Source organism: Bacteroides muris (ex Fokt et al. 2023) (assembly GCF_024704895.1).
Lineage (GTDB): Bacteria > Bacteroidota > Bacteroidia > Bacteroidales > Bacteroidaceae > Bacteroides > Bacteroides muris.
Genome location: NZ_JAMZEE010000017.1, coordinates 1 through 57,671 on the forward strand (window position 1 = coordinate 1; position 57,671 = coordinate 57,671).

Genomic DNA, 57,671 nt, shown 5'->3' on the forward strand with positions numbered 1-57,671 from the left:
CAGGGACTTTTGCAGATTTAATCACTTGAAAATTAAATGTTTAACAGCATATATTTAATTTTTGTCATCTACTAAAGTCATTATTAGAAAAAGACGGTAATGAAGGAACTGATAGATAAATATAGAGACAACACATTGACGGCCGAGGAACTGCTTCGGCTGAGACAGCAAGTGAACAGCGCCACAGACAACGAACTGGAGCAGCAACTGCTGGATGATTGGAACCGCAAGGATATGAACGGCATAGCTGTGGATGACGAGTGCGTCGACCGGATGAAGCGGCAGATAGATCGACGGATAGGCCGTGGTCCGAAAACTTCCGAACGATGGCGCTTCACCGGATATACCTATATGCGTGTGGCCGTAGGCCTCCTGTTGCCCTTGCTGATGGCATACACCTTCTACCTGCGGCATGATAACAAACAGCTGAAAGCGAGTGAGGTGGTAGTGTCCGCCCATGCAGGAGAGCGTGCCAGCGTACTGTTGCCCGACGGAAGTCGGGTGACGCTTAACTCCATGTCGGCTTTATCCTACAGTCTTGGTACCTATAATCAAAAAGCACGGCACATTTATTTCAGTGGCGAAGGATACTTTGAGGTACGCCGTGATCCTCAATCACCGTTTATCATAGGTAGTTCCCATCTGCGGGTCGAAGTACTGGGTACTACTTTCAACCTTGCTGTTCGCTCCACCAGCAAGACAGCCGAATTGGCATTGGAAGAAGGCCGCGTGTTGCTTATCTCCACGCAAAAGAATGACAGCGTCTTTCTGAATCCTTCCGAGAAAGCCATTGTGGATCAACAAACGGGGAGCATTACCGTGGTGAAACCGTGTGACATCACCACGGCATCAGCCTGGATGCGTGGTGAACTGATATTCCGTAACTCGCCGCTGGCCGATATTCTGCACGCACTGGGCGAGACTTACCACCTGCGTTTCAAGGTAGAATGTCCGGAGTACGTGCATAATACTTTCACCGGTACTCTGCCCACCAAGGATTTGAACGAGGCACTGGAAATCATTGAGCTTTCCTACAACCTGAAAGCAAGCATCCGGAACAAAGAAGTGATTTTGGAGAAGAAATAGATATTTATATGTTGTACAACATATAAACGGATCGGTACTTTTTTTGTGTTTTCTTGTCTTTAGTTATGAAATCGGCCGATTTCATTTTTAAACTTAATCTGAAAAAAGTATTATGAACCAACATGCAAAGAAAAGATTCGTAGCATTCGTCTCATTCTGCCTGTTCTGCCTTGCCGGTCTTCCGCTGATGGCACAAGAGAACACAATAACAATTGATGTACGTAACGCTTCCCTGCGGCAAGTGTTTGATGTAATTGAAAAGCAAACCACTTATCGCTTTGCCTATCAGGACGTAGTGATAGATAACCGGAAAGATATCTCCCTTAGCAAGAAAGATGCTTCTGTGCCTGCTGTGCTCGACATCGCACTGAAGGGACGGGATATGACCTATACTATCGTTTCATCCAAGTCCATTGTAATCACTCCCAAACAAGTTGCTTCCGCACAGGCAAGCGTCCAACGCCAAGTGACCGGAACAGTGACCGATGCCAACGGCGAACCAATCATAGGCGCCAATGTCCTGGTAAAGGGCGAAAGCGGAAAGGGAGTCATCACCGACTATGATGGCAACTTTGCCATCACCGTTTCTTCTGACGCTGTGCTGGAGTTCAGCTATATAGGATATTCTACTATCGCTTTGCCCGTGAATGGCAAGTCTGCATTGACGGTAAAACTGAAAGAAGACCAACAGTTGTTGGATGAAGTGGTGGTAGTGGGTTACGGCTCGCAAGCAAAGGTCAATCTTACCGGAGCAGTGGCTTCCGTTTCGAACAAGGAGCTGACTGCACGTCCCATCACTTCCGTTAAAGCGGGCATACAGGGATTGGTTCCGGGACTCACCATTACCAACAGCCAGGGACGGCCGGGCGAAGACTCGAGCACCATGCGTATCCGAGGTACTGGAACGCTGAACAATGCTTCGCCCTACATCCTGATTGACGGTGTGGAAGGCGGATCCATGAATCAGCTGGACCCCAACGACATTGAGTCCATATCCGTGCTGAAAGACGCTGCCTCTGCTGCCATCTACGGTTCGAAGGCTGCCAATGGTGTTATCCTTATTACCACCAAGCGAGGTAAGACAGGACGTCCCGTGCTGTCCTACAACGGTTCGGTGGGATGGCAGCGTGCTACGGGGCATGTGGAACGCATGAACGCCGCTGACGCCGCCTCGTATTACAACCGTGCCCTCGAAGCCAGTGGCAAGAGCCCACGCTTTACGGACGAGGATATTGCACTCTTCCGCAATGGAAGTGACCCTTACGGGCATCCTGACACCGACTGGAACGAACTCGGGTATCAGGGAAGCGGATTCATGCACCAGCATAATGTGAACATCTCGGGGGGTAACGAAAGCGCGCAATACATGGCCTCGGTCGGATATCTGGGACAGGAGGGAATCATGCAACACAGCAACCGCCGACAGTTCAATCTGCGCACCAATCTCGACCTGAAACTGTCGGACAAGTTTACTGTACGCACCAATTTGGCCTACATCAACAACCGATATGACGACCCCACAAACTCCTATGTGGGCGGTGGTTCCGACCAAATCATACGCCAACTGAACCTCATTGCTCCTTGGATTCCCTATAAGAATGAAGATGGTTCTTACGGCACCATAGGTGATGGAAACCCTGTGGCATGGCTCGATCTGGACCAGGTGCTGACGCGCAAGACACAAAATTTTTCGGGCATCCTCTCGCTGGATTACCAGATATTGAAGGAACTGAAATTTACGGCTACGGGTGCATTTGTGTCGAATGTGCAGGTGACCAACGACTTTGTGAAAGATATACAGTACAATGAAAGCAAGTATCACGGACCCAATTCGCTTAAAGTGCGTCATTACCTGTGGAACCGTCCTTCGCTGGATCTTCTGTTGAATTACGCCAAGAACTTCGGCAAGCACAACCTCAAGGCGCTGGCAGGCTACAAGATTGAAAAGTACAATTATGATGAACTGAAAGCCGGGCGTCGGGATTTTCCGAATAATGACTTGACCGACATCAATGCCGGAACCTCGTCTACACAGACTAACGAAGGATTTACACGTGAACTGGCCATGATGTCCTACTTCGGGCGTATCAACTACGACTATGCCGGCAAGTACCTGTTCGAGGCCAATTTCCGTGCCGATGCCTCTTCACGCTTCAGCCCCGATAACCGCTGGGGATATTATCCCTCGCTCTCAGCCGGATGGCGCATTTCTGAAGAAAATTTCATGGAAGGCACACGCAACTGGCTGCAATCGCTCAAAATACGCGGTTCATGGGGACAATTAGGAAACCAGGACGCACTTGACGATTATTATCCATGGCTGGTGACCTACTCGTTGGGCAAAAATTATCCTTTCGGTGGCTCGCTGGAGTCGGGCATTGCACAGACAAATCAAAAACTGGAAACCATCTCGTGGGAGAAATCGACTACCTGGGGTATAGGTTTCGACTTGAGCCTGCTGGGTTGCATCGATTTGAACTTCGACTATTATGACCGTAAGACTACGGGTATCATCATGGACGTGCCGGTACCGGGTAGCTTCGGCCTCAGTGCCTACAAGGACAACGTGGGTGCTATGCGCAACCGGGGCGTAGAAATGACCTTGGGTTATCACAAAGAGTGGAACGACTGGACTTTCCGTGCCAATGGTAACATCGCTGTCAACCACAATGAGGTATTGAATCTGGGTGGGGTCAACGAGCAGATAGAATCAGACGGCTATCACATCAACCGGGTGGGCATGCCTTATCATGCTTTCTATGGCTATGTGGCCGACGGCCTGTTTAAGAGCCAGGAGGAAGCCGATGCCTATACCGAAAAATATGGCAACCCGTTCGGCTCGTCGAAAAAGTTCAAGGCAGGCGATGTGCGTTATCGTGATGTCGACGGTGACGGACGCCTTACCTCCAAGGATCGCGATGTCATCAGCTCCGAGCAGCCTAAGTTTACATTTGGCCTCAACCTGAGCGCTTCATGGAAAAGCCTTGATACTTCTGTCTTGCTGCAAGGTGCCTGTGGTGTGTCGCGCTATTTCAATGAAGAGGTGTTCGGAGCCTTCAGAGGCGATACCAGTCATCCGGCCACGGCTTGGTTCAATGCTTGGTCGCCCGAAACTCCGAACGGCACATTCCCCCGTATCGTAGAACCTGACTATACAGCCAGCTACCCCAATACTGTATCCTCGTTCTGGATATTCAAGACTAACTACCTGCGTTTCAAAAATATCCAGTTGGGCTACACCCTGCCTTCGCAATCTTTGGGGCGTTTCGGCATTTCGCGTGCACGTATCTACTATTCGGCCGAGAACCTGTTCAAAATAGATAATCTGCCGGTCAATATCGACCCGGAATCGCCCTCAGGCCGCGGTTCACACTATCCGCAAGTGGCCACTCATTCATTCGGTATCAATTTAACCTTTTAACAACAGACGCTTATGAAACCAAATAACTTTCTCCTGCCCATTCTGCTGGCAGGTGTTCTGATGACCTCGTGTGACGATTTCTTTGACACTGCTCCCAAAGATGCCTTGTCGCCGGCCACATTCTGGAAAACTGAAAGCGACGCTCAAAAGGCTGCGGTGGCTTGCTATGAAGATTGGGTCAGCCCGGCTACCGGCTCCTCGGAGGTGTTCTTTGCCGATTGCATGTCCGACATTTGCTACAGCTTCACAGGTTCGAGCAGTTACAAGTATGTGGGTAACGGTTCGGCTACACGTTCTAGCACAGTGAAATATTATGACTACTCCATTATACGACGTTGCAACACGTTCATGGCCAATATTGATAAGGTGCCTTTTACTGATTCCAAGGCGAAGGACAACTTGGTGGGGCAAGTGCGTACTATCCGTGCTTGGCGCTATTTTCAGATGAATTTCTGGTACGGAGGCGTTCCCTTGATTACGGGATTGCCCCAGCTGGCTGATGAAGCCAAACTGCCGCGCGATTCGGAAGAAACCGTCAAGAAGTTTGTTTATGACGAACTAGACCAAGCCATCCGTGAACTTGACGAGCGGCCTGCAGCCCGCGGACGCATTGCCCGCGGAACGGCTCTTGCCATCAAGATGCGTTCGGCACTTTACTGGGGCGATCTGGATCGCGCGCTCTCGGCTGCACGTGACATCCAAGGCTTGCATCTTTATGAAATTGAAAAGACCCTCAGCTACCAAGAATTGTTCAGCCTTCGCGGAAGAGATTCGAAAGAGATTATCTGTTCCATGCAGCACATCCCTACTACCGAACCTTTCGGTAATACCATCCGCCTCTTCAGCAACCAGGATGGCGGCTGGGCCTCCATGGTGCCTACGCAGAATCTGGTAGACATGTTCGAAATGGACAACGGTCTGATGCCCGGTGAACCGGGTTCGGGTTACGATCCCATACACCCCTTTGCGCACCGCGACCCGCGTCTGGCACAAATTATCATCTATCCCGGACGTGACTGGCTGGGAGCCAACGGACAGATGCGCGTGTACAATACATTGGATAAGACCATTGACGGAAAAGCAAACTCCGATTATATGGATGCAGGCAACAACGCCACACACACAGGCATGATTTGGGCCAAATATACCGTGCCCATCTCGCAATACTCTGCTTCGCTTTCCGATGACGAACTTTGTCCCATCCTCTTTCGTTATGCCGAAGTACTGCTTACCATTGCCGAAATCAATGTAGAGAAAGGTGAGAACACCGATGAAGTATTTGCTATCATTGACGAACTGCGTACGCGTGGTGGACACATTGCTGTAGACCGGAGCCGCTACGCCACCCAGGCCAAACTGCGTGAACTCGTGCGTCGCGAGCGCTGCATAGAGTTGGCAGGCGAGGGTCTGCGACGTGCCGACTTGGTGAGATGGAAAGATGAAAACGGCAAGATGTTGGCCGAAACACTGCTCAACAGTCCGCTCTACCGTATGGTAGGCACCGTAGATGCTTCCCATCCCGATCCGGCAATGCGTGCAGTCATCGAGTTGCCCACCGAGGAAAACCAGCGGTTACGCAAACTGGAAGACCGTTCTTTCTATCCTTATCAGCGCTATTTGCCCATCCATCAGGAACAATTGAACACCAATCCTAACTTGACACAAACCGAAGGCTATGATTGATAACGACATGAAACGATTCTTCTCTGACCTTACAAAGACTGTTTTCAGTCTCGTCTGCTTTGTCTGCCTGACGATGGCCGGACATGCGGCCGACCGCATCCGCATTCATCACGGACCTTATTTGCAGAATGTGAAAGAAACCGAAGCTACCTTTGTGTGGATGGCTAGCAAGCCCTCTGTAGGATGGGTGGAATTGGCCCCCGACGACGGCAGCAATTATTACAATAAAGAACGCCGCAAGTATTTTGATACGACCAACGGTGTGAAGAACACCTCGTTGCTTCATGTGGTAAAGGTGACCGGGCTTGAGCCCGGCACCGCCTACCGCTATCGTGTCTATGCCACCGAAGTGCTGGAACACAAGGGAGTGGAGGTGATATACGGTAAGACTGCCGCCCTTGATGTATATACCGCAAGGCCGCCCGTCTTCCGCACCCATGATGCCACGAAGCCCGAAACCTCTTTCGCCATCATCAACGACATTCATGGACGCACGGCTGATATTCCGGCTTTGCTGAATGCCGTCCACTGCCAGCAGAAAGACATGGTAATATTCAACGGTGATATGCTTACTCAATTGCGAAGTGAGGAAGAACTCTTCTCTGGGTTTATGGATGTTTCCATCGACCTGTTTGCAAAGCAGGTGCCCATGTATTATGCACGTGGCAATCACGAGACAAGGGGTCTGTTTGCCACCTCCTTTCAGCACTACTTCTCGCCCAAGGAGTCTCATTTGTATTACATGTTCCGCCAGGGTCCCGTATGCTTCCTCGTGCTTGATACCGGTGAGGATAAGCCTGACACGGATATCGAGTACAGCGGTATTACTGACTATGACAACTACCGTAACGAACAGGCCGAATGGCTGAAAGAAGCCGTACGCGCTCCCGAATTTCGCGATGCCAAGTTCCGGATTGTCATTGCACACATGCCCCCGCAACCTGTCAAGGGTCTGTGGCACGGGCCGCAAGAAGTACTTGATAAATTCGTGCCCATCCTCAACGAAGCGGGCATTGATGCCATGCTTTGCGGTCACCTGCACCGCTACCTGCACTGCAACCCCGACTCACAGGTGCGTTTCCCGGTGGTGGTCAATGCACACAATACGGTGATAGACGGGCAGACGAGCGGCGACCGGTTGCAGCTTGAAATACGCGACACTCAAGGAACTTTGGTTGACAGAATCCTGCTGGAACGGCACTAGGAAGAGTCGTTTCGGCACCCGAGCGGATGCCGGATATCGCAAGTGAATCTTGTTCGTTTCTTTCAGCTATAAACAGAGTCTTGGCATTCGTTTGCCGGGATTCTGTTCATGTAGCCGGGATTCATCTGCAATCTGAAAAATCGGTATCCCCAAAAACGAATGCCCCAATGAGCGAAACCGACCAGCAACATCTCCTATATACCTCTTTAAAATCTACTTTTTAGCTCCTTTATGTGTAATATAATCGTTTGTATATCAATATGATTATTTTTTTTGAATCTACTTTTACCTACTTATGACGTTTACTCTCTCTGTTTTTTCTTATTATAATAACATAATTTTGCCCAAGCAACACAAAAATAAGATATGGGCTGCGGCCGTTCAATCGGCACAGGCTTTTTAAAGAATGATTATGTTTTAAGAGGAAAATTAGATTTAGAAAAGTTTTTCAAACAGGTGTTGAAGAAGTTTTCCAGACAGGTAAAAAGAAAATAGGGATGATACGGAACCGGGTACGCTTGGTTCCTTTTCTTGCAGACTTCTTATAAAAATGAGACAATATCATGTATATGGATGGAATGAAATACATACAGCCGGAAAACCCTCGGAAAGGGGGGGGCTTCTTGCTGCTTCGCCGCTTCGTGCAGAGGAGAAAGGACGAGATGTTTTGCACTTTTTTAACAAACAAATTCGTCTTTTCTATAAAGAATTGTCTTACTTTTGCAAAAACACAATCATCAGGCACGAGATAAATCTTATTATAAAAATATCATAATCCATGAAAATAAAAGTTGGTTTGATAGGGTTCGGCAGAATGGGGCAGATGTATTGGGAAGAGATGCAGAAGAGCGGTCGGTGGGACATAGCTTACATCTGCGATACCGACCCTGCCTCTCGGGAACTGGCCGGAAACCTTTCTCCGTCATCCAGAATCATATCCGATGAACAAGAAATCTTTGACGATCAGAGTGTAGAAGCTGTTGGTCTTTTTGCATTGGCAAATTCCAGGAAAGAACAAATAGAGAAAGCCGTTCATAGTAGCAAACACATTCTTACGGAAAAACCCATTGCCGATACCATCGACAAAGAGTGGGAAATTGTGGACCTGATTGAGAAGTATGACAAAATTGCCGCTGTCAACCTCTACCTGCGCAATTCCTGGTATCACCAAGCTATGAAGCAATTCATTGCCGAAGGCGAGATTGGTGAACTGGCTATTCTGCGTATCTGCCATATGACTCCAGGATTAGCACCGGGTGAAGGACACGAGTACGAAGGCCCGGCTTATCACGATTGCGGCATGCATTACATAGATATTGCCCGTTGGTATGCCGGCAGTGAATATAAAAGTTGGCACGCACAAGGCATGCGCATGTGGGATTACAAAGACCCTTGGTGGGTGCAGTGCCACGGCACATTCGAGAACGGTATTGTGTTCGATGTCACACAGGGATTTGTCTATGGACAACTGTCTCAGAATCAGACACACAATGCCTATACGGATATAATCGGTACCAAAGGCATCGTGCGCATGACACACGACTTCCGTACTGCTATCGTAGAACTTCATGGCGTCAGTCGTACTCTTCGTCTGGAAAAACCCTTCGGTGGAAAGAATCTGGATAAACTGTGCAACCTCATGGCCGACTCCATCGAGAGCGGCAAGCGTGATCCCGGGTTGCCTCTGATGCGCGATTCGGCAGTAGCCTCTCAGTACGGATGGACATTTTTGGACGATGCTCGCTGCCATGACCTGCCCGGTATAGGCAATTTGCAGACACTGGAAGAAATCAGAGAGCGTCGCCGTCACATGAAGGATGGTTACGGGTTGCTTCGTCCGAAGAAGACCATTGTGTGAATCCGAAGTAAAAAATGTTTTTCAAAACACATAATATTAACCGATTTTAAAATCTAAAGAACCATGTCGAAATTTACAAGAAGAGAATTTCTTAAGACCGGAGGTTTAGCTTTGGCGGGACTTACCATTGCTCCGAGCAGCATTTTGGGTAAGAGCCACGGACACGTACCTCCCAGTGACCGTTTGAACATTGCTGCCGTAGGTATCGGTGGTATGGGACATACCAATATCAACCATGTGAAAGCTACGGAAAACATCGTGGCACTTTGTGACGTAGACTGGCGCTATGCGAAAGGTGTGTTCGATGAGCTTCCTAATGCGAAAAAGTATTGGGACTATCGTAAGATGTACGATGAAATGGGCAAGGATATCGATGCCGTTATCATCGCTACTGCCGACCATACACATGCCATCATCACAGCTGATGCCATGACGATGGGCAAACATGTATATTGCCAGAAACCGTTGACGCATTCCGTATATGAGTCCCGTCTGCTTACCCGATTGGCCGCTTCTACGGGGGTAGTTACCCAGATGGGTAACCAAGGTTCTTCGGACGAAGGCACCGACTTGGTATGCGAGTGGATATGGAACGGTGAAATCGGTGACGTGACGAAAGTGGAATGTGCTACTGACCGTCCCATCTGGCCGCAAGGATTGAATGTTCCTGAAAAGGAAGATCGCATTCCCAAAACCCTGAACTGGGATTTATTTACCGGTCCGGCCAAGATGAATCCATATAACGAGATTTATCATCCTTGGAACTGGCGCGGATGGTGGGATTATGGTACGGGTGCTTTGGGTGATATGGCTTGCCACATCCTGCACCAGCCGTTCAGAGCTTTGAAGTTGCTGTATCCTACTAAAGTGGAAGGTTCGTCTACATTATTGCTCAATGCCTGCGCTCCGCAAGCACAGCACGTGAAGCTGACTTTCCCTGCTCGTGAGAATATGCCGAAGGTAGCTATGCCTGAGGTGGAAGTACACTGGTACGACGGTGGCATGATGCCCGAACGTCCGAAAGGCTTCCCCGAAGGAAAGCAGCTGATGCAGAGCGGTGGCGGTCTGACCATTTTCCACGGAACGAAGGACACGCTGATTTGCGGTTGCTACGGACAGAACCCGTGGCTGCTCTCCGGCCGTGTGCCCAATGCACCGAAGGTTTGCCGCCGTGTGCCGAAGGCTATGAGTGGCGGTCATGAGATGGACTGGGTACGTGCTTGCAAGGAAAGTCCTTCCAGCCGCGTAATGCCTAAGTCAGACTTCTCTGAAGCAGGACCGATGAACGAAATGGTGGCAATGGGTGTATTGGCTGTTCGTCTGCAAGGTTTGAACAAGACATTGGAATGGGACGGTGCCAATATGCGCTTCACTAATATCGGTGATGATGAAACACTTCGTACGGTCATCAAGGACGGCTTTAAGATACACAACGGCCATCCGAGCTTCGACAAGACTTGGACAGATCCGGTAAATGCCAAAGCTTTTGCAGAAGAGCTCATCAAGCACAACTACCGCGAAGGCTGGAAGTTGCCCGATATGCCCAGATAAACATTAAAAAGAGCATCGGAACTAGGTTTCTGATGCTCATAAACGAATACTAATCATTTAATTTTTCAGATTATGAGGAAAATATATTATCCTTTGGCTTGTTGCCTTATTGGAGGCATGCTTGCCTCTTGCGGTGGCAGTGCAAAGAAATCGAACGCTACGGAAGAAGTCGTAGCTACTACTACTACAGTGTCCTACTCCAAGTCTCTGAAAGCCGACGAAACCGAAACCCTGGATTTGCCGGTAGACGCAGATGGTTACATCACTATCTTTGACGGAACAAGCTTCAACGGATGGCGCGGTTACGGTAAGGATAAGGTGCCTTCCCGTTGGATTATTGAGGACGGCTGCATCAAGTTCTGCGGAAGTGGTACAGGTGAAGGCCAGACAGGTGAGGGGGGCGACTTGATTTTTGCTCACAAGTTCAAAAATTTTGAGTTGGAACTGGAATGGAAGGTTTCCAAAGGTGGTAACTCCGGTATCTTCTATTTGGCTCAGGAGATTACTTCCAAGGATAATGACGGCAACGAAGTATTGGAACCCATCTATATCTCTGCTCCCGAATATCAGGTACTGGACAATGCCAACCATCCTGATGCCAAATTGGGCAAGGACAACAACCGCCAATCGGCTTCTCTTTATGATATGATTCCTGCTGTTCCGCAGAATGCAAATCCTTTCGGTGAATGGAACAAAGCCAAAATCATGGTATATAAAGGCACTGTGGTTCATGGTCAGAACGATGAGAATGTAGTGGAATATCACTTGTGGACCAAACAATGGACTGATATGTTGCAGGCTAGCAAATTCAGCGAAAAGAAGTGGCCCTTGGCCTTCGAATTGCTGAACAATTGCGGTGGTGAGAATCACGAAGGTTTCATCGGATTGCAAGATCATGGTGATGACGTATGGTTCCGCAACATCCGTGTAAAGGTTCTCGACTAATCCTTTTTTAAAGATAGTATTATGAGAATCAAACAGATGATGATTTTGCCAGCACTGTGCTTGTCCATGATGACTACAAGCTGTAGCACCCACAGCACGGAAACAATGCCGGAAACGACGAAAAAGGAAGTAGCCATACAGCTCTACTCTGTAAGAGACTTGGTGAAGGACGGTAGTAACCTCGACCGGATTCTGAAGGACCTGGCTGATATGGGCTATACCAGTGTGGAGGCCGCCAACTACAATGACGGTAAGTTCTACGGCAAGACTCCCCAAGAGTTCAAGCAGATGGTGGAAAAGAGCGGTATGACCGTGCTTTCTTCACACACTACCCGCGGGTTGTCGGACGAGGAACTGGCTTCGGGCAACTTTACGGAAGCCTTGAAATGGTGGGACCAGTGCATTACTGCCCATAAGGAGGCCGGTATGGAGTATATCGTAACTCCGTGGATGAACGTTCCCAAGACATTGAAAGACTTGCAGACCTACTGCGACTATTACAATGAAGTGGGCAAGCGCTGCCTGGCTGCCGGTCTGAAATATGGCTATCACAATCATGCCCATGAATTCCAGAAAGTGGAGGACAAGGAACTGATGCTGGACTACATGCTGCAACACACCAACCCCGAATATGTATTCTTCCAGATGGACGTTTACTGGGTAGTGCGCGGCCAGAACAGCCCGGTGGATTACTTCAACAAGTATCCCGGACGTTTCACCATGCTCCATATCAAGGATCACCGCGAGATAGGACAGAGTGGTATGGTAGGTTATGATGCTATCTTCAAGAATACGGATACTGCCGGTGTGCGCCACATCGTAGCTGAGATAGAGAAATACAGTTGCTCCGTAGAAGAGAGTGTGAAGCAGAGTCTTGACTACTTACTTGAGGCTCCTTTCGTGAAGGCATCGTATAGTAAATAAGACGCTATGGCTGAGGCTTGTTGATAAGCTGAAAGCCGATAGCTGTCTAGCAGGAGGGTGTGTCAAAACCCTCCTTTTAACAAAATCACCCTTGCTACAGATATCTGTGACAGGGGTGATTTTCATATTTTTGGTGTTTTGACACATCTCCTTTTTGTGGAGAGGTTTACTCTACATCACACCCGATTTTAGGGTGCAGGATGTTTCATTGCCTACCTCGTTTCTACTTGCTACAATAAAGTGGTGATATTGTGCATAAAGTGATGATTTTTATATCAGAAGATATATAGAGAGTGCATTCGGAGATGCGAAAAAGAATCGATGATATTTTAGACTCATTTATAGTAAAATGAACCTTAGTGGATAAATTATTTCCGTCCGAAGTCAGCGGGTATCTCCCCCCATTGATTCGTCTCCCATTTCAGGATGCGGGTGGTATAGGTATTTTCGCGCAACCACTTCTCCGCACGTTCTATCAGGCGGAAGAGCTCTTCGGTCTTGGCGTCGCGTGGCAGTTTGGTCTTGCATTTTTTCTGTTTTATCCAGTTGATGGCGTTCACGCTGTCACTGTAGATGGGCATGTCGAAGCCTTTTTGCTTCAGCAAGGCCAATCCGTGAACAATGGCCAGAAATTCTCCGATATTATTGGTACCGTACATCGGCCCGAAGTGAAAGATTTCCTGACGGCTGGCGACGTGTACTCCCCGGTACTCCATGGCACCGGGATTTCCGCTGCAGGCAGCATCTACAGCAAGGCTGTTTTCTGCGACGGCGGCGGGAAGGGGAGCGTCGGCGCCGGGAGTAGTCTTGGCAGGAGAGGGAGCCGACCGCTTGATGTACGCGTACGGCGAAGAGGCAAAGGCTTTTTCTGCTTCTTCACGTGTTTCGAACGATTTGTATTTCGCTCCTTGGTAGCCTTTGGTCTGCAGTTGGCAGTCCGTCCAAGAGGTGTAGATGCCCGGGCTGACTCCCGCCCATACGACGTAGTATTTTCTTTTCTTCATAACTGCGGACAAAGGTAAAAAAGAAAATCCGAACCACTTCCCTCTTTCATTTGTTTCTTTGTATGGCGGATAGAAAATGAATAAATGAAAATTTAAAAGAAAGTACAAAAATGAAGAGAACATTTGCAGAAGCTATGGCGCATCGCCGTAGTTATTACTCTATCGGCAGTGATTCGCCGGTGCTGGATGAAGAAGTAGTACACGTTATTCGTGAAGCCGTAAAGAATGTGCCTTCAGCTTTCAATTCACAGTCTACGAGAATTGTATTGCTGCTGGGCGACGAACATAAGAAATTGTGGAGCATCGTGAAGGAAACCTTGAAAGCGCGTATCTCCGCCGAGGCCTTTGCCAAGACGGAAGTTAAGATTGATGGCTGTTTTGCCGGCGGACACGGTACTGTCCTCTACTTTGAGGATACTTCTGTCGTCAAGAAGTTGCAGGAAGCGTTTCCTTCCTATAAAGATAATTTCCCTACTTGGTCACAGCATACCTCAGCCATGCATCAGTTTGCCATCTGGACTATGCTGGAAGACATGGGGTTGGGGGCCTCCCTGCAACACTACAATCCTTTGATTGACGACGAGGTACGCCGCATCTGGAACCTGCCCGGCGACTGGATGCTGATTGCACAGATGCCCTTCGGCACACCTACCGGTGAACCGGAAGAAAAGGAATTCGAAGATTTAAGCAATCGTATCAAAATTTTCCTCTGATACAGAGGCGTTTTCAGCTTGGAATTGCTACCTTTGCGGGAAACCTGTAATTCGTAGCGGATATGATACGTATTTTCTTGACTGGCTATATGGGAGCTGGTAAAACTACTTTAGGAAAGGCTTTTGCCTGCGAAATAAGTGTGCCGTTCATCGACTTGGACTGGTACATCGAAGAACGTTTTCACAAATCAATCCGTGAATTGTTCACCGAGCGGGGAGAAGCTTCTTTTCGTGAATTGGAGCGAAACATGCTGCATGAGGTAGGGGAATTTGAGGATGTCGTGGTCTCTACTGGCGGTGGTACTCCTTGCTTTTTTGACAATATGGAGTACATGAACGGTTGCGGACAGACTGTGTTCCTGGATGTGCATCCCGATATTCTATTCCGCCGGCTTCGGGTGGCGAAGCTGCAACGCCCCATCCTGCAAGGCAAGACGGACGAGGATTTGCGCACCTTTATTGTGGAGGCGTTGGATAAGCGTGCGCCTTTCTACTCGCAGGCCCGTTATCGCTTTGATGCCGGTTATCTGGAGAGCCGCGGCCAGATTGACGAATCTGTGCAACGGTTACGCCAACTTTTAGGACTTTAATTCCTTGTAAATGTGTATTCTTCGGCCCGAAGAGCTGGATATATTAGATTTATGTGTATTTTTGTCTCCCCCTTTATAAGACACACTATTGTGGGAAAATAGTAAATTGTAAATAGTCTAATAGTAAATGTACTGATGAGAAAATGGCGTATTGAAGATTCAGAAGAGCTGTACAACGTAACTGGTTGGGGCACTTCGTACTTTGGTATCAATGACAGAGGTCATGTTGTGGTGACACCGCGTAAGGATGGAGTTGCCGTCGATTTAAAAGAGTTGGTGGACGAGTTGCAGTTGCGTGATGTGGCGGCTCCGGTCTTGGTGCGTTTTCCCGATATTCTGGATAACCGCATCGAGAAGGTATCCTGCTGCTTCAGGCAGGCGGCTGACGAGTACGGATATAAAGGAGAGAACTTTATCATCTACCCCATTAAAGTGAATCAGATGCGTCCCGTGGTGGAAGAGATGATTAACCATGGGAAGAAGTTCAATCTGGGTCTGGAAGCGGGTTCAAAACCGGAGTTGCATGCTGTGATAGGGGTCAATACAGACCCGGGTTCCCTCGTGGTTTGTAACGGATATAAGGACGAGAGCTTCATTGAACTGGCACTGTTGGCACAGAAAATGGGCAAACGTATCTTTCTTGTCGTAGAGAAACTTAATGAGCTGAATCTTATTGCCAAGATGGCGAAGCAATTGAAGGTGAGACCCAATATAGGTATTCGCATTAAATTGGCTTCCAGCGGAAGTGGCAAATGGGAAGAAAGCGGAGGAGATGCCAGCAAGTTCGGACTGACATCCAGTGAACTGCTCGAAGCGCTGGACTTCTTGGAGAAGAAAGATATGAAGGACTGTCTGAAGCTGATACATTTCCATATCGGCAGTCAGATAACCAAGATACGTCGTATCAAGAATGCTTTGCGTGAAGCTTCGCAGTTCTTTGTGCAACTGAACAAGATGGGCTTCAACATTGAATTCGTGGATACCGGTGGTGGCATGGGGGTTGATTATGACGGTACACGTTCTTCAAGCAGCGAAAGCTCCGTTAACTATTCTATTCAGGAATATGTCAACGATGTGGTGTCGACCTTCGTCGACGCTGCCGACAAACACGGTTTTCCTCATCCCAATATCATTACTGAGACGGGACGTAGCTTGACTGCCCATCACTCTGTGCTTATCTTTGAAGTGCTGGAAACGGCTTCCCTGCCCGAAATGGACGACGATTGGGAACCGGGAGAGGATGCTCACGAACTGGTGAAGGAACTGTATGATATATGGGACAACTTGAGCCAGCGCAGCATGCTGGAACCTTGGCACGATGCGCAGCAGATACGCGAAGAGGCACTCGACCTTTTCAGCCATGGTATCGTCGACTTGAATACGCGTGCACAGATAGAGAAACTCTATTGGAGTATCTGCCGCGAAATCAACTCCATTGCCAGCGGCATGAAGCACTGCCCCGAGGAATTCCGCAAGTTGAGCAAGCTACTTGCCGACAAGTATTTCTGTAATTTTTCATTGTTCCAGTCGTTGCCCGACTCCTGGGCCATCGATCAGATGTTCCCCATCATGCCCATACAACGGCTGGACGAAAGACCCGACCGCGAGGCTACCTTGCAGGACATGACTTGCGACTCGGACGGTAAGATTGCCAATTTTGTCAGTTCGCGTGCCGATACGACCACCTTACCATTGCATTCGTTGCGTGACAAGGAGCACTACTATCTGGCGGTTTTCCTGGTAGGGGCTTATCAGGAGATTTTGGGAGATATGCACAATCTATTCGGTGATACGAATGCCGTACACGTGTCCGTCAATTCCAAAGGCTATACCATCGATCAGCTGATTGACGGCGAGACGGTGGCCGAGGTGCTGGACTACGTGCAATATAATCCTAAAAAACTGGTGCGTACGCTGGAAACATGGGTGACGCAATCCGTCAAGGAAGGGCGCATCTCTGTGGAAGAAGGAAAGGAATTTTTGTCTAATTACCGTTCCGGACTGTACGGATATACTTATTTGGAATAAAATGGAGAAACTGACTGTAATCAAAGTGGGTGGCAAAATTGTAGAAGAGGAAACCACCCTCTATAAGTTGTTGGATGACTTTGCAGCCATTGAGGGCTACAAGGTGCTGGTACACGGAGGCGGACGCTCGGCTACGAAGATTGCCGCCCGACTGGGCATTGAAAGCAAAATGATAAATGGCCGCCGCATCACTGATGCCGAAACGCTGAAAGTGGTGACAATGGTGTATGGCGGATTGGTGAATAAGAATATCGTTGCCGGTCTGCAGGCGCGCGGTGTCAATGCACTGGGTCTGACGGGGGCTGATATGGATGTGATTCGTTCCGTAAAACGTCCCGTAAAGGAGGTGGATTATGGGTTTGTAGGCGATGTGAGGCAGGTGAATGCCGCTTTCCTGGCAGACCTCATTCATAAAGGTGTGGTTCCCGTAATGGCTCCGTTGACGCACGATGGAGAGGGGCACATGCTGAATACGAATGCCGACACCATTGCCGGAGAGACTGCCAAGGCTTTGGCGGGCTTGTTCGACGTTACTTTGGTATTTTGTTTTGAGAAGAAGGGGGTACTGCGTGACGAGAACGACGATGATAGCGTGATTTCACAGATAACGCCGGAGGAATTCAAGCAATATGTGGCGGATGGGGTGATTCAAGGTGGTATGATTCCGAAATTGGAGAACTCTTTCGAGGCATTGAATGCCGGTGTGGCTGAAGTCGTAATCACTTTGGCATCAGCCATCAACGGGAATAGTGGAACCCGTATCCGAAAATAATTTAAAAAAAGTGGCAGTAGGCTGTAACTTTCTGAATACTTAACCGTCAATTTCTTAGAGATGCAAGAACTCAGCTTTCGCAATGACATTCTTCCGCTGAAGGACAAGCTCTTTCGGTTAGCCTTGAGAATTACGTTCGATAGGGCAGAGGCGGAGGACGTTGTGCAGGAAACGCTGATAAGAGCCTGGAACAAGCGTGACGAGTGGTCGCAGTTCGGTTCTATCGAAGCCTATTGCTTGACAGTGGCAAGAAATCTGGCGATAGACCGTAGCGAGCGAAAAGACTCCCGTACCTTGGAGTTGACACCCGAAATGGAGCAGGCTTCCGATGCATCGAGTCCTTACGAAAAGCTGGTGAACAAGGAACGGATGACGCTGATACATCGGCTGATGAACAAACTTCCTGAAAAACAGCGGCTGATTATGCAGCTTAGGGATATTGAAGGTAAGAGCTATAAAGAAATTGCAGCGGTTCTGAGCTTGACCGAGGAGCAGGTAAAAGTGAACCTCTTCAGGGCGCGGCAAAAAGTGAAACAAACGTTTATTGATATAGAAGGTTATGGACTCTAAATATATAGAACAACTCTTGGAGCGCTATTGGCAGTGCGAAACTTCTTTGGAAGATGAGATTGAATTGCGTGCTTTCTTTAACGGAAACGATGTTCCCGGGCACTTGCTTCGCTACAAGGACTTGTTCGTATATCAGCAACTGCAGCAGGAAGTGCATCTGGGTGAGGATTTTGATGCCCGGATGCTTGCCGAAGTGGAAGTTCCGGTGGTCAAGGCAAAGCGCCTGACATTGACCGCACGTTTCATGCCGCTGTTCAAAGCCGCCGCAGTAGTGGCAGTGGTCCTTTCGATGGGGAATGTGATGCAACATTCATTTTTCTCGGATGTGAAGGAAGTAGCCGCAGCCGATACTATCGGTAAACAGATTTCCGCACCGTCGGTAGCTCTCTCGGGAGATGTGTCCGTGTCTCATGAGAAGCAAGTGATGGACAGCTTGCATCGGGTGGAAGAGGAACAGGAAATCGAGGAATAGATATTTTCATTTGCTTTTAAAATAACATTTTCATTTGCTTTAAACATAATAGTTAGTGTACTTTATTAAAACAACTTGAGGCTGTGAAGTTTCAATTCTCTCAAAATCTTATAAAAACTAACTAAGATAGAAGGGACGCCGCGTGATGCAGCGTCCCTTTATTGTTTTTATATGTTCGATGTGGTTGAAGGTTGGGTGGAAGGACGTCTTGCTCCAATAAAAGAACGAAGGACTTCCTCGCAAGAGTCCTTCGTCATCTTTGTAGGTAATTATTTGAGAGAGAATTTAGTTTAGGCTTACAATCATTCTATATTTTCCAATGTTAGAGCTTATACAGTCCTTTTCTCGGATAGTCCAGTTCCGGATTACCTTTATAACCTACACTGCCGCTTCCGCTGGTACGCACTTTTAGGAAATCTGTGGCATGGCATTTGATGTCGCCTGAACCGGCAACACTGGCAGATGCTTTCTTGGCAACGAAATCAGAAGCAAACAAATCACCCGAACCTGCCACACTGTATTCTGCTTCTTGGGTGCTACCGCTTAGGATAGCGGTACCCGAACCTGCAATAGATGCTTTGGTGGAGTGGGCCGTTACGTTGTTCAACTTCATGTCACCGGAGCCTGCAACGGATACTTGGAGGTCATTGCAAGTGATATTGCTGCTGTTGATGTCTCCCGAGCCTGCGATGGAAATACTGAGGTCTGTACAAGAGATATTGTTTCCGCTGATGTCTCCCGAACCTGCCACGGAGATTTTAAGGTCGTCCGTTTTTAGCCCGTTTTTCAATTCCACGTCTCCTGAACCTGCCACGGCAATACCGTTCAGCTTTTCTGCGGAGACACGGACTTTCAGTTTGTCGTATGATACGTTGACATTCTTTTTGAAGCCGACGTAGAGGGTATTGTCCTTGACACGGATATCCAGCAAATCTACAATGTTGTCCGAGGTGTATACTTCCACTGTCGGTTTTCCGGACTTTTGCGTGTAGGTCACGTCGGGACTGCCGGCTACACTCAGTTTGGTGAAGTTGTCCACTTTTATGTCTTTGGTTACATAATTCTTGCTTGCCTTGACCGTTTTGCTGCCGAAGCTTCCGGAACGGTATGTGTGTTGTTGTGAACAAGCGGTTGTACAGAATGCCAATAAGGCGATTGCGATAAATGTTGTTAGAGTTTTCATATTCTTTTTTGCGATTCAATATTTATTAGTTAGACGTGAACTGCCTTGAAAAAGTTGCATGTAGAAATGCTTTTTTTTAAAGGACGTTCGGTCGTTATACTTTAATCAATCATTGTGCCATAAATTTAAATCTTTGATAACTAAAGAATAACTGTTTCTGCACAGTGTTCATTATCGGACATCCCGTCCGCTTTTGTCAAGTGTTTGCTTGCTTTTTCGGACGATTCTTTGTTCATTTGCAAAGTCTCTTCCCAGTTCCCCTCTATGGGAGAGGCTTTGATTTATGACAGTAAACCGTATTATAGAAGATAAAGAGCTTGGGTCTTTGTTTGTCAGGGTCAATGTCCGGGCACGGCGTCTCACTTTCCGTACAAAGGAGGACGGAATTTACGTGACTGTGCCTCCTCGGACTTCTCTTGCTGAAATAGAGAGTGCCATAGAGAAGCTTCGTCCGCGTCTGAAGGATGCCAGACAGAAGCTGGTCAGAAAGCTGATTGATTTGGATTACCGCATTGATACGGAGTTTTTTAAACTGACGTTGGTCAGCGGACAACGGGAACGGTTTCTGTCCCGTTCGGAATTGGGAGAAATGCAGATAATCTGTCCTCCTGATGCCGATTTCTCGGATGAGAATCTGCAGGCTTGGCTGCACAAGGTAATTGAAGAGGCTCTGCGCCGGAATGCAAAGATTATCCTTCCTCCCCGTCTGTATATGCTCTCCATGCAGCACAATCTGCCTTATAAAAGTGTGAAAATCAATTCCAGTAGCGGGCGTTGGGGAAGCTGTTCGGCACAAGGTAATATCAATCTTTCCTATTATCTGGTGCTTCTTCCCAAGCATCTTATAGACTACGTGCTACTGCACGAGCTGGCACATACCCGCGAGATGAATCATGGGGAGCGCTTCTGGGATTTGCTCGACCGGATGACCGGTGGAAAGGCACAAGCATTGAGAGCGGAGCTTCGGAAATATCAAACGAAAATAAATGGTTAGAGATTGATATGAGTGTATTACGGTAAGTAGTTCCTGCTTTACAGACAGTTGCATTGCAAAACTACTGCATGCCCTTTGCAGTGCAACTGTGCTTTGCTGTAGCACTGCAAAAGTTGTATAGTGCCTTTGCGGTGACTGTTGGTAAGTCGGAAAACTGCTTGTGGACTCCGAAGTATGAGAGCCGAATGCCTTACAGCTTTTTATCCCTAATTTTTTGCCAGCTGCTTCACCTCTTCCCCTTCCTTCTCGAACCGGTATTCTCCTCCTTTTTCGCTAAGCTCAAACAGGGAAAGCTTTTCGGTTGCATTGTTCACAATCATCAGTGCACTTTGTTCGGCAAAGCGTTTCACTTCGAGGATGAAAGGTTCTTCTGCCATGGTGCGGTTCACCAGCAGGCTGTCGTTAATGAATATGGAGATGGAGTCTCCGGCAAAGCCTTTCGTCAGTGTGATAGTGTATGTTTCGATGAAGTTGCGGTGGTCCGACTTCTGTTGCTGTAGCCTCATGCTCATATAGACAAAGATGACGACTACGAAAATTACTGCAAAGGCAAGGATGCCGTTTCCTACCATAAACTGTTTGTTGGTGTTAAGATGATGTGCCATATACGGTTGGTTTTAAGAGACACTGCAAATGTAATGAATAAAATTGAACCGGAGGATAAACATTTGAACAAATAGGAAAGAATGCTTTGAGGGCAATTCGCTAATATTGCGGTCGTAAAACAAATTGTTAAAGATACTATGAAACTGAATTTCATTTTTGGGCTCTTGTTTTCTGTAGTTGCATTGCAGATGAAAGGGGCTGGTGGAACCCCTGAAGGGCTTCCTCCGTTTGTTCGTTTTCCTGGGTTGGAGCAGGAAGTTTACATTACGCGTGATACATGCAAGAGTGTGGAGGGACGTTTCCCCGGCTTTTCCCCTTTTTTCGTGATTTATCCGGACAAGCCGTGCGATGCTTCCGAAGCGGCGGCATTGACGGACGAATTGGGCATTGCGTTCTATGCGCACACCTACTCGGGGACGGTTTGTGTGGTGAATCCCTTGGGAAAGGAGTATGATGCGGTGAAGGATTTGGAAGCTTATAAGAATTTCCTGAACAAGATGCGTGTTTTTACTAATCTGAAGATAATCGGTGTAGGTAAGGGAGCGACGTTTGTCAATAAGGCTATTGCCGCACATGCAGGTGCTGTTGCCGGTATCGTATCGCTGAATGGCCGACCGGCCAAGACGGTTGAGGGTGCCGCCCCCGTTCCTGCTTTTATTGCCGGAACACACAGTCGGCAGGTAGCGGCTACCTATATCTTGCAGAATCAGGCGGAACTGGTGCGGAAAGAAAACGGGTTGGCTTGTTATGTCAACCGGAAGGAGCCGTTACAGCAGGTTGTGGTAAGTGCAAACAAGTACATTTCCTTGAAAGAGGCTTTTGCAGAAGCCTGGAAGACATTGCTTTGCAAGAACTACCGTTTTAACAATTACGAACATACCTGGTACACGGGAGCTCAATTCGACCAATATGGTACGTATGAGCTGGAGCCGTATATCATGCCCGAAGATTGGGGAATCATTCGTCGTGTGATGAAGAAAGACCTTATCGGGACGGGCGATTTCCTATGGTATGAATTCCACCCGGAGGCTACCTTGAAGGCGGAAAAGGCTTCTGTGCCGTTGTTGCTTTTGCTGCATGGCAACAACAATGATCCGCGTACGCAGGCTGAGACATCCGGCTTCATTGAGCTGGCGGCCGAGGAGAACTTCATTGTTGCCGAACTGGAGTGGCAGGGCAACGGCTATGCTCCTATGGGGCTGGATGGCATCGAGCAGGTGGTGTATCATCTGTTGAAGACCTATCCGCAAATAGACCCTTCGCGGGTATATGCCGAAGGGCTTTCGGCAGGAGCCGCCACGGCTACGGGGCTCGGTATACGCAAGTCGCACGTGTTTGCCGCTGTGGGCGCCCAGTCGGCAGGGCTGACTCCAGACAGGTATATGTTCGGCTACAATGGTGAAGCGTTGATGAACGAGGCGATGCAGAAACGGGGCAGTGTGGAGACCGCTTATTTCTCTGTGACGGGTACGGACGACGAAGTTGTACCTTTTGTAAGCGAGAACAATTGGCGCACCAATGCCTTCTTCTGTGCCTGGACTGCCTATCAGACCATGAACGGCATGGAGGTGAGTAGCCGGCCTGACTTTTCGAAAGATGCCACCTTCGGCATGGCACTGAAGGACAGGGAAGTGATTTCCACCAACAAGCGCGTCACGATGGAAGCGGGAGTGCTTTACAAGGGAGACATTCCGCTGATTAAAGTCGTGGCTGTGAATGACTACGGTCATTGGAACTTCAAGCCTGATGCACGGTTGATGTGGGATTTCATGAAACAATTCTCCCGCGACCCGCGGACGAAGAAACTGGTTTATAACAAGCGATAATCGGCAACTTTTATCGGAAGTAATCTCTATGCAGGCCACGGCTCTTTCTTTTAAGGGAATTAGAGGGAGCCGTGGGTGCTGATAAGGGATGTACAAGGTTTATTGATACTCACTCGGATTTATGCCGAATTGCTTTTTAAAGCAGGTAGAGAAGTGGGGAAGGGTATTGAAGCCGGTCATGTCCGCTATTTCGGAAATGGTATAGGTTCCTTCCTTGATTAGTTCGGCTGCGCGGTTCAGTTTATAAGTTCTGAAGAAAACGCTTGGATTCTTGCCGGTTAACCCTTTCACCTTGTAGTAAAACTTGGTACGGGAAATTTTGAGTAATTCGGCCATCCGCGTGATGTCCAGTTCCGGATTATCCAGTTCATTTTCCATTAGTTTATACAGTTCTTGCATGAAGGCTTCGTCTTTTGGGGCAAGGGCAAGTTCCTTCATCCGGCTTGTCCGGGTATTGTTCATCAGGAAACTGCGTATTTTATCACGGTTCGTCAATAGTGATTCAATCAGGGCCAGTAAGTAAGCCGGTTCAAAAGGTTTGGGCACGTATGCGTCAGCTCCGGTATGCAATCCTTCTATCTGGTTTTCCACGGTGGATTTGGCAGTTACTAGAATGACGGGTATGTGACAGAATTGCAGGTTTGCTTTGATTTCTTTGCAAAGCTGGTAACCGTCTTTGTCCGGCATCAGTACATCGCTCAGTATCAAATCCGGAGCTTCGTCTACAATGGTCTGGAAGATGTTGGTGGAATTGAGCCGGCTGATGATGTGATAATGCGGGGTCAGCAGAATCTGCAGATAGTGCATGATGGCCGGGTCATCGTCTACTATGAGTATTGTTTTCGGACTTGTTTTACCTTCACGGGCAGCATCCGGTTCTATTTTCGCAGGTTCTATGGAAGTATTGTTCAGGAGTGTTTTTTTGCCATAGAACCGTTCCTCTTTTGTGTACGAGAAATCGTCTGCAGGAAGAATCAGGATAAACATGGCTCCGTTTCCTTCTTTTCGATTTGCTGCTTTCAGATGTCCGTGGTGCAACCGGGCAAGGCTACGGGCATAATAAAGCCCGATACCGGTTCCCAAATTGTAAGTCCCTTTGTCGTTTCTTATCTGATAGAACCGCTCAAAGATTTTTTCCAGCTGTTCTTCCGGAATATTTTCTCCGGTGTTAGTTACGGAAATCCGGATATATCGGGCGCTTTGGTCTTGTTCTGTCAGGCTGAAGAACTCTTCGGCTTCCTGACGCGTGACGATGGCGAACGAGATTTCTATTTCGCCTCCTATAGGAGTAAACTTCATGGCATTGGAAAGCAGATTGCTCAGTATTTTCTCTACTTTGTCTTCATCGACCCAATAGAGGATGTCGTGTTGTAATCCATGAATGCTTAGGGTTATATTCTTGCTTTGGGCATTGATGTTGAAGAAACTGATGATTCGTTTGATGGTGGAGGCGAGGTTGGTCTGTTGGACTTCCAGTCCCAGGTTGTCGTTGTCTAATTTGTTAAAATCAAGTAATTGGTTGACTAGCTGGAGCATTCGCAGAATACCGTTTTGCAGGACATTTAGTAGTTCCTGGTTGGGCACTGTATTGGTCGGGGCGGCACACAGTTGTCTGATGGAACCCAACATTGTGGTCAGTGGTGTCCGGAACTCGTGGGATATGTTTGTAAAATAGCTCATGTATGTTTTATTCATTTTCTGCTCTTGTGCTTTTTCCTGTTCGGCACGGCAGGCGGTTTCTTTTTCAATTCTTACGCGCCGCCAACTGTGTATAAGTGTACCTGATATTCCGATGATTACCAGGGCATAGGCGCATCTTGCCCACCAAGTATTCCAAAGAGCCGGTTTGACGATAATGCGCAGTCGTTTTTCTTCTCCGATTATGCTTTGGTCTTCATTGGTGATTTTTATTTTGAACATATAAGTTCCTGTGGGAAGGTTGGCATAATAAGCTTCCCGGTTGGTGTGTGCATCTATCCAGTAGCGGTCAATGCCTTCCAATTGGTAGTGATAGTGTATTCGTTCATATTCACTATAATCCAATGCGGCAAATGATATGCTGAAGCTGCTCTGACCATGTTTCAGGTGTACGTCCGGTTGATAGGAGAGGTCTTTGTCAATGATTGCATTCTTTCCGGGATATATAAGCTTGTTATGAATCTTCAGATTCTCGAAAGTGAGTGGAACATGGTATTTGAAAGGAGTTTCCATCGGATTGAAGAATGTCATTCCGTGAGTGCCGCCGAATACTAAGGTTCCGTTTGAAAGTCGGCAGGATGCACGGTCGTAGAATTGATTGCCGCCGATACCGTCAGTTGCATAGTAGTTGCTGATTTGATTGGTCTGGCGCTCATATTTACTTAATCCGTATAATGTGGATATCCATAGGTTCCCTTGTATATCTTCTTCGATGCTGCAAATCTCTGTGCAGCCAATGCCGGATATAGGAGATAATTTATGATTCTGCGAAGTATATCGTAAAAGCCCGTTATGGGAGGTCCCAATCCAGATATCTCCCTGGCTGTCTTCGTATAATACGGAAGGGATAAATTTAGAGCGGCGTATGCAGGCCAGGCTGTCCGTCCTTGAGATGTCCGGTATCCGGATTTTCCATGTATCGGGGTTTATTGAACGAATCTTGTTGCCAAAGGAAGCAATCCATACTTCTCCGTTGGAGAGAGGGTGTATGGTGGGGGTGAAGGTGAAAAATGACTGGGGGTAAAGTGATACGGGCGTGAATTCCTTTTCTCCTTTTTTCAGGGCATATATTGTCTGGCTGAAGCTGCCGGCCCATATTGTTCCGTTACGGTCTTGCGTTATGCACAGTACGGAAGGGACGGAGAAGATATCCGTTGCTTTTAATTGATTATATTCAAGCACACATTTTATGACCTGATTGGTATTGGTGGCAAGCCAGATGTGTCGGTCTTTGTCGTGATAGATGTGCCTGACAATTATATTTTCTGCGTTTCGTGCAGGTAGGATTCTGCTGATATTCACAGCCTCTATATGCCTGGTGTTCAGGTTGTAGACATACATTCCGTCTTTCAGGGTGGATATGTACAAGTTACAGGAGTCGGCATCGAGGGCTATGATGGATTTCTGATGGAAGAACGAGCGTAGATAGTTGTTGCTGTTGAAACGCTCCTTGTAATGATAGCGTACGGTATATCCTTGGTCCGACGAGCCTATCCACAGATTCTTGTGCGAGTCGGTGTACATGCATTTGACGCCATGTTGCGGGACTTCAAACGGAAATCCGTTTTCCTTTTCACGTATGACGGTGTTTTCTTTATGATTGTAAAGGAATGTATGCTTCTGTGTGCAGATTAGTAGGCTGTTCCTGTCGTACGGGTGTATATAGGTGATAGCGGCTTTCGATAAGATGGGATGATTACTTATTGCGTCGGGAGTCGTTTTGAATCTTTTGCTTTCGGTATCGAATATGAAGAGCCGGTTCTTGCTTGCCAGCCATAGGGAAGTGTGGTTGTGCATGTAAGAGTAGGTAATCTTCTGCGGCATGGGGATGGAATCTGTCAGTTGCATGTTTCGGGAGTCGTAGCATCGGATGGAGACGGGGTTGACGGCCCACAGACAGTTGTTGTTATCTATGTAGCAGGTCTGTTTATAGGTCTTGTCCGGGTCAAAGTTGATGAAAATACGGTTGAAAGTGTCTGTTTCAGGGTTATAGACGCAGAGATGTACCACCATGTTTAGGAAGATTTTTCCATCCTTGCTTTCTATGAACTGATGTCCGTTCCTATTGTTGTATGGTACGTTTATGGGTATCTGGCGGAAGTTGTCTTGGTCGGTATATCGGCATGTTCCGTCGGTTGTCGCTATCCATAAGCGTTTGCGTGAGTCCATGAAAATGTCCTGGATTCTGTCTCCGGGCAGTTGCAGTGAGTCGTTGGAACTGTAATATTGCCGGTATTCGTGGGCGTTGAATCTGTTCAGTCCGCGCGTGGTCCCTATCCAGATATAGCCTTGCGCGTCTTCTTGGAAATCCGTAATGTTTTGATTGGAGATGGTTGCCGAAATTCTATGAACGTCCAGCTTTTCCGCTTCTTCTTGGGCGGTTGCCGGTTTGCACGAAGACACGGCCGTTGCAGATAAAGCAATGAGGGAAAGGATGATTTTTTTCATATATGGAGCGTATTAGGATATGTTTCGCGGAAAGTGTTTTTTTACACTGAAGCAGACAAAAGTAGAAAGAAAATAAGTAGGTGATATTTGCTGTAACAGTGATTTTTCTGCCTGGATTATGTTGTAAGGCATGTTTTGAACATATTGATAATTTTTTGAACGTACAGGAAATGATATTTGAACATATAAGAAATGTTTTTGTATTTTCTCAATATCCTCTTGTTCCCTCTTTTGATAAAATTGTATCGAAAATCCTGCAATGAGTGAATGCAGCTTTTTTATTAACAAATCTAATTATTTAAGCATTATGGAAAACAATTTTAAAAGAAAGCTGATGGCATTCTGGCTATTCCTTTTGGTGGGAATACCTTATATGCTGGCGCAAAGTCCGATGATGGTATCGGGACGGATCACAGATGATTTGGGAGAACCGATGATTGGTGTGAGTGTACTTGAAAAGGGTACTTCCAACGGAGTGATTACGAATATGGAGGGAAATTATTCCTTAAAGGTAAAGCAAGGCGCCGTCATTGTCTATTCGTACATCGGATATGTGACACAGGAGCTGAAAGCCGTATCGGAGAGAATGAATGTGACGATGAAGGAAGACACCCGGACGCTGGATGAAGTGGTAGTGGTGGGCTATGGTGTGCAGAAGAAGAGTGACCTGACGGGTGCCATTTCTTCCGTCAAGGCGGAAGACATCCAGAACCGCTCCATCACCCGGGTGGAAGAAGCCCTGCAGGGCAAGACAGCCGGTGTGCAACTGATATCCACGACTTCGCAACCGGGCGCCTCGCCTACCATTCGTGTCCGTGGTTTCTCGTCGAATGGCACTTCCGACCCTCTCTATGTGGTAGATGGATTGATAGTATCCGACTTGAGTGCTGTGGATCCTAACAATATAAAAAGCATGGAAGTCCTGAAAGATGCCGCATCCGCTGCCATTTATGGTGCGCAGGCCGGTAATGGCGTGGTGCTTATTACCACAAAGAGCGGAAGCAAAGGCACCAGCAGCATTTCCTACGACTTTCAATATTCCATCAGTAGCCTGGCCCGACGTCCCAAGCTGATTAATTCGCAAGAAGCCTTATTGCAAAAGAAGGAGCAAGACCCTACTTTTACGGATGATAATATCCAGGAGCTTATTACCAGCGGCACATGGGACGGCGTATCGACTACCGATTGGTATGATGTGGCTTTTAATGCTTCACCATCCTCCCATCATACGGTCAACTTTCAGGGAGCGAATGACAAGGGCTCTTTCTTCCTGTCATTAAACAATCTGTATGACAATGGTATTCTTCGTGAAAACAAGGATACCTACAAGCGGCTTTCCGTCATGCTGAACGCCGACTATGACATTAAACCCTGGTTAAAGGTAGGTGTTACTGCCAATTATGCAAAATATACGCAGAAATCCATCAATGACGGCAGTGCGGGCAATTCATATTCCAGCATGATTGCTACCGTGATGACCATGGCTCCTTATTATGCGGACACTTATGCTGCCGATGCGCTTCCTAAGCAGATGGAGGCATTGATTGCCAATGGCTTTACTTTGCTGCGCAATGACAAGGGCGATTATTACAGCTGTCTGGGTTCCATGGAACAGATACATCCTATGGTAGCCATCCGCATGAGCGACAAGAAGAACTTCGGCAACAGTCTGATGGGAACGCTCTATGCCAACCTGACTCCTTTCAAAGGATTTGTGTTTACTACCCGACTGGGTTACAGAGAACTGAACGCAAACACTTATCAGTATAACAATCTCTATTACGGCTCGGCTTCCGCCAATAATAAGGATAAGAACGGGGCCAGCCGCTCCAACTCCTCCACTACTTATTACCAGTGGGAGAACTTTGTGAACTATAGTACGGATTTGTGGGACAAGCATCATGTGTCTGCCATGCTGGGTATGTCTTACAGCGAGAATAACTTCACTTACGTTTCTGCCGGTGTGGACAAGACAGCCAAGCACGATCCTTTGTATGCCGACGTTTCGTATCCTGCCGGAGATGCCGTGAAGAGTACCGCCGGTTACAATCTGATTAATCGCAAACTGTCCTATTTCGGCCGTCTGGCTTACGATTACCAAAACCGCTATATGCTGCAAGCGGCCATGCGTGCCGATGCCGCCGATACTTCCGTGCTTCCGGGCACCAATCGCTGGGGTTATTTCCCGTCGGTATCGGCCGGCTGGGTTATTTCCAACGAGCGCTTTTTCACGGAAAAGAACAATACCCCTTTGACATTCCTGAAATTGCGTGCCAGCTGGGGACAGAATGGAAGCACAAGCAATCTGAGTGGTTATAAGTATTCCAATTCCCTGGTGACTTCGGCTGCCGGATACTCTTTCAGCAATACGGCGATGAACTATGTCACTTCCGCCAAGCCTTCGCAGCTCTATAATCCTGACCTGAAGTGGGAAACCTCCGAACAGCTGGATTTGGGTATGGATCTGCGCGCTTTCAACGACCGCTTCTCGTTTGGTATGGACTGGTATAGGAAGAAGACGAAAGACTTGATCGTGTCCAACATTGTCATTCCTTATGAGGCGGGAAACTCGTCGGCTCCGATGAATGCCGGTAATGTGACGAATAAGGGCTTTGAATTTGAAGCCGGATGGAAAGACAAGGCCGGTGATTTCAGCTATTCTGTGACCGCCAATCTGGCCACTTTGAAGAACGAGGTTACTTATCTGGATCCGCATGTCAGCGGCGGACGCATAGAAGGCGCCACTACGATGGCTTCGAACGGTTCGTTCTCCGCATTCGAGGTAGGCTATCCGGTGTGGTATTTCAGAGGCTATCAGGTCGACCATCTGGACGACAAGGGGAATCCCGTATTCAGGGATAATACGGGCGACGGTACCATTGATGCCAGTGACAAGGCGATGATTGGCAAGCCGATGCCGGACTTCACGTATGGCATCACGTTGACTGCCAACTACAAGAATCTTGATTTCCTGATTTTCGGTAACGGTTCCGTGGGCAATGACGTGTTCATGTCCTACAGTTATAATTCGATATCCTATACGCTGAAGGAGATGTACGACCAGCGCTGGACGGCGGACGGGACTACTGGCCGTAAGTTTGCGCGGCCGCAGAATACGAATGCAGACAAGTATGGCCTGTCCGATGCCTATATCTTTGACGGCTCTTATTTCCGCATCAAGCAGATACAGCTGGGGTATACGTTGCCCCGGACGGTTACGAAGAAGTTCCTGGTCGACAAGCTGAGGATATATGCCTCGTTGGATAATTTCTTCTTGTTCACCAAGTATCCGGGACTCGACCCAGAGGTTTCCTCTACGGCTACCAGTGGTATGGGCGTGGATTACGGAAATTATCCCACGACGAAAAAGGTGGTGTTCGGTTTATCAGTTACATTTTGAATTATATAAAATAGAAGAAGTATGAAAAGAAAATATATCTTGTCCGGACTGTTGGCGTGTGCACTCACATTCTCCGCATGCGATGTCGATTTGCTGGATATTCCCCAGAAAGGTGTAGAGAATGAAGAGAATTATTATCAGACGGACGAACAGTGCGAGTCTGCCATCGCTGCCGTCTATGCGTCCTGGCGGAATGCTTATTCCGGGCGTGGTGAGAAAGCCTCGCAGTATGCCAACGGTTTCTTCCTGAAAAACTTCCTGGCCGATGATTTCAATTCGGGCGGTGCCCGCTCCGACCAGGTGTATGCGCAGGAGATATACGAGAGTGCGATAGTGCCCACGAACGGTTGGGTGGAAAACTATTATAAGAGGTTGTATGCCACGATTTATCTGGCCAATCTGGTGATTGAGCGGTTCGATGCCGGTGAAAGTGAAGTGAAGGCAAGAAACATTGCCGAGGCCAAGTTCTTCAGAGCCATCTGCTATTTCGAGCTGACCACTTTGTGGGGGACTCCTCCTTTGGTAGATAGGGTATTGAAAAATTCGGAAGAGTATAAGGTGCCCAACTCCACTGCCGGACAGCTGTGGAAATTCATGGAGACGGATCTTACGGAAGCTATAACTTCCGGGAAACTCACTTCGAAAGCGAGTCCGGAGGATAGGGACGGGGGAACCCGCGCCACGCTGGAGGCTGCCCGGTGCTTGCTGGGAAAGGTCTATCTGTATCAGGAGAAATATGCCGATGCCAAAAGTGAGTTGGAGAAGGTCATATCCTCCGGCAAATACGATTTGATAGCCGACGTCGGCACGTTCTATCATCCGGCCTCTGCAGGCTGCGAGGAGTATGTGCTGGAGTGTGTGCGCCATTACGACCCTTCCAACATGTATTCTCAGGAGGGCTGGTACGGCATCTTGGCCAATTGGGGATTCGGCTACGGCTTTATAGCCGGTCCGGAAGCGTCCATGCACTATAAGTTCAACACCACCAGCGGTTACAGCTATTTCAATCCGTCGAAGTCCTTGTATGATGCCTTTGTGGCCGAAGAGGGTGCTGACGGGTATCGTTTGAATGCTTGGATCAGAACCTGGGAGCAGGTGGTTGCCATGAACATTGCGGTGAACACGACGACCAATAAATATGCCAGCGAAGGCTATTTCCGTCTGAAATGGCTGGCAAGCACTGATGACGAATTTGTAGGGTACTGGTGTGGAAACCAGAGCAACACTCCGGTCATCAGATATGCGGATGTCTTGTTGATGGCTGCCGAGGCTTGCCTCCAGGCGGGCGACCAGGCCGGTGCCGACGAATATTTGGGCAGAGTGCGCGACAGGGCCCGTCTTCCCAGAAAGAGCCATGTGACGCTCTCCGATATAAAGCTGGAGCGCCGCCTGGAACTTGCCATGGAAGGCACACGCTTCCAGGACCTGAAGCGTTGGGGAGATGCTCCGGCGGTATTGGCGGATAAAGGGAAAAAGTTGCCGACCTTCCAGATTGTACCCGACCCGAATAATAATCTGACTACGGCGGCAGGCATCTACAACGCCCGTTATACGACCAAGATTACCTATGTCGACAATGAAAAGCCGTTGGCGGGTTGGACTCCCGGTCGCGACGAGTGGCTGCCGTTTCCAGAAAACGAGTTGGAAGTGAACGGCAACCTGAAACAGAATCCCGGTTATTGATTTATCCTGAGAAATTCGCAATTCGATTTAACTGTATAAAGAAGAGAAACATGAAAAGAAGTTTAGTGATGTTTGCCCTGCTGCTTGCTTGCATGCCCATAGGGGCGCAGACGGTATTCAAGAATGAAGAGGTGGAGGTTTCCTTGCTGAAAGAGAAGACTTGGGTGTTCTCCACTTGGGACCATACTACCATGTATCTGATAGAGGGCGAAGACAAGGCCGTACTGATTGATACCGGCACGCGTTGTGCGGATTTGGATAAGATTGTGGGACAGATAACCCCGAAACCGCTGGAAGTGATTGTCACCCACATGCACCCCGACCATGCCGGATGTATCAAGTATTTCGATAAAGTATGGATGCATCGGGCCGATACGGTGCTGGTGGCCCAGCATGCGGCGGATTATAAAGGAGAGTTCCTCTATATGGAAGAAGGACAGGTGTTCGACTTGGGCGGACGCAAGCTGGAAGTGGCATGGATGCCCGGACATACGCCCGGCTCGGTGGTACTCCTGGACAAGGCAAACGGAGACTGCTATTCGGGTGATGCGTTCGGTTCGGGCGAAGTATGGCTGCAGTGCGTGCCGATGTCTCCCGTCGCCACTTTCCATGAGTCGTGTTGCCGTATGGAAAAGCTCATGAAGGAAGGGGGCATCAAGGATATCTGGTGCGGACATTATCCTTATCTGAAATCCTCTTTGTCGCTGGCCTATATTCAGACGATGATACGTATTTCCCACAGACTGATGAATGGAGACCAGGAAGGCTCGGAACCTTATTCCAACTATTTCATCAAGATGCCTCCCACTGCGAGGAAGTTGTCCGAAGGCCGTGCGATGATTGTATATGATTCGACTAACATACCGGAAGCCCGGTAACCCGCAAGGCTATTCCTTTCTTATTTTAAGGCGTAGTCCTTGCATGCACGAGATGTGCATCTTATGTGTATTGAGATGTGCATCTCGTGCTGTTTGAGATGTGCATCTCGTGCATAGAAAGAGCGGTTGATAAAAGAATGAAGGTTATACCTTCACCCCTGAAAGGCATAACCCTCATGCAGCAGGCTAAGTAGCCCGTCCTTTTATTTGCCGTATTCGCTCGGACTTGCTCCGAACTGTTTCTTGAAGCTCTTCGAGAAGTGGGACAGCGTGCTGAACCCCGTCATGTCCGCAATTTCCGAGACGGTGTATTTTCCTTCCGTTATCAGTTCGGCGGCACGGTTCAGCTTGTAGGTCTTGAAGAAGGTGCTGGGATTCTCGCCGGTCAGTCCTTTTACTTTGTAGTAGAACTTGGTACGTGATATTCTCAGCAGCTCGGTCATGCGGGCAATGTCCAGTTCGGGGTTGGAAAGCTCGCTCTCCATCAGATGGTAGAGTTCGGTCATGAAGACGTTGTCTTGCGGGGAGAGGATGTTTTCTTCTATCTTGTCCGTCTGGGTGGCTCTGCCAAGCATGCTGCGTGCTTTTTCACGGTTCCTGAGCAATGACTTGACGAGTGCCAGCAGATAGGTAGGGTCGAAGGGTTTCGTCACGTAGGCGTCAGCTCCGGTATTCAGTCCTTCCACCTGGTTTTCCATCGTGGCTTTGGCCGTTACCAGAATCACCGGCAGGTGGCAAAGCTGCAGGTCTTCCTTTATTTCCCGGCAGAGTTGGTAACCGTCCTTTCCCGGCATTACCACATCGCTGATGATCAGGTCGGGAGCCTCCTCGCGCATGGCCTTCAGTGCGTCGTCGGCATTGAAGCGGCATATCACCTTATAGTGGGAGGAGAGGAGCATGCGCAGGTAGTGGGCCACTTCGGTATCGTCGTCCACCACCAGTACGGTGAATTGCTTTTCGTCGGTGCCGGCCTTGTCTCCGGCAAGCTGCGAGGCGGAGGCGAGCGGGAAGGCTTCCGACTGGTTGCTCTGTTCGGTAGTCCGTTCGTCCTCGGCATACACTGCGTCGTTGACGGGCAGTATGAAGGTGAATACGGCGCCGCTTCCTTCGTCGGGTTGCCGGGCCTTCAGTTGTCCGTGATGAAGTACGGCCAGACTGCGTGCGTAGTACAGACCGATGCCGGTTCCCCAGTTGTAGGTTCCTTCTGCCTGGTTTCCTATCTGGTAATAGCGTTCGAAGATTTTTTCTATCTTGTTTTCAGGGATGTTCTGTCCCGTATTGGCTACGGATACTTTGATGTATTGCGTGGCCCGCTCCTCTGGCGGCAGGCTGAAGGATTGCGAGGCATCGTCACGGCTTATCACGTCGAAGCTGACGTTGATTTTCCCGCCTTGGGGAGTGAACTTCAGGGCATTGGACATCAGGTTGTTGAAGATTTTCTCCACCTTGTCCTCGTCCAGCCACATCAGGAAGGTGTCTTCCAGCCCATGGGTGCTCAGGTCGATGCATTTGTCACCGGCATTTACTTGAAAGACGCTCACTTGCCGTTGCAGGCAGGCGATGACGTCGGTGCGTCTTACTTGCAGGCGCAGGGTGTCGTTCTCCAGTTTGTTGAAGTCCATCATCTGGTTGACGAGCCTTAGCATGCGGCTTACGCTGCGCTGTACGATGAGGAGCAGGTTTTTGTCCTCGCCTTCTATCCGGGAGCTGTTGCAGAGTTGCGTTACCGGTCCGGAAATCATGGTGAGGGGAGTACGGAATTCGTGTGAGATGTTGGCGAAGAAACTCATGTTCATTCGGTTCACCCGTTGTTCCTGCTCTTTTTCTTGTCGTGCACGCCGCGCGGCTCCTTTTTCCGCCCTGACGCGCAAAAGGGCACGCAGGAAGAGTAGGGCGAGGGTGGTTGCCGACAAGAAGTAGATGCAGTAGGCCCACCATGTGCGCCAGGGGGCGGGATAGACCTTGATGCGGATGGAGTTCTCGGCCTCCACGATGCTTTTGTCGTTGTTGGTGATTTTCACGTGGAACACATACTCGCCTGCGGGCAGGTTGGCGTAGTAGGCCTCGTGGTTGTTGCGGGCGTCTATCCAGTAGTTGTCGAAGCCCTCCAGATGGTATTGGTAGTGCACCCGTCCGTACTCGCTGTAGTTCAAGGCGGAGAAAGAGATACTGAAACTGTTCTGGTCGTGCTTCAGGTGTATGTCGGGGCAGTAGGAGAGGTGCTTGCCGATGGTTTCTCCGTGCAATTGCGGGCGTATCAGCTTGTTGTGTATCTTCAGGTCGCTGAACAGCAGCGGGATGTTGCGCTTTATGGGTACGTCGATGGGGTTGAAGAACGTAAGGCCGTGCGTGCCGCCGAAGACGAGCGTTCCGTCGGGCAGACGGCACGAGGCGCGGTCGTAGAACTGGTTTCCGCCTATGCCGTCGGCGGTGTAATAGTTGGTGAAGCGTCCGGCTGTCCGGTCATATTTGCTCAGTCCGTATTGGGTGCTTATCCAAAGGTTGCCTTGCCGGTCTTCCTCGATGCCCGATATGTCGAGGCAGGAGGTGCCGGGCATGGGTGTCATCCGGCCCGTTTCGGGATGGTAGCACATCAGGCCGTTGCTTACGGTGCCTATCCAGAGAATGCCGTATGTGTCTTTGTACAAGGCCGTGGGGACGAATACGGAGCGGCGGATGCAGGCTTTCCAGTCCTCCTCCGTGATGTCCACCGTGCCCGTTTCCAGGTTTTCGATGTCAATCTGCTTGATGGGTTGGTAGAAGCCCGTCACCATCAGCCGGCGGTTGTCCATCATCGCCACGCCGGGCACGAAGGTGAATCCTTCGAAGAGCTTCATCGCCTCGAATTCCTTCTTGCCGGGGCGCAGGGCATAGACGTTGACCGTGGCGGTGCCTATCCAGATGGTTCCGTCGGGCGACTGGGTGATGGACATGGGCAGGAAAATCCGGTGCCGTTCTTCTATCTTCAGTTGCCCGTCGGGCGTGTAGCGTGCCTTTAGCACTTCATTGTTGGTGATGGCCATCCACAGGTTGTTGTCGCTGTCCACCATCAGCTGGTTCGCGTAGATGGCTTTCTGTTTCTCTTGCTCGCAAAACGTTTCGGGGTCGATGTGCCTGATTTCGCTGCTCTTCGTGTCATACACGTAGATGCCGTCCATCAGGGTGGAAATCCACAGTTTGTTGTCTTTGCCGGCGCTTAGCGACACCACGGATTTGTTGTTCAGTTCGGAGCGCAGGTAGTTGTCGTTGTTGAACCGCTCCTTGTAGTGGTAGCACACGGTGTATCCTTGGTCTACGGAGCCTATCCACAGGTTCTGTTGCGAGTCGGTGAACATCCGGCTGATTCGGAAGCGGGGCATCTCAAAGGGAAATCCGTTCTCGTCTTGGCGGGTCACGCTGCCGGTGCCCGGGTTGTAGTAGAACATACCATGCCTGGCGGTGTTCAGCAGCAGGCCGTTGTTGCCGTAGGGGTGTATGTAGTCGATGTCGGCGTTGCACAGCGTGGTGTTCTGGGCGATGGGCGTCGGTAGCGGTTTGAAGCTGCGCGTGCGGGTGTCGAAGATATTGAGGGTGCGGTTGCCGGTTATCCACAACTCGTTATTGTGCAGATAAGAATAGTAGGGATATCCGCTGAGGGCGACCGTCTCTTTCAGTTGCAGGGTGGAGAGGTCGTAGCAGTAGAGGCTGACGGCAGTCATCACCCAGAGGTTGTTGTCGGGGGCGATGTGGCACTGGGCGTAGAAGGTATGTCCGGAGCTGATGTCAGGCAGTACGCAGATAATTTTTTCCGTTTCGGGGTGGTAGGCGTAGAGCTGGAAACCGGTGTTCAGGAAGATGCGCCCGTTGCGGTCTTCCAGGATTTGCCGTATGTTCTTGTTGTCGGCCTCGACGGGGATGATGCGGAAGTTGTCCTTGTCGGTATATAGACACACGCCGTTCACGGTGCCCACCCAGAAGCGGTTCTTCGAGTCGCGTAGCAGGTGCGTAATCTGGTTGTCGGGCAGTCCCAGCGAGTCGTCGGTGCAGAAGTACTGGTGGTAGTCGTGCACGTTGTATCTGTTCAGCCCGCGGAACGTGCCTATCCATATATGGCCTTGTGCGTCTTCGGCCATGGCGGTGACTTTCTGGTTGGAGAGGTCGTTGGCTATGACGGGGCTTTCAATCTCGGCATCCCGGTTTTCGGATATGGGTTCTTTGGCATCGCATGCCAGCAGGCACAGGGCAGACAACAGCATGCCCGCCGACAGGCGGAACAGTGTGCGGAGGATTTTCCGGTTAGACAAGGTCATATTAAGGGATTTTGAATGATGTGCGAAAATAAGGATAAAAAAATGAATATAAGTTGCTTTACAGCATGTTTTGAACAAAAGAACAAACATTTGAACGTATGGGCAAGCGCTTTTAAACTTCCGGGCAAATCCTTTTTACATGTCGGCCAGCCCTTCCGGTGCAATCGGCGTAATATTGCAACCGGAAAAAGTGAACGAGTTAACAAGGCTACAAGTGAACAAGGCTTTTCCTTGTAATCGCTTTAAAAAGCAAAATATAGGCCGAGGGCTGTTTATCCCTTCTTGTAGCCTTGTCAACTTGTTCACTAAAAGCAAGTCAAAGACAAATTATCAACTTAAAAAAACGGTATACAACCATGAAAAAGCAACCTTTATCTATGCTTGCGTTGGCCTTCCTGCTGATTCTCTCCTCTTGCGGACAGACAGCGGGCGTGAAGACCGCCGACGCGCAACAAGCTCCGGGCGAAATCATCGCCTCTTCCGAGACAGCCATCACCGAAACAGAGTCGGGCAAAGTGGGAGGATTCCTGCAAGACGGTATCTATATATATAAAGGTATTCCCTACGCCAAAGCAGAGCGCTTCATGCCGCCCCAGCCTGCCGACAAATGGGAAGGCGTGCGCAGTAGCCGCATGTTCGGTCCCACCTGTCCGCAGGGGAAGCGTGCCGGCTGGGGTGCCGACGAGCATGCCTTCGCCTTCCACTGGGACGACGGCTATCCCGGTGAAGACTGCCTGCGGGTCAATATCTGGACTCCGGGCCTGAACGATGGCAAGAAGCGTCCTGTCATGGTGTGGCTACACGGCGGCGGCTATGCGGCAGGCAGCGGGCAGGAACTTCCCTCCTACGACGGTTTCAACCTTGCCAAGAAAGGTGATGTGGTGGTAGTCACGCTCAACCACCGTCTCAACGTCCTCGGCTTCCTCGACCTTTCCGCCTACGGCGACAAATACGCCAAATCCGGCAATGCCGGCCTGCTCGACCTCGTGGCAGCACTTCAATGGGTAAACAAGAATATAGCCGCGTTTGGCGGTGACGCACAAAACGTAACGATTTTCGGACAGTCGGGCGGTGGCGGAAAGGTATCTACATTGCTTGCCACTCCGTCTGCCAAAGGGCTCTACCACAAGGCTATCGTTCAGAGCGGTTCCATGCTGCGCACGATGAATGCCAAGTACTCCCGTCGCATCGGTGCAGCCGTGATGGACGAGCTGGGACTGAAAGCCTCGCAGATAGACGAGTTGCAGAAGATGCCTTACGAACGGCTGCTTGCCGCCGGTGAGAAAGCCGTTGCCAAGGTGAAGGCCGAGGCCGAGAAAGAGGACGGCATATCCACCTTCATCTTCGGATGGGCGCCCACCGTGGACGGAGACGTGCTGCCCGCACAGCCCTTCGACCCGCAGGCGCCTGCACAGAGCAAGTACGTGCCCGTGATGATAGGGACTACCTTGCACGAGTTCACCATGAGCACCTACGTGCCCGCTTTCCGCACCATCACCAAAGAAAAAGCCGTGGAATTCCTGAAACAACGCTACGGTGACCGCACGGACGACTTTTTGGCTGCTTTCGCGAAGGCTTACCCCAACTACCGGCCCAAGGATTTGGTAGATGTGGATTTCGTATTCCGTCCCGGTGCGGTGGAGCAAGCCAGACTGAAAGCTGCGCAGCAGGGTGCTCCGGTCTATATGTACATGTTCGCCTGGGAATCTCCGGTGCTCGACGGCATGTTCCGCAGCACGCACTGCATGGAGATACCTTTCGCCTTCAACAATGCCGTGGTCCACGCCTCCATGACGGGCGGCGGCGCCGAAGCGCAGGCCCTGGCCGAGAAGATGAGCAGTGCCTGGCTGAACTTCGCCCGCACGGGCAATCCCAACGCAGAAGGCCTGCCTCAGTGGGATGCCTATACCGAAGAGGGAGGAGCCACGATGTTCTTCAACAACCGTTGCGAGGTGAAGCACCACCACGACAAGGAATTGCTGGAGGTGGTACGGGCGTTCCCTACACGGGGATTCTGAGGCTTTCCGACGCAGAACCGAATTGTTGGCTTTAAATAATAGAGCCGGTCCGGTGAACGGTTTCCCCATTCATCGGACTGACATTAAAACAACTCAATATTATGGCAAAAACATTTAGGTGCCTGGCAGCGGAAGCGGAAACGGTGGCTCCGGTGAGGACGGCGACCAGAACGAATATCCTTTGGGATAACCTGACGAGGGGGTGCGTTGCCCCGCTGACGAGGGGTGACGTTGCCTTGCGAAGGTAAAGAAACTGAAATATATCAAACTCAGGTTTATGAGATAAATAGTGCTACCTCACCAACAAACCCAGGTTATGATTTAGAAAACGTACATCATCCTCCTTATACAATAGTAGTCAATTACGGTTATCCATATACAATGAGATACGGTTGGTGTCAACCCTATTAATAACCATCGACTTGTAACCAATAATGTAACTATAAGTCTAATTTTAAACTAACTAAAATGAAACGAATCATGAATCAAGCAGCCCGAAAGAGACTTGCCGCTATGGCACTCTTTCTCTTAATCTGCCTTCCTTTCTCTCTGGCACAAGCCCAGACCGTGAAAGTGACCGGTAAGGTGACTGACAACCTGAATGAACCGATGATTGGTGTAAGTATCGTAGAGAAAGGTACTACCAACGGTTGTATTACCGATATTGACGGTAATTATACATTGAATGTAAATCAGGGAGCGACAATTATTTTCTCTTACATCGGCTACATAACCCAAGAGAAACAAGCCGTTGCCGGTGTGATGAACATTGTCTTGAAAGAAGACAGCGAGACGCTGGACGAAGTGGTGGTAGTAGGTTACGGTGTGCAGAAGAAAAGCTCTGTGACGGGTGCCATTTCGCAGGTGAAGGCCGAAGACATGCAAAACCGTACTATCAGTGATGCTTCACAAGCCTTGCAGGGTAAGACAGCCGGTGTGCAGTTGATTACGACTTCTGCCGCTCCGGGTTCCTCACCTACGGTACGTGTGCGCGGTTATTCGTCCAATGCGGCTTCCAGTCCGCTTTATGTGGTGGATGGCGTACGCATGAGCAGCATTGCCGGTATCGACCCCAATGACATTGCCAGTATGGAAGTGCTGAAAGATGCTGCTTCCGCTGCTATCTATGGTGCTGAGGCCGGTAACGGTGTTATCCTTATATCAACAAAGAAAGGTAAAGCCGGACAAGGAAAAATTACGTATGACTTCCAGCTTTCCACGCAATCCATTGCCCGTATGCCCAAGTTGCTTAATGCAGAAGAATACGTTGATTACATGTCGGAAAGCAGTGCTTTCGACCCCAATTTCATAAAAGCCAATTGGGATGGAAAGACCAGTACGGACTGGCTGGATATTGCCTTTGAAAATTCATTGATGATGAAGCATAACTTGGCTTTTGCCGGAGGTGGCGAGCAGGGCAATTATTATTTGTCGCTGACTTATCTGGACAATGACGGTATTGTAAAAGGGAAAGACGATGTTTACCAACGTATGACGGCTACCATTAATGCCGAATACAACATAAAGCCTTGGTTGAAGGTAGGTACGACAAACCAGATTGAGAAGTATAACACCCGTGGCGTATCTACGCAGAATGCGTATGGTAGCTTCCTGCAATCCGTTCTGATGATGGATCCCTTGACTCCTGATACTTACGCACCCGATAAATTGCCTGCCCACATGCAGAACGCTTTGAATCAGGGCAGCACATTGTTGCAGGACGAGAACGGCAATTATTATGCCTCTTCTCTTTTCTATGAAGGTGAAAACTACCATCCTACTGTGATGCGTAAGAATACCATCGGCCGTAACAGCGGATTCAATGTCAATGGTTCTATCTATGCGGATTTCACACCTATCAAAGGCTTTACCTTTACTTCTCGTTTCGGTTATCGTTTGGGAGGCACTCGCTCTGCCAACACAAGCCTGCCTTTCTATGGCAATTCGACCCAAAGACGTGACTATGTAAGTATCAATAGTCAGTCTGCTACAAGCATTTACTATCAGTGGGAAAACTTTGCCAATTATGTGAAGTCATTCAACGGTCATACCATCAATGCCATGTTGGGTATGTCGTTCCAGGAATCTTCTTACGACTATGTAAAGGGATCTCTCGATCCGGATGGTGAACATGCCGTACTTCAGAACAATCCGTTATTCTTTTATCTGAATTACGCTGCTTCCTCAGCAGTCAAAGGTCTGAATGGTGAAAAGACCCGTTCTGCCAAAATGTCTTACTTCGGTCGTGCAAGCTATGACTACATGGGTCGCTACATGGCGCAATTCTCCTTGCGTGCCGATGCAGCCGATATGTCGCAATTGCCTGTTACGAACCGTTGGGGTTACTTCCCCGCAGTCTCTTTGGGATGGACGGTTTCAGAAGAAAAGTTCTTTGAGCCTGTAAAGGAAAGTGTCAATAGCTTGAAGTTGCGTGCCAGCTGGGGACAGAACGGTAGCCTTTCCGCATTGAGCGGTTATGCCTATAGCACGGATATGGCTTCCAGCGGCATTTATCCGTTGACTGGCGGCAATGGCTTTACTACCGGAGTAAATCCTGCTTCATTGGGTAACGATGAATTGAAGTGGGAAACTTCCGAACAGATTGACTTTGGTTTGGATGCTCGCTTTTTGCGTGACCGCTTGACCTTCAGTGTGGACTATTATGAAAAGAAGACGAAAGATTTGTTGGTTTTAGATACAAAACCTTCTCTCAGTATCGGTGGAAAGACTTCTCCGATGAATGCCGGTAACGTAAGCAATAAAGGTTGGGAATTTGAACTGGGCTGGCGCGATAATATCAAGGATTTCAGCTACAGCATTCGTGCTAACCTGGCTACGTTGAAGAATGAAGTAACTTATCTTGACCCTTCGCAACCTCGTCTGAATGGAGCTTCTTTCCATACTTACCAGCTCAGTTTCTTTGAGAAGGGATATCCGGTGTACTATTTCCGTGGCTATCAGTTCAATGGTTTGGACGAGCAAGGCAATCCTACTTTCAAAGACCTTGATAACAGTGGCGGCCTCAACGAAGGTGACTTGACTTACATTGGCGATGCTATTCCTGACTTCACGTATGGTATAACCTTGACGGCAGCTTACAAGGGACTTGACCTGACAATATTCGGTACTGGTTCACAAGGTAACGATATTTTTCATTGTTACTATCGTCCCGATTATAAGACAAGTAACCGCCTGAAAGAGGTTTGGTATGATAATCATTGGTCTGCCAACAATCCAACCGGTACGAAGCCTTTGGCAAATGCCAACAATATAGACCAATACATTCAGTCGGATGCCATGGTTTATGATGCTTCTTTCTTCCGTATCAAGCAGATTCAGTTGGGTTATACTTTGCCGAAATCATTGTTGAAGAAAGTGTTTATCAATAACATGCGCCTTTATTGTTCACTCGATGATTTTATCACTTTCACTAAATATCCCGGTTTCGACCCAGAATCTTCAGCTAACGCTACTACAGGCATGGGTATTGATATGGGCGGTTATCCTGCTTCCAAGAAAGTGGTGCTTGGCTTCAATATAGAATTCTAACTTTTAAATTTAATGTATAAAACAATGAAAGCAACACATTATATATATGTACTTTTTGCAGCCTTGTTCACTTTGGTATGTGCCGGTTGTGAAGATCGCTTGAATATTGAAAAGCATGGTAGTTTGGGAGGTCCTGAAAATTACTACCAAACTGACGAGGAAGCTGAGGCTGCCGTGGCTTCTATGCTTATCTCTTGGCGTGATATGTATTCTAACTGGTTTTATGTAAAAAACTGTCTTTCTGACGATGCCTATACGGGCGGTGGCTCTCGTGGTGATAATGCTATGATGGAGCAGTTGAATGAATTTACGTTCTTTACGGATAACGGTTTGATTTCTGGTTTGTATTCCGGGCTTTATGCTGTGGTTTATAAAGCCAATCTGATTATAGAGAATGTCACAGGAGATTCATCGGTCATGAGACGTGCCGTAGCTGAGGCAAAATTCTATCGTGCATGGGCTTATTTTGAGTTGGTGACTTTGTGGGGGAATGCGCCTTTGGTGGATCACTTATTGGCTCCGTCTGAATATCATGTAAGCAACAGCACGCCTGAAGCTTTGTGGGCTTTTGTGGAACAGAATCTTGAAGAGGCTATTTCTTCAGGGGCTTTGCCTTCCAAAGCTAATGTGGACGATGCGGATGCTACTTCACGTGTTACGCTTGAAACTGCTAAAGCTTATCTTGGCAAAGCTTATCTTTTCCAAGGTAAATATTCTGATGCTGCTACTGTTTTGGACGAAGTCATTGATTCTAAGAAATATGAGTTATATCAAGGCAGCTTTGACATGTTGGGACATGCTGTGACTAACAATTGTAGTGAATCTATGCTTGAAGTGCAACGTCGCAAAAACAGCGAACAAGCTTGGAATCAGTTCGTTCAATTCTATATCATGTTGGGCTGGCGTACAAGTCACATGTCATACGGCCCCAAGGCATTGTTTGAAGAAGGCATTGCAATGGGTACTTATGGATTTTTCAATCCTACTAAGTCATTGTATGACGCTTTTGTTGAAAGAGAAGGCGTGGACGGTTATCGTCTGAAAAGTACGATGCGTACTTACGAACAAATGAATGAAGTGGAAATGGCTATCAATCCGGGTCTTTATTTAGTTGGTAACGAAGGTTATTTCTTTTGGAAAACCCGTCTTTTGGGCTCAGACAACATTATCGACCAAAGTTGGTTCCAAAGTCTTCAATATACTAACCTGCGTGTGATGCGTTATGCCGAAGTATTACTCATGGCCGCTGAGGCTCATGTAATGGGTGGTGGCTCTGCCGACAAGGCTGTGAAGTATATTAATGAAATCCGTACTCGTGCCAAGCTTGCCCCACTTTCTTCCGTGACATTGGATGATGTGAAGAAGGAGAAACGTCTGGAACTCTGTTTGGAGAGTGTCCGATTCCAGGATTTGGTTCGTTGGGGGGATGCAAAAGCTGTGTTAGGTGAACAAGGCAAGGCCATTCCAGCCTATGGCTACTTTGTCAAAATTGGTGCTGATGGCGAACCGGTTGTGGATGCAGACAAGAATCCGGTATTTGAATTCAGACTGGAACCGGAAAACGTAAAGAACTCTGTGTATGGTTTCCAAGACAAACACATGCTGTTGCCTATTCCTCATGCAGAATTGAATGTGAATCCCAATATCAAGCAAAATACAGGTTGGTAATCCTAATAAAACATGAAAAGATTCTTAACTCCCCTTTTCACCTTTTGCGTGGCGCTGGCTGTGAATGCACAGCCGGTGCCCACCACCGGTTCGCCCGTGCTGCGTGCCGACAACATCGACGAAGTGGTCAGCGCCCTGACCCTTGAAGAGAAAGTGCACCTCGTCATCGGTTGCGGCATGTCGATGGGCAGTGACTCCAAGTTCCCCGGTACCGCCGGACGTACCTACGACATTCCACGCCTGGGCATCCCATCGGCTTTCCTTGCCGACGGACCGCACCGCCTGGCGATGGCTTCCAAACGAGAGTTCGACAGCCGCACCTATCACGCCACCGAATTCCCCTCGAGCACCACGGTGGCAGCTACGTTCGATCCTGATGCTGCTTACCATGTAGGCCGGGCTCTGGGTACCGAAGTGAAAGACTACGGTATGGACGTGCTCCTCGCCCCCGGTGTCAACCTGATGCGTAACGCCCTCTGCGGACGAAACCACGAGTATTATGCCGAAGACCCCGTGCTGGTGGGCAAGATAGCCGCTGCCTACATCAACGGCATCCAGAGCGAAGGTACCGGCACCTGCCTGAAGCACTTCGCCGTGAACAACCAGGAAACCAACCGCAACAACAACGACTCCCGACTGACGCAGCGCCCCTTGCGCGAGCTTTATCTGAAATGCTTCGAGATAGCCGTCAAGGAGGCTCAGCCCTGGAGCGTGATGACCGCCTACAACAAGGTGAACGGCAAATACACCTGCGAAGACCGCGAACTGACCGAAGATATCCTCCGCAATGAATGGGGATTCAAGGGACTGGTGATGTCCGACTGGAATGCCGGAAAAGATGCCGTGACTTCCATCGCGGCAGGTAATGACATGTTGCAGCCGGGGCAGGAACGCCAGTACAACGCCATTCTGGAAGCCGTGAAGAACGGCACGCTGGATGAGGCGCTCCTCAACCTCAGCGTGAAGCGTGTGCTGGAGTTTGTGGTGAAGAGCCACACCTTTGCCGGTTACAATTATCCCAACGAGACCGACCTCAAAGCCCACGCGCAAGTGGACCGCCGGGTAGGTGCCGAGGGCATCGTGCTGCTGGATAACAAGAATGCGCTGCCTATGGCTGCCGGCATCAGGAAGGTAGCCCTTTACGGCACTACTTCTTACGACATGGTTCCTGCCGGTATGGGATTCGGCAGTACGGGCTTCGGATATTATACGGTCTCTATGGTAGAAGGCTTGCGCAATGCGGGCTATACGGTAGATAAGGATTTGCTGAACCGCTACAAGAAGCACATGGCCGACGAGCAGAAACGCCTCTTCCCCCACGGTCGTCCTCCTTTCGCGTTCACTCCGCTGCCCCGTGCCGAAGAGTTCCTGCCCACTGCCGAGGAACTGGCCGCGCAAGTGAAAGCCAACGACATCGCCGTGCTTACGCTGGGACGTGTCAGTGGTGAAGGCTGCGACCGCCGTGTGGAAGATTTCCTCTTGAAGGAGAACGAACTGGCTCTGATAAAGCAAGTGTCTGCCGCCTATCGTGCCGCAGGCAAGAAGCTGGTGGTGGTTCTCAACATCTGCAGCCCCGTGGAGACCGCTTCATGGAAAGAACTGGCAGATGCCTTGGTATGCGCTTTCCAGCCCGGGCAGGAAGTGGGCAACTGCATTGCCGACGTGTTGACGGGTAAGGTGAACCCCAGCGGCAAGCTGCCCATGACGTTTGCCGTGAAGTATGGCGACGCGCCGTCGGATGCCAATTTTCCCTTCGACTATGAGTTCAAGATGCCGTCGTTCGCCATGGGTACCGGCATGAACTTCAAGTCCGACAAGAAAGAGGAGAAGCCGAAAGAGCCAGAACGCAACGTCGATTTCACCCTCTACGAGGAGGGCATCTACGTGGGTTACCGTTACTTCGATACCTTCGGTAAAGAGGTGTCTTACCCCTTCGGCCACGGACTGAGCTATACCACCTTTGAATATGCGGTGGAAGAGGCTGCCATCGACGGTGACCGCTGCCGCATGAAAGTGAGCGTGAAGAACACCGGCAAGGTGGCAGGCCGTGAAGCCGTGCAGCTCTATGTCAAGGCTCCCGAGGGCGGCATGGACAAGCCCGCCAAGGAACTGAAAGCCTTCGGCAAGACCCGCCTGCTGAAACCCGGCGAGAGCCAGACCCTGACATTGGAGTGGAACGTGATGGACATGGCCTCCTTCAACGAGAAAAGCAGCTCTTGGGAGTTGGCCAAGGGTGAATATCAATGGATGGCTGCCGCCTCTTCGGCCGACGTGCGTTGCACCACGGTGCAGAAGGTGGCAAAGGCACGCAAGCAGAAAGTGCACGATGCCATGCGGGCACAAGTGCCGGTGGCTGTGCATCCCATGGTGAAGAGATGAGGTGTGCATATACATCACCTGAAAAAACTGATATATATCAATCCGTTTTAGAATGGAAAGCACTTATTTTGTAGTACATTTTTAAAATCTATGCCATGAAAAGATTGATACTTTCTCTTTTTGCCGTCTGCTCGTTGTGGATGGCAAATGCACAGAATCCTGCATGGGGACCACAAAGCAAGGTCGTGACCGACAGCATCTACAGCACGGTGCTGAAGACGCACCGCGCCTATACCATCTATCTGCCTCAGAGCTATGACAAGGAGGCAGACAGGAAGTATCCCATTCTCTACCTGCTGCACGGCATGTCGGGGGTGAATACCAGCTGGTTTACGGACCAGCGTGTGAAGGACGTGATGGACCAGTTGACGGCATCGGGCGAGGCGTGCGAGATGATTATCGTCAGCCCCAACGCCGGAGGCAATCCGGCCACGTGCTGGAACGGTTACTTCAACATGCCGGGATGGGCTTACGAGGATTTCTTCTACAAGGAGTTCATGCCCTATATCGAGAAGACCTACCGTGTGGTGGGCGACCGTCAGCATCGTGCCGTTGCGGGCCTTTCGATGGGTGGAGGCGGAACCACGAGCTACGCGCAGCGCTATCCCGACCTCTATTGTGCGGCATACGCCATGAGTGCCTTGATGAACATCCCCGTCAGTGGTGAGGTGGCGGGAAAAGACCCCGACCCCACAAACAAGATGGCTGTGCTGACCCGTTCGGTGCAGGAGCATAGTTGCATCAAGTATGTGCTGGAGGCTGATGAGGCCCGTAAAGCTGCTCTGCGCACCGTGCAGTGGTTTGTGGATTGCGGTGACGATGATTTCCTGCTCGACCGTAACATCGAGTTCTTCCAGGCGATGCGCAATGCCGGCATTCCTTGCCAGTTCCGCGTGCGCGACGGAGGGCACACCAGTGAATACTGGCATTCGGCATTGTATATGTGTTTGCCTTTTGTGAGCCGGTGCTTTGAGAGATAAGATTTATATAGGAGTGAGAAGCCGATAGTTTCGATAATGATGGGTTGTTATTGAGAAGTTATCATTGAAAAAGGTTTATTCATAACCGGGCTGTCGGCTTTGGCTCTTAATCCCGAAGGGTGATAATTCCCTTCAACGTCTTCCAGCTCCTTAAACAATTAAAATGATTATGAAGAAATTTACAGTTTTATTTGCCCTGTTGCTGATGTGTGCAATGACTTTTGCGCAGCAAGCCTTGTGGGGCGGTGCTCCGGTAGTTTCGCCGGAAATTCATGATGACAATACGGTCACTTTCCGCTTGAAGGCACCGAAAGCCGTGAAGGTGCAGTTGACGGGTGACTTCCTGCCGCCGCACACCATCCAGACACCGAGGGGCGAGTATGACGCTCCGGGTATCGTCGATATGAAGGAGGGCAAGGACGGTGTGTGGGAATATACCACTGCCGAACCGTTGAACCCCGAACTGTACGGCTATTCATTTTATGTGGATGGCCTGAAAATAATGGACCCCGGCAACGTCTATATGATTCGCGACGTGGCAACCGTGACGAATGTATTCATCATTGGCGGTGACCGTGCCGACCTCTACAAGGTGAACAAAGTGCCTCACGGAACAGTGAGACGTATGTGGTACAATAGTCCCACGCTGGGCATGGACCGCCGCCTGACGGTTTATACACCCGCCGGCTACGAGAACGGCAAGAAGCGTTATCCCGTCTTCTACCTGCTGCATGGCGCCGGAGGTGACGAAGAGGCATGGATTGCCTTGGGCCGTACTTCACAAATCCTGGATAACCTGATAGCGCAGGGCAAGGCCGAACCGATGATTGTAGTGATGACCAACGGCAATGCCTGGCAGGATGCCGCTCCCGGTGAATCGCCCAAAGGTTTCACTATCCCTTCCATGAGTCCGAAGGAACGTGCTTCCGCTCCGGAAGGAGGCTTCGAACTTTCTTTCCCGGAAATCGTGAAATTCGTGGAGAAGAACTTCCGCACATTGCCGAACAAGAAGCACCGTGCCATTGCAGGACTTTCGATGGGTGGCTTCCACTCTTGCAGCATCTCGAAGTACTATCCGGATATGTTCGACTATGTGGGCTTGTTCTCGGGTACTGCTTCCAGGAACGATAAATCTACTTGTCCGGTCTATACCGACTTCGAGGATAAACTGAAGATACAGTTTGCCAAGACTCCGGCACTCTATTTCATCGCTTGCGGTAACCGTGATTTTGTCTTCAAGGGGGTGACGGACTTCCGCAAACTGCTCGATGACAATGGCTGTAAGTATGAGTATCTGGAAACGGGCGAGGGACATATCTGGAGGAACTGGCGCATCTATCTGACGGAGTTCGTGCCGAAGTTGTTCAAGTGACCTCGTGCCGATTGATTCACCCTGCACTTTGCCAATCCGAAGTGCAGGATTATAGACAATCTGTTTAATAACAAAATAATAAACCCATTATGAAAAGAATTTCTATTTTATCAGCTCTGTTGCTGATGTGTGCGATGACTTTCGCGCAGCAAGCTCTCTGGGGAGGTGCCCCCGTGGTATCACCTGAGATACACGACAACAATACAGTAACCTTTCGCCTGAAAGCACCGAAAGCCGTGAAGGTGCAGGTGACCGGTGACTTCCTGCCCACGCAGAAAATCAAGACTCCCTTCGGCGAGTTCGACGGGCCGGGCGTGGCCGATTTGAAAGAGAACAAGGACGGTGTATGGGAATTCACTACTCCCGAACCACTGAAACCGGAACTCTACAGCTACACTTTCCTGGTAGATGGTCTGAAAATCAACGATCCCTCCAATGTTTATATGATTCGCGACGTGGCAAGCGTGACGAATGTGTTCATCATCGGCGGTGACGAGCGCATCGACCTCTACAAGGTGAATAAGGTTCCTCATGGAACAGTATCTAAGGTATGGTACAACAGCCCCACGCTGGGCATGGACCGTCGTTTGACTGTTTATACGCCTGCTGGATATGAGACAAGCGGCAAGCGCTACCCTGTCTTCTATCTGCTTCACGGTATGGGTGGCGACGAGAACGCATGGAGCGAACTGGGACGTACGGCACAGATTCTGGACAACCTCATCGCACAAGGCAAGGCTAAACCGATGATTGTGGTAATGACCAACGGCAATGCTGCATTGGAAGCAGCTCCGGGTGAATCTTCACTGGGTTTTGCCGCTCCCAGCATGAATCTGCCCAAGACGATGGAAGGTTCTTTCGAGACAGCTTTCCCCGACGTAGTGAAATTCATCGACAAGACTTACCGCACACAGGCTACAAAGAAGGGACGTGCCATTGCCGGTCTCTCTATGGGCGGTTACCACTCCATGCACATCTCCAAACAATACCCGGACATGTTCGACTACGTAGGTCTGTTCTCCGCTGCTATCATGCCCAACAAGGATGTGAAGTCTCCGATTTATGACAATCTTGAAGCCAAGCTGAAGACGCAGTTTGCCAAGAAGCCGGCACTCTATTACATCGCCATCGGTGACAAGGACTTCTTGTTCCAAGCCAACAACGACTACCGCAAGATGCTGGACGAAAAGGGTTACAAGTATGAATATTATGAAACTGGAGAAGGTCATATCTGGAAGAACTGGCGTATCTATCTGACAGAATTCGCACCGAAGATATTTAAATAAGTTATGAAGAAGAATATCATATCCATGGCAGCAGCAATGGCTGTCTTGTCGGCTTGCGGACCGAGTGTGCCGCAGCTTGGAAAGTCGTCTTTGGATGAGGTGATTGGCGCCATGACCTTGGAAGAAAAAGCGCATCTGGTAGTAGGTACCGGTATGGCAGGCTTCTCGGGTGACAGTGCTGTTATCGGTGCAACGAAAAAGCTGGTGCCGGGCGCGGCAGGAACCACATACCCGATTGAGCGCCTCGGCATCCCCGCCGTGGTGCTGGCTGATGGTCCCGCCGGACTGCGCATCGACCCCACCCGTGAGGGGGATTCGGCTACGTACTATTGTACTCATTTCCCTATCGGAACTTTGCTAGCCTCTACCTGGGACCAGGAATTGGTGGAAAGTGTAGGTCAGTCCATCGGTAACGAAGTGCTGGAATACGGTGCGGACGTGCTGTTGGCTCCGGCACTGAACATTCACCGTAACCCGCTTTGCGGACGTAACTTCGAGTATTATTCCGAAGACCCGGTGGTTTCGGGTAAGATTGCCGCCGCCTACGTACGTGGTGTGCAAAGCAACGGCGTGGGTACCAGCATCAAGCACTTTGCCGTGAACAACCAGGAAACCAACCGTATGGCTACGGATGCGCATGTATCTCCACGTGCCTTGCGCGAAATCTACCTGAAAGGATTCGAGATTGCCGTGAAGGAATCCGCTCCTTGGACCGTGATGTCCTCGTACAACTACCTGAACGGTGTCTACACTTCGGAAAACAAGGAGTTGCAGACAACGATGTTGCGCGACGAATGGGGCTTCAAGGGCATGGTGATGACCGACTGGTTTGGCGGCAAGGATGCCGTGGCACAGATGGTGGCAGGCAACGACATGTTGCAGCCCGGTTTGCCCAAGCAGTACGAAGCCATCGTGAAGGGTGTGCAGGATGGAGCGCTGGACGAAGCCATCCTCAATCAGAACGTGAAGCGCATCCTGGAAATGATTCTCCAGACTCCCCGTTTCAAGGGATATGAATACTCCAACAAGCCCGACTTGAAAGCACATGCCGCCGTTACTCGCCAGTCGGCGACGGAAGGTATGGTATTGCTGAAGAACGATAACGGTGCGCTGCCGCTGCCAGCTGATGTGAAGAACGTGGCACTCTTCGGTTGTACTTCCTACGACTTCATTGCCGGCGGTACAGGTTCGGGCAATGTGAACCGCGCTTATACCGTTTCGCTGCTGGACGGCTTGAAGAATGCCGGCTACGTGGTGGACGAAGCACTGAAGGACAGTTACGAGGCTTACCTGAAAGCTGAGAAAGAACGTCTCTCCAAAGTCAAGAAAGAATGGTTCATGCCCGATGAACGTCCCGCTGAGATGGTCGTGTCTGCACAGGTCATCCGCGAGCAGGCTGCTAAGGCCGATGTGGCACTGGTAACGCTGGGACGTACCTCCGGTGAATTCCTCGACCGTATGGTAGCAGACTTCAACCTCACCAAAGAGGAGCTGGACATGCTGAAAGCCGTGTCCGGTGCTTTCCATGCTGCCGGAAAGAAGGTAGTGGTGGTGCTCAACATCGGCGGGGTGATTGAAACCGCTTCCTGGAAATCTGTTCCCGATGCCATCCTTTGTGCATGGCAGGCAGGCCAGGAGGGAGGAAACAGTGTGGCCGACGTGCTGAGTGGCAAGGCTTCTCCTTCGGGCAAGCTGACAATGACCTTCCCGGTGAAGTTTGAAGATGCCGCTTCTTCCGCCAACTTCCCGATAGACATGCGCGTAAGCACCGACCTCGTGAACAAGGGCGAGAAGAAGAACGACGTGAAGAACGTGGACTATACCGATTACGAAGAGGACATATACGTAGGTTACCGCTACTTCGACACCTTCGGCAAGCAGGTTTCCTATCCTTTCGGTTACGGGCTTTCCTATACCACTTTTGCTTACGACAAGGCTGCTGTCAAGGCTGACAACGGAGTCTATACCGTATCTGTAGAAGTGAAGAACACCGGTAAGGTAGCAGGCAAGGAAGTAGTTCAGCTTTATGTATCTGCTCCCGATGCTGTTGCTGCCAACAAACCCGAAAAGGAACTGAAAGGCTTTGCCAAGACCAAGGAGCTGAAGCCGGGCGAAGCTACTATGGTGACGCTGACGGTGAATGCCGCCGACCTGGCTTCTTATGATGAGGCTGCATCGGCATGGGTGGTAGCTCCCGGAAACTACAAGTTCCTCGTCGGAGCTTCCTCACGCGACATCAAGGCTGTGCTGGATGCCGAAGTGGCTTCCGCAACGCAGAAGACGAACGACATCCTGAAACTCCAGGAACCGATGAGTCTCTTGAAGAGATGAGAGTAGGATTGTCTGAAAAGATAACAAATCATACCCTAAAAAACATCCTGTTGTATCCTTTGGTATGGCAGGATGTTCTTATCTTTGTACCCTGCACAAACAGGAAGTGCAACTATTATAAACCAATATCACAACCATGAACAAAAAGTTAATCTTATCTTTAGCCCTATCGGGGTTAGTACTTACCGCTACGGCGCAGACCACTGTTGCGCCTGCCATTCCAAGAGACGAGAAAATGGAACAGCAGATTGAGACTTTGCTGAAGAAGATGACGCTTGACGAGAAGGTCGGCCAGATGTGCGAACTCACCATCGACCTCCTGCAGAAACGCGTCAATCCCTTTGCCGGTCTCGACCCGAAGAACATTACGGTAAAGGACCTGCAGAAAATCGTCAAGAGATACAAGCTTGAAAAGGAATTCAAGCTGGGCAAGGAGATGCCTTCGCAGGACGTGATGATGAAGCTCTATATGCGCATCCAGAGCATTGAGAATGCCAAAGGCTTCCAATTGGACGAGGCGATGCTCGACTCTGTCATCGGAAAATACAAAGTCGGCTCCATCCTGAATGTTCCCAACGGCGTGGCGCAAACCAGAGAGAAGTGGCAGGAAATCATCAAACGCATTCAGGAAAAGTCCATGGAAGTGATGGGCATTCCTTGTGTGTACGGCGTGGACCAGATACACGGGACTACCTATACGCTGGGCGGTACTTTCTTCCCGCAGGGTGTCAATATGGGAGCTACTTTCAATCGCGAACTGACGCGTGAGGGCGCACGCATCTCTGCTTACGAGACAAAGGCGGGAAGCATCCCTTGGACGTATGCTCCGGTGACCGACCTCGGACGCAATCCGCGCTGGCCGCGTATGTGGGAAAACTACGGTGAGGACTGCTACGTAAATGCCGAAATGGGGCGCGAAGCCGTTATCGGCTTTCAGGGCGCGAATCCCAACCTGATTGGCACGGACAACGTGGCCGCTTGTATGAAGCATTATATGGGTTATGGCGTTCCTGTTTCCGGCAAGGACCGTACACCGTCCTCCATCACCGGGCAGGATATGCGCGAGAAGCATTTCGCTCCTTATCTGGAGATGGTGAAAGCTGGTGCCCTTTCTGTGATGGTGAACTCAGCCATGAACAACGGCCTGCCTTTCCATGCCAACTACGAACTCCTGACCAAGTGGCTGAAGGAAGACCTCAATTGGGACGGTATGATTGTGACCGACTGGGCGGACATAGACAACCTCTGGAAGCGCGACCACATTGCCAAAGACAAGAAGGAAGCCATCAAGCTCGCCATCAATGCCGGTATCGACATGTCCATGGACCCGTACGACTGGAAGTTCTGCCCGCTCCTCAAGCAGCTGGTAGAAGAAGGTGAAGTCCCCATGAGCCGTATAGACGATGCCGTGCGTCGCGTATTGCGCCTGAAGTACCGCCTCAATCTGTTTGAAAAGCCCTACTATGACTTGAAGGACTTTCCGTTGTTCGGCAGCGAGGAACATGCCGCCGCCGCACTCCGGGCTGCCGAAGAGTCCTTGGTGCTTCTGAAGAATACAGACGGCATATTGCCGTTGGCAAAAGGCAAGAAACTGCTGGTTACTGGTCCGAATGCCAACTCCATGCGTTGCCTCAATGGCGGATGGTCCTATTCTTGGCAGGGCGACAAGGCCGACGAGCATGCAGGTCAATATAACACTATCCTCGAGGCTTTCACCCATAAATTCGGTGCGGATAATATCATCTACGAAGCCGGTGTTACCTATAAGCAAGGTGGCAACTGGTGGGAAGAGAATGCTCCGGAGATAGAGAAAGCCGTAGCTGCCGCTGCCGCTGCCGACTGCATCGTGGCCTGCATCGGTGAGAACTCCTACTGCGAAACTCCGGGTAACCTGACGAACCTCTTCCTCTCCCAGAACCAGATTGACTTGGTGAAGGCTCTTGCCAAGACCGGCAAGCCCGTCATTCTGGTGCTGAACGAGGGCCGTCCTCGCCTGATAGCCGACATCGAGCCTTTGGCAAAGGCTGTTGTCAACACCATGCTTCCGGGAAACTACGGTGGCGATGCTTTGGCAAACCTTCTTGCCGGCGACGCCAACTTCAGCGGAAAGATGCCTTTCACTTATCCGAAGGAAATCAACTCGCTGATTACGTACGACTACAAACCGTGCGAACACATCGGCAAGCAGATGGAAGGCGCTTATAACTACGATGCGCAGGTGTCTGTACAGTGGGCGTTCGGTTACGGTTTGAGCTATACCACTTTTGCATACAGCAACCTCAAGGTGGATAAGTCAAGCTTTGCTGCCGATGATGTGCTTACGTTCACCGTTGATGTGAAGAATACCGGTAACCGTGTCGGCAAGGAAAGCGTTCTGCTCTTCAGCAGCGACCTCGTTGCCTCCCTTACTCCCGATACCCGCCGTCTTCGTGCTTTCGAAAAAGTGGAACTGAAACCGGGCGAGACAAAGACCGTGACGCTGAAACTGAAAGGCTCCGACCTTGCTTTCGTAGGTTATGACGGCAAGTGGATTCTGGAAAAAGGTGATTTCCGCATCCAGGCAGGCGACCAGACAGTGAACGTGGTTTGTACGGATACCAAGAAGTGGGAGACTCCGAACAAATAGCCGAAATTGTTTGTCATTGAAATAGGAAAACGCTGCTGATAGAATTGTCAGTGGCGTTTTTTGCTTATCTTTACCGCCTGACATCAAATATAATGATACTATGAGATTTTTTGCATCAATGACATCCAGTCTCGCCATGGCTCTGGCTATGGCATCTTGTTCGTCGTCGGACGTCAAAACGCCGGAGGCGATTCTGCCCATTCCCGAACTGAAACAAGTGGAGTGGCAGCAAATGGAGACGTATGCCTTCATCCATTTCGGCCTGAATACCTTCAACGACCGCGAGTGGGGGTACGGCGACTCCAATCCGGCCACCTTCAATCCGGCCCGGCTGGACTGCGAACAGTGGGCACGGACGCTGGTCAACTCCGGCATGAAGGGCGTCATCCTTACCGCCAAGCATCACGACGGATTCTGCCTCTGGCCGTTCCGGGGCACGGACTACAGCATCGCCCGTTCTCCTTACAAGGATGGAAAAGGCGATATCGTGCGCGAACTCTCCGATGCCTGCCGGAAGTACGGGCTGAAGTTTGCCGTATACCTCTCGCCGTGGGACAGAAACCGGGCCGATTACGGCACACCGGCCTATCTGGATTACTTCTACGCGCAGCTTCGCGACCTGCTGACCAACTACGGTGAAGTGTTCGAAGTCTGGTTCGACGGTGCCAATGGCGGTGACAGCTGGTATGGCGGTGCCAAAGACGTGCGTACCATCGACCGTAAGAATTACTACAACTATCCGCGCATCTACGAGATGCTGGACAGCATACAGCCGCAAGCGGTGATTTTCTCCGACGGAGGTCCCGGATGCCGCTGGGTGGGCAACGAGAAAGGCTTTGCCGGTGCCACCAACTGGTCGTTCCTGCGCCGGGGTGAAGTCTTTCCGGGTTACGACAAGAGTTACGAACTGCAATACGGCCATCCCGACGGTGACCAGTGGGTACCGGCAGAGTGTGACGTCTCCATCCGTCCGGGCTGGTTCTATCATCCCGAAGAGGACAACCGCGTGAAGACGCCCGAACAGCTGCTCGACCTCTACTACCGCAGCGTGGGACACAACGGTACTCTGTTGCTTAACTTCCCCGTAGACCGCAACGGGCTGATTCATCCCGTCGATTCCGCCAACGCAGTCCGCTTTTATCAGCTGGTACAGCAGGAACTGAAGACCAACCTGGTGGCGGGACTCACTCCGAAAGTCTCCAACGAGCGAGGTAGACAGTTCAAGGCCGCTGCCATGACCGACAGCGATTACGGGACCTATTGGGCTACCGAAGACGGTGTGCATGCCGCCGATGTGGAATTCGCCTTCGACACCCCCCGGCGCATGAACCGCATGCTCTTGCAAGAGTATATCCCGTTGGGGCAACGGGTGAAGTCGTTCGTGGTAGAATACAAGAATGAGCAGGGCGTATGGCTTCCCGTACGCCTGAACGAAGAGACCACCACCATCGGCTACAAGCGCTTGCTGCGTTTCGAGACGGTTAAGTCCGCAGCGCTCCGCATCCGCTTCACCGATTCCCGCGGACCGTTGTGCATCAGCAGCATAGGCGTATACGACGCGGGCGAAGGAGCCGACATCGCCTATGCCGTGCCTGCAGAGCAGCTGAAAAGCTTCTCTTTCAGCCTGCCCGACTTG

Annotated in this window: 34 protein-coding genes (1 of these 34 running past the window's edge); 29 read left to right on the forward strand and 5 right to left on the reverse strand. The window is 49.8% G+C overall.

The window, feature by feature from the left end; genetic code table 11:
• Positions 1–99: 99 nt before the first annotated feature.
• From M1B78_RS08745 to M1B78_RS08780, 8 genes are all read left to right on the forward strand, one after another.
• Positions 100–1,086: a FecR family protein gene (locus M1B78_RS08745; protein WP_257940442.1), complete on the forward strand. Its 987-nt coding sequence runs from the start codon at positions 100–102 to the stop codon at positions 1,084–1,086.
• Between the two features lie 112 nt (positions 1,087–1,198).
• Positions 1,199–4,507: a SusC/RagA family TonB-linked outer membrane protein gene (locus M1B78_RS08750; protein WP_257940443.1), complete on the forward strand. Its 3,309-nt coding sequence runs from the start codon at positions 1,199–1,201 to the stop codon at positions 4,505–4,507.
• Positions 4,508–4,519: 12 nt separating this feature from the next.
• The gene (locus M1B78_RS08755; RefSeq protein WP_257940444.1) at positions 4,520–6,190 is read left to right on the forward strand and encodes a RagB/SusD family nutrient uptake outer membrane protein; all 1,671 of its coding nucleotides are present in this window, start codon (positions 4,520–4,522) and stop codon (positions 6,188–6,190) included.
• Positions 6,191–6,197: 7 nt separating this feature from the next.
• Positions 6,198–7,394 carry a metallophosphoesterase gene (locus tag M1B78_RS08760; protein ID WP_430732565.1) on the forward strand — a complete coding sequence of 399 codons (1,197 nt, stop codon included), beginning with the start codon at positions 6,198–6,200 and terminating at the stop codon, positions 7,392–7,394.
• A gap of 778 nt (positions 7,395–8,172) precedes the next feature.
• The gene (locus M1B78_RS08765) at positions 8,173–9,252 is read left to right on the forward strand and encodes a Gfo/Idh/MocA family protein (RefSeq protein ID WP_257940445.1); all 1,080 of its coding nucleotides are present in this window, start codon (positions 8,173–8,175) and stop codon (positions 9,250–9,252) included.
• Between the two features lie 63 nt (positions 9,253–9,315).
• On the forward strand, positions 9,316–10,803 hold the full coding sequence (locus tag M1B78_RS08770; RefSeq protein WP_136008648.1) for a Gfo/Idh/MocA family protein: 1,488 nt from the start codon (positions 9,316–9,318) through the stop codon (positions 10,801–10,803).
• Between the two features lie 72 nt (positions 10,804–10,875).
• On the forward strand, positions 10,876–11,748 hold the full coding sequence (locus M1B78_RS08775) for a 3-keto-disaccharide hydrolase (protein WP_257940446.1): 873 nt from the start codon (positions 10,876–10,878) through the stop codon (positions 11,746–11,748).
• 21 nt (positions 11,749–11,769) lie between these two features.
• A complete protein-coding gene (locus M1B78_RS08780) occupies positions 11,770–12,672 on the forward strand; it encodes a sugar phosphate isomerase/epimerase family protein (RefSeq protein ID WP_430732566.1) in 903 nt (300 codons plus the stop codon).
• 368 nt (positions 12,673–13,040) lie between these two features.
• Here M1B78_RS08780 and M1B78_RS08785 read toward each other — a convergent pair whose 3' ends face one another.
• Entirely contained in the window at positions 13,041–13,676 is a 636-nt protein-coding gene (locus tag M1B78_RS08785; RefSeq protein WP_176468407.1) for a viroplasmin family protein, read from the reverse strand.
• A 110-nt stretch (positions 13,677–13,786) separates the two neighbouring features.
• On the opposite strand from M1B78_RS08785, the gene M1B78_RS08790 reads away from it, so the two are divergent.
• The 6 genes from M1B78_RS08790 (at position 13,787) to M1B78_RS08815 (ending at position 18,821) form a co-directional block, all read left to right on the forward strand.
• Complete coding sequence (locus M1B78_RS08790) at positions 13,787–14,389, forward strand: nitroreductase family protein (protein WP_136008643.1); 603 nt, start codon at positions 13,787–13,789, stop codon at positions 14,387–14,389.
• 62 nt (positions 14,390–14,451) lie between these two features.
• A complete protein-coding gene (locus M1B78_RS08795; RefSeq protein WP_176468409.1) occupies positions 14,452–14,979 on the forward strand; it encodes a shikimate kinase in 528 nt (175 codons plus the stop codon).
• A 135-nt stretch (positions 14,980–15,114) separates the two neighbouring features.
• On the forward strand, positions 15,115–17,007 hold the full coding sequence (gene speA / locus M1B78_RS08800) for a biosynthetic arginine decarboxylase (protein ID WP_136008641.1): 1,893 nt from the start codon (positions 15,115–15,117) through the stop codon (positions 17,005–17,007).
• Position 17,008: 1 nt separating this feature from the next.
• Positions 17,009–17,779: an acetylglutamate kinase gene (argB, locus tag M1B78_RS08805; RefSeq protein ID WP_257940447.1), complete on the forward strand. Its 771-nt coding sequence runs from the start codon at positions 17,009–17,011 to the stop codon at positions 17,777–17,779.
• A 60-nt stretch (positions 17,780–17,839) separates the two neighbouring features.
• The gene (locus M1B78_RS08810; RefSeq protein ID WP_136008639.1) at positions 17,840–18,349 is read left to right on the forward strand and encodes an RNA polymerase sigma factor; all 510 of its coding nucleotides are present in this window, start codon (positions 17,840–17,842) and stop codon (positions 18,347–18,349) included.
• Positions 18,339–18,821 (forward strand): hypothetical protein, encoded by a 483-nt coding sequence (locus M1B78_RS08815; RefSeq protein ID WP_257931092.1) that lies wholly within the window; start codon positions 18,339–18,341, stop codon positions 18,819–18,821. Before M1B78_RS08810 ends, M1B78_RS08815 begins: the two co-directional genes overlap by 11 nt.
• A 322-nt stretch (positions 18,822–19,143) precedes the next feature.
• Here the strand turns inward: M1B78_RS08815 and M1B78_RS08820 are convergent, their stop codons facing one another.
• Complete coding sequence (locus tag M1B78_RS08820; RefSeq protein WP_257940448.1) at positions 19,144–20,004, reverse strand: head GIN domain-containing protein; 861 nt, start codon at positions 20,002–20,004, stop codon at positions 19,144–19,146.
• 283 nt (positions 20,005–20,287) lie between these two features.
• Between M1B78_RS08820 and M1B78_RS08825 the strand changes: the two genes are divergently transcribed.
• The gene (locus tag M1B78_RS08825; protein WP_257940449.1) at positions 20,288–20,998 is read left to right on the forward strand and encodes a SprT family zinc-dependent metalloprotease; all 711 of its coding nucleotides are present in this window, start codon (positions 20,288–20,290) and stop codon (positions 20,996–20,998) included.
• 206 nt (positions 20,999–21,204) lie between these two features.
• Here M1B78_RS08825 and M1B78_RS08830 read toward each other — a convergent pair whose 3' ends face one another.
• Positions 21,205–21,603: a hypothetical protein gene (locus tag M1B78_RS08830; RefSeq protein ID WP_257940450.1), complete on the reverse strand. Its 399-nt coding sequence runs from the start codon at positions 21,601–21,603 to the stop codon at positions 21,205–21,207.
• Positions 21,604–21,741: 138 nt separating this feature from the next.
• On the opposite strand from M1B78_RS08830, the gene M1B78_RS08835 reads away from it, so the two are divergent.
• Positions 21,742–23,430, forward strand: a complete 1,689-nt coding sequence (locus M1B78_RS08835) for a PHB depolymerase family esterase (RefSeq protein ID WP_257940451.1) — start codon at positions 21,742–21,744, stop codon at positions 23,428–23,430.
• Positions 23,431–23,529: 99 nt separating this feature from the next.
• Here the strand turns inward: M1B78_RS08835 and M1B78_RS08840 are convergent, their stop codons facing one another.
• Positions 23,530–27,576, reverse strand: a complete 4,047-nt coding sequence (locus M1B78_RS08840) for a hybrid sensor histidine kinase/response regulator transcription factor (protein ID WP_257940452.1) — start codon at positions 27,574–27,576, stop codon at positions 23,530–23,532.
• Positions 27,577–27,883: 307 nt separating this feature from the next.
• On the opposite strand from M1B78_RS08840, the gene M1B78_RS08845 reads away from it, so the two are divergent.
• The 3 genes from M1B78_RS08845 to M1B78_RS08855 are packed head-to-tail and all read left to right on the forward strand — an operon-like array spanning position 27,884 to position 33,537.
• Positions 27,884–30,976 carry a SusC/RagA family TonB-linked outer membrane protein gene (locus tag M1B78_RS08845; protein WP_257940453.1) on the forward strand — a complete coding sequence of 1,031 codons (3,093 nt, stop codon included), beginning with the start codon at positions 27,884–27,886 and terminating at the stop codon, positions 30,974–30,976.
• 21 nt (positions 30,977–30,997) lie between these two features.
• Positions 30,998–32,659, forward strand: coding sequence for a RagB/SusD family nutrient uptake outer membrane protein (locus M1B78_RS08850; RefSeq protein WP_257940454.1), 1,662 nt, complete (start codon positions 30,998–31,000; stop codon positions 32,657–32,659).
• A 50-nt stretch (positions 32,660–32,709) separates the two neighbouring features.
• Positions 32,710–33,537 (forward strand): MBL fold metallo-hydrolase, encoded by an 828-nt coding sequence (locus tag M1B78_RS08855; protein WP_257940455.1) that lies wholly within the window; start codon positions 32,710–32,712, stop codon positions 33,535–33,537.
• A 203-nt stretch (positions 33,538–33,740) separates the two neighbouring features.
• Here M1B78_RS08855 and M1B78_RS08860 read toward each other — a convergent pair whose 3' ends face one another.
• Positions 33,741–37,826, reverse strand: a complete 4,086-nt coding sequence (locus tag M1B78_RS08860; RefSeq protein WP_257940456.1) for a hybrid sensor histidine kinase/response regulator transcription factor — start codon at positions 37,824–37,826, stop codon at positions 33,741–33,743.
• Between the two features lie 356 nt (positions 37,827–38,182).
• Here M1B78_RS08860 and M1B78_RS08865 point away from each other — a divergent pair, with 356 nt between their 5' ends.
• From M1B78_RS08865 to M1B78_RS08910, 10 genes are all read left to right on the forward strand, one after another.
• Positions 38,183–39,844, forward strand: a complete 1,662-nt coding sequence (locus M1B78_RS08865) for a carboxylesterase/lipase family protein (protein ID WP_257940457.1) — start codon at positions 38,183–38,185, stop codon at positions 39,842–39,844.
• Between the two features lie 468 nt (positions 39,845–40,312).
• A complete protein-coding gene (locus M1B78_RS08870; RefSeq protein ID WP_257940458.1) occupies positions 40,313–43,393 on the forward strand; it encodes a SusC/RagA family TonB-linked outer membrane protein in 3,081 nt (1,026 codons plus the stop codon).
• Positions 43,394–43,417: 24 nt separating this feature from the next.
• A complete protein-coding gene (locus M1B78_RS08875; protein ID WP_257940459.1) occupies positions 43,418–45,061 on the forward strand; it encodes a RagB/SusD family nutrient uptake outer membrane protein in 1,644 nt (547 codons plus the stop codon).
• 12 nt (positions 45,062–45,073) lie between these two features.
• Positions 45,074–47,440, forward strand: coding sequence for a glycoside hydrolase family 3 C-terminal domain-containing protein (locus tag M1B78_RS08880; protein WP_117866455.1), 2,367 nt, complete (start codon positions 45,074–45,076; stop codon positions 47,438–47,440).
• 95 nt (positions 47,441–47,535) lie between these two features.
• Positions 47,536–48,420, forward strand: coding sequence for an alpha/beta hydrolase (locus tag M1B78_RS08885; protein WP_257940460.1), 885 nt, complete (start codon positions 47,536–47,538; stop codon positions 48,418–48,420).
• A gap of 169 nt (positions 48,421–48,589) precedes the next feature.
• Positions 48,590–49,792, forward strand: a complete 1,203-nt coding sequence (locus M1B78_RS08890; RefSeq protein ID WP_257940461.1) for an esterase — start codon at positions 48,590–48,592, stop codon at positions 49,790–49,792.
• An 89-nt stretch (positions 49,793–49,881) separates the two neighbouring features.
• The gene (locus tag M1B78_RS08895; protein WP_257940462.1) at positions 49,882–51,078 is read left to right on the forward strand and encodes an esterase; all 1,197 of its coding nucleotides are present in this window, start codon (positions 49,882–49,884) and stop codon (positions 51,076–51,078) included.
• 3 nt (positions 51,079–51,081) lie between these two features.
• Positions 51,082–53,409, forward strand: coding sequence for a glycoside hydrolase family 3 C-terminal domain-containing protein (locus M1B78_RS08900; protein WP_257940463.1), 2,328 nt, complete (start codon positions 51,082–51,084; stop codon positions 53,407–53,409).
• A 136-nt stretch (positions 53,410–53,545) separates the two neighbouring features.
• Complete coding sequence (locus M1B78_RS08905) at positions 53,546–56,035, forward strand: glycoside hydrolase family 3 N-terminal domain-containing protein (protein ID WP_257940464.1); 2,490 nt, start codon at positions 53,546–53,548, stop codon at positions 56,033–56,035.
• Between the two features lie 100 nt (positions 56,036–56,135).
• A protein-coding gene (locus tag M1B78_RS08910) for an alpha-L-fucosidase (protein WP_257940465.1) crosses the window boundary here: on the forward strand, positions 56,136–57,671 show its 5' portion. The gene runs 357 nt beyond the window's last position; the window shows 1,536 of its 1,893 coding nt (coding positions 1–1,536); its start codon is at positions 56,136–56,138; the stop codon falls past the right edge of the window.

What these genes read in the sequence shown, in the direction of transcription:
- M1B78_RS08745 (WP_257940442.1), top strand. Translation starts at nt 100, where the DNA reads ATGAAGGAACTGATAGATAAATATAGAGACAACACATTGACGGCCGAG.
- M1B78_RS08750 (WP_257940443.1), top strand. Translation starts at nt 1,199, where the DNA reads ATGAACCAACATGCAAAGAAAAGATTCGTAGCATTCGTCTCATTCTGC.
- M1B78_RS08755 (WP_257940444.1), top strand. Translation starts at nt 4,520, where the DNA reads ATGAAACCAAATAACTTTCTCCTGCCCATTCTGCTGGCAGGTGTTCTG.
- M1B78_RS08760 (WP_430732565.1), top strand. Translation starts at nt 6,198, where the DNA reads ATGAAACGATTCTTCTCTGACCTTACAAAGACTGTTTTCAGTCTCGTC.
- M1B78_RS08765 (WP_257940445.1), top strand. Translation starts at nt 8,173, where the DNA reads ATGAAAATAAAAGTTGGTTTGATAGGGTTCGGCAGAATGGGGCAGATG.
- M1B78_RS08770 (WP_136008648.1), top strand. Translation starts at nt 9,316, where the DNA reads ATGTCGAAATTTACAAGAAGAGAATTTCTTAAGACCGGAGGTTTAGCT.
- M1B78_RS08775 (WP_257940446.1), top strand. Translation starts at nt 10,876, where the DNA reads ATGAGGAAAATATATTATCCTTTGGCTTGTTGCCTTATTGGAGGCATG.
- M1B78_RS08780 (WP_430732566.1), top strand. Translation starts at nt 11,770, where the DNA reads ATGAGAATCAAACAGATGATGATTTTGCCAGCACTGTGCTTGTCCATG.
- M1B78_RS08785 (WP_176468407.1), bottom strand. Translation starts at nt 13,676, where the DNA reads ATGAAGAAAAGAAAATACTACGTCGTATGGGCGGGAGTCAGCCCGGGC.
- M1B78_RS08790 (WP_136008643.1), top strand. Translation starts at nt 13,787, where the DNA reads ATGAAGAGAACATTTGCAGAAGCTATGGCGCATCGCCGTAGTTATTAC.
- M1B78_RS08795 (WP_176468409.1), top strand. Translation starts at nt 14,452, where the DNA reads ATGATACGTATTTTCTTGACTGGCTATATGGGAGCTGGTAAAACTACT.
- speA (WP_136008641.1), top strand. Translation starts at nt 15,115, where the DNA reads ATGAGAAAATGGCGTATTGAAGATTCAGAAGAGCTGTACAACGTAACT.
- argB (WP_257940447.1), top strand. Translation starts at nt 17,009, where the DNA reads ATGGAGAAACTGACTGTAATCAAAGTGGGTGGCAAAATTGTAGAAGAG.
- M1B78_RS08810 (WP_136008639.1), top strand. Translation starts at nt 17,840, where the DNA reads ATGCAAGAACTCAGCTTTCGCAATGACATTCTTCCGCTGAAGGACAAG.
- M1B78_RS08815 (WP_257931092.1), top strand. Translation starts at nt 18,339, where the DNA reads ATGGACTCTAAATATATAGAACAACTCTTGGAGCGCTATTGGCAGTGC.
- M1B78_RS08820 (WP_257940448.1), bottom strand. Translation starts at nt 20,004, where the DNA reads ATGAAAACTCTAACAACATTTATCGCAATCGCCTTATTGGCATTCTGT.
- M1B78_RS08825 (WP_257940449.1), top strand. Translation starts at nt 20,288, where the DNA reads ATGACAGTAAACCGTATTATAGAAGATAAAGAGCTTGGGTCTTTGTTT.
- M1B78_RS08830 (WP_257940450.1), bottom strand. Translation starts at nt 21,603, where the DNA reads ATGGCACATCATCTTAACACCAACAAACAGTTTATGGTAGGAAACGGC.
- M1B78_RS08835 (WP_257940451.1), top strand. Translation starts at nt 21,742, where the DNA reads ATGAAACTGAATTTCATTTTTGGGCTCTTGTTTTCTGTAGTTGCATTG.
- M1B78_RS08840 (WP_257940452.1), bottom strand. Translation starts at nt 27,576, where the DNA reads ATGAAAAAAATCATCCTTTCCCTCATTGCTTTATCTGCAACGGCCGTG.
- M1B78_RS08845 (WP_257940453.1), top strand. Translation starts at nt 27,884, where the DNA reads ATGGAAAACAATTTTAAAAGAAAGCTGATGGCATTCTGGCTATTCCTT.
- M1B78_RS08850 (WP_257940454.1), top strand. Translation starts at nt 30,998, where the DNA reads ATGAAAAGAAAATATATCTTGTCCGGACTGTTGGCGTGTGCACTCACA.
- M1B78_RS08855 (WP_257940455.1), top strand. Translation starts at nt 32,710, where the DNA reads ATGAAAAGAAGTTTAGTGATGTTTGCCCTGCTGCTTGCTTGCATGCCC.
- M1B78_RS08860 (WP_257940456.1), bottom strand. Translation starts at nt 37,826, where the DNA reads ATGACCTTGTCTAACCGGAAAATCCTCCGCACACTGTTCCGCCTGTCG.
- M1B78_RS08865 (WP_257940457.1), top strand. Translation starts at nt 38,183, where the DNA reads ATGAAAAAGCAACCTTTATCTATGCTTGCGTTGGCCTTCCTGCTGATT.
- M1B78_RS08870 (WP_257940458.1), top strand. Translation starts at nt 40,313, where the DNA reads ATGAAACGAATCATGAATCAAGCAGCCCGAAAGAGACTTGCCGCTATG.
- M1B78_RS08875 (WP_257940459.1), top strand. Translation starts at nt 43,418, where the DNA reads ATGAAAGCAACACATTATATATATGTACTTTTTGCAGCCTTGTTCACT.
- M1B78_RS08880 (WP_117866455.1), top strand. Translation starts at nt 45,074, where the DNA reads ATGAAAAGATTCTTAACTCCCCTTTTCACCTTTTGCGTGGCGCTGGCT.
- M1B78_RS08885 (WP_257940460.1), top strand. Translation starts at nt 47,536, where the DNA reads ATGAAAAGATTGATACTTTCTCTTTTTGCCGTCTGCTCGTTGTGGATG.
- M1B78_RS08890 (WP_257940461.1), top strand. Translation starts at nt 48,590, where the DNA reads ATGAAGAAATTTACAGTTTTATTTGCCCTGTTGCTGATGTGTGCAATG.
- M1B78_RS08895 (WP_257940462.1), top strand. Translation starts at nt 49,882, where the DNA reads ATGAAAAGAATTTCTATTTTATCAGCTCTGTTGCTGATGTGTGCGATG.
- M1B78_RS08900 (WP_257940463.1), top strand. Translation starts at nt 51,082, where the DNA reads ATGAAGAAGAATATCATATCCATGGCAGCAGCAATGGCTGTCTTGTCG.
- M1B78_RS08905 (WP_257940464.1), top strand. Translation starts at nt 53,546, where the DNA reads ATGAACAAAAAGTTAATCTTATCTTTAGCCCTATCGGGGTTAGTACTT.